At 67.4% G+C, this 57,671-nt stretch carries 44 protein-coding genes, 1 tRNA gene, 3 rRNA genes and 2 pseudogenes (2 of these 50 only partly in view); 27 read left to right on the forward strand and 23 right to left on the reverse strand.

Annotated features, from left to right (window positions below; genetic code table 11):
* Positions 1 to 1,090, forward strand: the 3' portion of a protein-coding gene (locus BW733_RS11450) for an IS110 family transposase (RefSeq protein WP_077350609.1). It extends 209 nt beyond the left edge of the window; only the last 1,090 of its 1,299 coding nucleotides appear in the window; the start codon falls outside the window, past its left edge; it ends in the stop codon at positions 1,088 to 1,090.
* Positions 1,091 to 1,219: 129 nt separating this feature from the next.
* A complete protein-coding gene (locus tag BW733_RS11455) occupies positions 1,220 to 2,329 on the forward strand; it encodes a DNA cytosine methyltransferase (RefSeq protein WP_077350611.1) in 1,110 nt (369 codons plus the stop codon).
* Positions 2,330 to 2,332: 3 nt separating this feature from the next.
* On the opposite strand, the gene BW733_RS11460 is transcribed toward BW733_RS11455, so the two are convergent.
* Entirely contained in the window at positions 2,333 to 4,210 is a 1,878-nt protein-coding gene (locus BW733_RS11460; protein ID WP_161490215.1) for an ATP-binding protein, read from the reverse strand.
* A gap of 183 nt (positions 4,211 to 4,393) precedes the next feature.
* Positions 4,394 to 5,014: pseudogene (locus BW733_RS19035) on the reverse strand (DNA-processing protein DprA); the annotation flags it as partial.
* A gap of 566 nt (positions 5,015 to 5,580) precedes the next feature.
* Here BW733_RS19035 and BW733_RS11470 point away from each other — a divergent pair.
* Positions 5,581 to 5,946, forward strand: a complete 366-nt coding sequence (locus BW733_RS11470; RefSeq protein ID WP_077350615.1) for a sulfate permease — start codon at positions 5,581 to 5,583, stop codon at positions 5,944 to 5,946.
* Positions 5,947 to 5,948: 2 nt separating this feature from the next.
* On the opposite strand, the gene BW733_RS19460 is transcribed toward BW733_RS11470, so the two are convergent.
* Together BW733_RS19460 and tal are read right to left on the reverse strand one after the other, a co-directional pair.
* A complete protein-coding gene (locus BW733_RS19460) occupies positions 5,949 to 6,599 on the reverse strand; it encodes a hypothetical protein (protein WP_237268172.1) in 651 nt (216 codons plus the stop codon).
* A gap of 366 nt (positions 6,600 to 6,965) precedes the next feature.
* Positions 6,966 to 8,069, reverse strand: coding sequence for a transaldolase (gene tal / locus BW733_RS11480; protein ID WP_077350617.1), 1,104 nt, complete (start codon positions 8,067 to 8,069; stop codon positions 6,966 to 6,968).
* Positions 8,070 to 8,797: 728 nt separating this feature from the next.
* Here tal and BW733_RS11485 point away from each other — a divergent pair.
* From BW733_RS11485 to rrf, 3 genes are all read left to right on the forward strand, one after another.
* Positions 8,798 to 10,317, forward strand: a 16S ribosomal RNA gene (locus BW733_RS11485).
* Positions 10,318 to 10,654: 337 nt separating this feature from the next.
* Positions 10,655 to 13,751, forward strand: a 23S ribosomal RNA gene (locus BW733_RS11490).
* Between the two features lie 113 nt (positions 13,752 to 13,864).
* Positions 13,865 to 13,981 (forward strand): 5S ribosomal RNA (rrf, locus tag BW733_RS11495).
* Together the 16S, 23S and 5S rRNA genes form the textbook arrangement of a ribosomal RNA operon.
* 360 nt (positions 13,982 to 14,341) lie before the next feature.
* Here rrf and BW733_RS18625 read toward each other — a convergent pair.
* Positions 14,342 to 14,485: a hypothetical protein gene (locus BW733_RS18625; protein ID WP_179947113.1), complete on the reverse strand. Its 144-nt coding sequence runs from the start codon at positions 14,483 to 14,485 to the stop codon at positions 14,342 to 14,344.
* A gap of 12 nt (positions 14,486 to 14,497) precedes the next feature.
* Here BW733_RS18625 and BW733_RS11500 point away from each other — a divergent pair, with 12 nt between their 5' ends.
* Both BW733_RS11500 and BW733_RS11505 read left to right on the forward strand, forming a co-directional pair.
* A complete protein-coding gene (locus tag BW733_RS11500; protein ID WP_179947114.1) occupies positions 14,498 to 16,510 on the forward strand; it encodes a heavy metal translocating P-type ATPase in 2,013 nt (670 codons plus the stop codon).
* A 51-nt stretch (positions 16,511 to 16,561) separates the two neighbouring features.
* Positions 16,562 to 17,812: an NAD(P)/FAD-dependent oxidoreductase gene (locus BW733_RS11505; protein WP_202970188.1), complete on the forward strand. Its 1,251-nt coding sequence runs from the start codon at positions 16,562 to 16,564 to the stop codon at positions 17,810 to 17,812.
* Here the strand turns inward: BW733_RS11505 and BW733_RS19465 are convergent.
* Both BW733_RS19465 and BW733_RS11515 read right to left on the reverse strand, forming a co-directional pair.
* Complete coding sequence (locus BW733_RS19465; protein WP_077350621.1) at positions 17,799 to 18,533, reverse strand: DUF805 domain-containing protein; 735 nt, start codon at positions 18,531 to 18,533, stop codon at positions 17,799 to 17,801. The two genes, BW733_RS11505 and BW733_RS19465, sit on opposite strands and share 14 nt — an antisense overlap.
* A 119-nt stretch (positions 18,534 to 18,652) precedes the next feature.
* Entirely contained in the window at positions 18,653 to 19,132 is a 480-nt protein-coding gene (locus BW733_RS11515) for a flavin reductase family protein (RefSeq protein WP_202970189.1), read from the reverse strand.
* 150 nt (positions 19,133 to 19,282) lie between these two features.
* On the opposite strand from BW733_RS11515, the gene BW733_RS11520 reads away from it, so the two are divergent.
* Positions 19,283 to 20,659 carry a sodium:proton antiporter gene (locus tag BW733_RS11520; protein ID WP_077350623.1) on the forward strand — a complete coding sequence of 459 codons (1,377 nt, stop codon included), beginning with the start codon at positions 19,283 to 19,285 and terminating at the stop codon, positions 20,657 to 20,659.
* Positions 20,660 to 20,737: 78 nt separating this feature from the next.
* Here the strand turns inward: BW733_RS11520 and BW733_RS11525 are convergent, their stop codons facing one another.
* Positions 20,738 to 21,199, reverse strand: coding sequence for a hypothetical protein (locus BW733_RS11525; RefSeq protein ID WP_202970190.1), 462 nt, complete (start codon positions 21,197 to 21,199; stop codon positions 20,738 to 20,740).
* A gap of 34 nt (positions 21,200 to 21,233) precedes the next feature.
* Between BW733_RS11525 and BW733_RS11530 the strand changes: the two genes are divergently transcribed.
* On the forward strand, positions 21,234 to 21,647 hold the full coding sequence (locus BW733_RS11530) for an ROK family protein (RefSeq protein ID WP_161490216.1): 414 nt from the start codon (positions 21,234 to 21,236) through the stop codon (positions 21,645 to 21,647).
* Between the two features lie 43 nt (positions 21,648 to 21,690).
* Here the strand turns inward: BW733_RS11530 and BW733_RS11535 are convergent, their stop codons facing one another.
* On the reverse strand, positions 21,691 to 23,136 hold the full coding sequence (locus BW733_RS11535) for a uracil-xanthine permease family protein (RefSeq protein ID WP_077350625.1): 1,446 nt from the start codon (positions 23,134 to 23,136) through the stop codon (positions 21,691 to 21,693).
* Between the two features lie 131 nt (positions 23,137 to 23,267).
* Here BW733_RS11535 and BW733_RS11540 point away from each other — a divergent pair, with 131 nt between their 5' ends.
* The gene (locus BW733_RS11540; protein WP_077350627.1) at positions 23,268 to 24,341 is read left to right on the forward strand and encodes an FAD-dependent oxidoreductase; all 1,074 of its coding nucleotides are present in this window, start codon (positions 23,268 to 23,270) and stop codon (positions 24,339 to 24,341) included.
* Positions 24,342 to 25,199: 858 nt separating this feature from the next.
* Here the strand turns inward: BW733_RS11540 and BW733_RS11550 are convergent.
* Positions 25,200 to 26,756, reverse strand: coding sequence for a dolichyl-phosphate-mannose--protein mannosyltransferase (locus BW733_RS11550; protein ID WP_418361320.1), 1,557 nt, complete (start codon positions 26,754 to 26,756; stop codon positions 25,200 to 25,202).
* A 22-nt stretch (positions 26,757 to 26,778) separates the two neighbouring features.
* Between BW733_RS11550 and rsmI the strand changes: the two genes are divergently transcribed.
* The 5 genes from rsmI to BW733_RS11575 all read left to right on the forward strand — a co-directional run bounded on the left by rsmI (position 26,779) and on the right by BW733_RS11575 (position 30,795).
* A complete protein-coding gene (gene rsmI, locus BW733_RS11555; RefSeq protein WP_077350633.1) occupies positions 26,779 to 27,627 on the forward strand; it encodes a 16S rRNA (cytidine(1402)-2'-O)-methyltransferase in 849 nt (282 codons plus the stop codon).
* Entirely contained in the window at positions 27,624 to 28,490 is an 867-nt protein-coding gene (locus BW733_RS11560) for a TatD family hydrolase (RefSeq protein ID WP_077350635.1), read from the forward strand. Before rsmI ends, BW733_RS11560 begins: the two co-directional genes overlap by 4 nt.
* Entirely contained in the window at positions 28,483 to 29,331 is an 849-nt protein-coding gene (rsmA, locus tag BW733_RS11565) for a 16S rRNA (adenine(1518)-N(6)/adenine(1519)-N(6))-dimethyltransferase RsmA (protein WP_077350637.1), read from the forward strand. Before BW733_RS11560 ends, rsmA begins: the two co-directional genes overlap by 8 nt.
* Positions 29,332 to 29,407: 76 nt before the next feature.
* Positions 29,408 to 30,310, forward strand: a complete 903-nt coding sequence (locus tag BW733_RS11570) for a 4-(cytidine 5'-diphospho)-2-C-methyl-D-erythritol kinase (RefSeq protein ID WP_077350639.1) — start codon at positions 29,408 to 29,410, stop codon at positions 30,308 to 30,310.
* Positions 30,307 to 30,795, forward strand: a complete 489-nt coding sequence (locus BW733_RS11575; protein WP_077350641.1) for a MarR family winged helix-turn-helix transcriptional regulator — start codon at positions 30,307 to 30,309, stop codon at positions 30,793 to 30,795. The genes BW733_RS11570 and BW733_RS11575 overlap by 4 nt, the downstream gene beginning before the upstream one ends.
* Before the next feature lie 56 nt (positions 30,796 to 30,851).
* Here the strand turns inward: BW733_RS11575 and BW733_RS11580 are convergent, their stop codons facing one another.
* The 3 genes from BW733_RS11580 to BW733_RS11590 all read right to left on the reverse strand — a co-directional run bounded on the left by BW733_RS11580 (position 30,852) and on the right by BW733_RS11590 (position 35,113).
* Entirely contained in the window at positions 30,852 to 31,559 is a 708-nt protein-coding gene (locus BW733_RS11580; protein ID WP_237268402.1) for a TetR/AcrR family transcriptional regulator, read from the reverse strand.
* A gap of 588 nt (positions 31,560 to 32,147) precedes the next feature.
* Positions 32,148 to 33,515, reverse strand: a complete 1,368-nt coding sequence (locus tag BW733_RS11585; protein ID WP_161490217.1) for an HNH endonuclease signature motif containing protein — start codon at positions 33,513 to 33,515, stop codon at positions 32,148 to 32,150.
* Positions 33,516 to 34,552: 1,037 nt separating this feature from the next.
* Positions 34,553 to 35,113: a DNA-3-methyladenine glycosylase I gene (locus tag BW733_RS11590; protein ID WP_152024683.1), complete on the reverse strand. Its 561-nt coding sequence runs from the start codon at positions 35,111 to 35,113 to the stop codon at positions 34,553 to 34,555.
* A 160-nt stretch (positions 35,114 to 35,273) separates the two neighbouring features.
* On the opposite strand from BW733_RS11590, the gene BW733_RS17915 reads away from it, so the two are divergent.
* Positions 35,274 to 35,352, forward strand: a tRNA-Gln gene (locus BW733_RS17915).
* A gap of 92 nt (positions 35,353 to 35,444) precedes the next feature.
* On the opposite strand, the gene BW733_RS11595 is transcribed toward BW733_RS17915, so the two are convergent.
* Entirely contained in the window at positions 35,445 to 35,891 is a 447-nt protein-coding gene (locus BW733_RS11595; protein ID WP_077350649.1) for an SgcJ/EcaC family oxidoreductase, read from the reverse strand.
* Positions 35,892 to 35,909: 18 nt separating this feature from the next.
* Entirely contained in the window at positions 35,910 to 36,416 is a 507-nt protein-coding gene (locus tag BW733_RS11600; RefSeq protein ID WP_202970370.1) for a dihydrofolate reductase family protein, read from the reverse strand.
* A 117-nt stretch (positions 36,417 to 36,533) separates the two neighbouring features.
* Between BW733_RS11600 and BW733_RS11605 the strand changes: the two genes are divergently transcribed.
* The 3 genes from BW733_RS11605 (at position 36,534) to BW733_RS11615 (ending at position 39,718) form a co-directional block, all read left to right on the forward strand.
* Complete coding sequence (locus BW733_RS11605) at positions 36,534 to 37,112, forward strand: TetR/AcrR family transcriptional regulator (protein ID WP_077350651.1); 579 nt, start codon at positions 36,534 to 36,536, stop codon at positions 37,110 to 37,112.
* Positions 37,113 to 37,331: 219 nt separating this feature from the next.
* The gene (gene glmU / locus BW733_RS11610) at positions 37,332 to 38,738 is read left to right on the forward strand and encodes a bifunctional UDP-N-acetylglucosamine diphosphorylase/glucosamine-1-phosphate N-acetyltransferase GlmU (protein ID WP_237268404.1); all 1,407 of its coding nucleotides are present in this window, start codon (positions 37,332 to 37,334) and stop codon (positions 38,736 to 38,738) included.
* A 5-nt stretch (positions 38,739 to 38,743) separates the two neighbouring features.
* Positions 38,744 to 39,718, forward strand: a complete 975-nt coding sequence (locus BW733_RS11615; protein WP_077350653.1) for a ribose-phosphate diphosphokinase — start codon at positions 38,744 to 38,746, stop codon at positions 39,716 to 39,718.
* Between the two features lie 30 nt (positions 39,719 to 39,748).
* Here BW733_RS11615 and BW733_RS11620 read toward each other — a convergent pair whose 3' ends face one another.
* Both BW733_RS11620 and BW733_RS11625 read right to left on the reverse strand, forming a co-directional pair.
* On the reverse strand, positions 39,749 to 40,021 hold the full coding sequence (locus BW733_RS11620) for a DUF6457 domain-containing protein (protein WP_202970191.1): 273 nt from the start codon (positions 40,019 to 40,021) through the stop codon (positions 39,749 to 39,751).
* A 23-nt stretch (positions 40,022 to 40,044) separates the two neighbouring features.
* Complete coding sequence (locus BW733_RS11625; protein ID WP_077350655.1) at positions 40,045 to 41,247, reverse strand: Nramp family divalent metal transporter; 1,203 nt, start codon at positions 41,245 to 41,247, stop codon at positions 40,045 to 40,047.
* Positions 41,248 to 41,450: 203 nt separating this feature from the next.
* Between BW733_RS11625 and BW733_RS11630 the strand changes: the two are divergent.
* Together BW733_RS11630 and BW733_RS11635 are read left to right on the forward strand one after the other, a co-directional pair.
* Positions 41,451 to 42,167, forward strand: a pseudogene (locus BW733_RS11630) (ABC transporter ATP-binding protein); the annotation flags it as partial.
* Positions 42,167 to 44,605 (forward strand): ABC transporter permease, encoded by a 2,439-nt coding sequence (locus tag BW733_RS11635; protein WP_077350659.1) that lies wholly within the window; start codon positions 42,167 to 42,169, stop codon positions 44,603 to 44,605. The pseudogene BW733_RS11630 and the gene BW733_RS11635, both read left to right, overlap by 1 nt.
* Positions 44,606 to 44,657: 52 nt before the next feature.
* On the opposite strand, the gene BW733_RS18630 is transcribed toward BW733_RS11635, so the two are convergent.
* Positions 44,658 to 47,129 carry an FGGY-family carbohydrate kinase gene (locus tag BW733_RS18630; RefSeq protein WP_077350661.1) on the reverse strand — a complete coding sequence of 824 codons (2,472 nt, stop codon included), beginning with the start codon at positions 47,127 to 47,129 and terminating at the stop codon, positions 44,658 to 44,660.
* Positions 47,130 to 47,241: 112 nt separating this feature from the next.
* Positions 47,242 to 48,261 carry a helix-turn-helix transcriptional regulator gene (locus tag BW733_RS11645; protein WP_077350663.1) on the reverse strand — a complete coding sequence of 340 codons (1,020 nt, stop codon included), beginning with the start codon at positions 48,259 to 48,261 and terminating at the stop codon, positions 47,242 to 47,244.
* A 61-nt stretch (positions 48,262 to 48,322) separates the two neighbouring features.
* Between BW733_RS11645 and BW733_RS11650 the strand changes: the two genes are divergently transcribed.
* From BW733_RS11650 to BW733_RS11660, 3 genes are all read left to right on the forward strand, one after another.
* Complete coding sequence (locus BW733_RS11650) at positions 48,323 to 49,777, forward strand: MFS transporter (RefSeq protein ID WP_077350665.1); 1,455 nt, start codon at positions 48,323 to 48,325, stop codon at positions 49,775 to 49,777.
* 4 nt (positions 49,778 to 49,781) lie between these two features.
* Positions 49,782 to 52,070: an ATP-binding cassette domain-containing protein gene (locus BW733_RS11655; protein WP_077350667.1), complete on the forward strand. Its 2,289-nt coding sequence runs from the start codon at positions 49,782 to 49,784 to the stop codon at positions 52,068 to 52,070.
* Between the two features lie 70 nt (positions 52,071 to 52,140).
* Entirely contained in the window at positions 52,141 to 53,127 is a 987-nt protein-coding gene (locus BW733_RS11660; protein ID WP_152024684.1) for an IS481 family transposase, read from the forward strand.
* On the opposite strand, the gene rhaI is transcribed toward BW733_RS11660, so the two are convergent.
* Positions 53,124 to 54,290 (reverse strand): L-rhamnose isomerase, encoded by a 1,167-nt coding sequence (rhaI, locus tag BW733_RS11665; RefSeq protein ID WP_077350669.1) that lies wholly within the window; start codon positions 54,288 to 54,290, stop codon positions 53,124 to 53,126. The two genes, BW733_RS11660 and rhaI, sit on opposite strands and share 4 nt — an antisense overlap.
* A gap of 194 nt (positions 54,291 to 54,484) precedes the next feature.
* Entirely contained in the window at positions 54,485 to 55,504 is a 1,020-nt protein-coding gene (locus tag BW733_RS11670) for a LacI family DNA-binding transcriptional regulator (protein WP_237268173.1), read from the reverse strand.
* Positions 55,505 to 55,652: 148 nt separating this feature from the next.
* Between BW733_RS11670 and BW733_RS18295 the strand changes: the two genes are divergently transcribed.
* Together BW733_RS18295 and BW733_RS11675 are read left to right on the forward strand one after the other, a co-directional pair.
* On the forward strand, positions 55,653 to 55,805 hold the full coding sequence (locus tag BW733_RS18295; protein ID WP_161490218.1) for a hypothetical protein: 153 nt from the start codon (positions 55,653 to 55,655) through the stop codon (positions 55,803 to 55,805).
* An 8-nt stretch (positions 55,806 to 55,813) separates the two neighbouring features.
* Positions 55,814 to 56,047, forward strand: a complete 234-nt coding sequence (locus BW733_RS11675) for a hypothetical protein (RefSeq protein ID WP_077350671.1) — start codon at positions 55,814 to 55,816, stop codon at positions 56,045 to 56,047.
* A gap of 547 nt (positions 56,048 to 56,594) precedes the next feature.
* Here the strand turns inward: BW733_RS11675 and BW733_RS11680 are convergent.
* Both BW733_RS11680 and BW733_RS11685 read right to left on the reverse strand, forming a co-directional pair.
* On the reverse strand, positions 56,595 to 56,990 hold the full coding sequence (locus BW733_RS11680; protein WP_077350673.1) for a hypothetical protein: 396 nt from the start codon (positions 56,988 to 56,990) through the stop codon (positions 56,595 to 56,597).
* Between the two features lie 74 nt (positions 56,991 to 57,064).
* Positions 57,065 to 57,671, reverse strand: partial view of an IS256 family transposase gene (locus BW733_RS11685; RefSeq protein WP_077348548.1) — the final stretch only. It continues 692 nt past the right edge of the window; 607 of the gene's 1,299 nt are visible here — the last part of the coding sequence; its start codon lies beyond the right edge, outside the window; its stop codon occupies positions 57,065 to 57,067.

Raw genomic sequence — 57,671 nt, forward strand, 5'->3', positions numbered from 1 at the left:
TATCGGGGTGGAGGGAACGGGGTCGTACGGGGCTGGCCTCGCACGCGCGCTGACCACGGCGGGGCTGACCGTCATCGAAGTCGCGCGACAGGACCGGCAAGCCCGCCGTCGTCGCGGCAAGTCCGACCCCCTCGACGCCCACCAGGCAGCGGTCGCTGTCCTCGCAGGAACGGACACCGCGATCCCAAAGTCTGGTGATGGCGCGGTCGAGTCGATGCGGATCCCCCTCGCAGAGCGGCGCTCGGCGGCCAAGGCCAGAGCGCAAGTGATGAACCAGATCCACGCGCTGCTGATCACCGCACCCGAGCTCGTGCGACAGGCGTTCCGCGCTCTCAGCGGGCAGCGTCTGGTGAACACGCTCGCCAAGACTCGGCCCGGAACAATCACGTCCGCCGATCCAGCGGTCGTCGCCCGGCAGACACTGCGACGGTTCGCGGTCCGACACCTCACGATGCAAGCCGAGATCGACCTGATAGAACAACAGTTGGAGATGCTCGTCCGGCAGGTCAACCCCACGCTGCTGTCCCTGAGCGGAGTCGGTCCTGTCACCGCAGCGACGCTCCTGGTCGCCGCGGGCGACAACCCCGAGCGGCTCGGAAGTGACGCGGACGACATCGCCGCCGTCCTCCACTACCGCGTCGAGCGGGCCACCGCCCGTCCCGCAGGCTCGGGCAGGACTCGCAAACCAGCGCGCCTCATCGCCGGCCTCATCCCATCGGCGCACGGCGTCATCGACGTTGAGATGCGAGCGGCTCTCGACGAGCGAGAGGAACTGATCGAGGCACGCGCCGACGCTGTACTCGAAGCCGCACTCACGGAGAGCACACCGTGGACCAACGCTCTTGGAGTAGCGCCCACCGACCGGCGACGAGCCGCGACCTGGCGCAAGGCCGCCCGCGTGGTTGCCGCCTACCGCGACCGCCACCGCGTCACCGACGAAGCAGCCCTCGGTGCCCCACCCGAGTCAGCCGCCCAGAAGATCGACGCCGCACGGGCAAGGGCCGCGCTCAGACAGGCGACGGACATCGCCACAGCGCCATCGGGCACGCGTCCTCAGGTGCGAGCCGAACTGCAGTCTCGTCGCCTGTAGACCTTGGGCCAGGAGGTCAGACCCACCCAGTAGGATCAGAAGATGAGTTGCTGCGTGCCCGCCGCAAGATCGTGGTCAGCCGGGAACCGAAGGGTGACAACTCGCCGAGGCAGTGAAGGTAGGTGTTGAGTGCGAACGACCGTGCACAAGCCAACAGACTCGCTCCCGGATGAGACGTGCATCGATGGCGCTTCGGGAGGTTCGCGGCCCACAGCAGTCGATCTGTTTGCCGGTGCTGGTGGAGCAACCCAGGGGTTGATCGATGCCGGGTTCGACGTGATCGGCGCTGTTGAGTTTGACACCACCGCTGCCCAGTCCTACCGCCTGAATCACGAACGTACGCGGCTGTGGGAGCGGGACATTCGGCAGGTTAGCGCAGCCGAGGTGAAGCGCGAGCTAGAGCTGAAGACGGGCGAGTTGACGCTGCTGAAGGCGTGCCCGCCTTGTCAAGGATTTTCCTCGCTCGCAGAAGGTCGCATTCAGGGCGACGATCCTCGCAACGATCTAGTGAATCACACGGTCAGATTCGTTCGAGCGCTCAGACCCCGCGCCGTGTTGGTCGAAAACGTGCCCGGGCTGGGGCGTGACAGGCGGTCCACAGAACTACTGACTGCACTGAGCCGGATGGGCTACAACGCGCGTGCCTACCATGTAAATGCGGTCGAGTTCGGCGTACCGCAGCGACGCAAGCGACTCATCATCCTGGCCTTGCGCGGCACGCGCACCCCACTCCCGCAGTCTCTCACTACAACCGATCCCGAGACGCCCGTGACAGTGCGAGACGCCTTCCGTCAACTGGAGGCTGAAGTCCCTGCTGATGATCCGCTCGGCGTGCATCGCACCCTGCCGGACAACGTGCTCAGAAGGGTTCAAGCGATCCCCGTGGGTGGCAATCGCCGCGACCTTCCGGAGCACCTTCAGCTCGAATGCCACAAGAAGTTGGCCAAAGAGAAGAAGAGCGGGGCGTCCGGGTCATACGGACGGCTTCACTGGGATCAGCCTGCGCCGACGATGACGACTCGGTGCACAACCCCGGCTTGTGGGCCTTTTCTGCATCCGGAGGAGCATCGGCCGATCACTTTGCGCGAGGCGGCGGCGATTCAGACGTTTCCGCCGGACTACAAGTTCGCCGGTACGAGAGGTGCCGTTGAACGTCAGATCGGCAATGCCGTCCCCGTACGCATGGCAGCCAGGATCGCAGGTGCGCTGCTCAACTCACTCGAAGGACGGGCTGCGTAGGGACTATTCGGCGTTGTCCTCATCCGGCCCGATGTCCGTGTTCGGTGCGGTCTCCGTAGCGGAGTCGCGTTGGATTGCCTGAATCCGTGGGTCGTCCTGAGGTGCGCGTTCAGCGATCACGTCGAGGTAGTCACGATGAAGACGCTCGGCGGCCTCAAGAAGGTGATCCCAGGGTGAGATTCGGTAGCCGAGGTCTTTCATGCTCTGAATCTCGCTATTGATCCCAGGCTCGTCCTTGAGCCCAGAATGGATCATCACGCCGAGAATCTGGGAACGCTGTGTAGAAAAGTTGCCCGCCTTGTCGTTCCGGTCACGAAGCGTGTTTACGTAACCGCGCAGTTGGCCGAGTTCCTTGAGGCCGATCTTGTCGCCGGGCCGTTTCACCTCGACGACGATCGCGGTGCCGCTGTCTCCGATGCAGAGGAAGTCGAGCCTGCGTTGATCTCCCTCGCTGACCTCCGAGTGGAATGTCTCACGCAAGACCGTTTCGAGGGAACGTTCGTGATGGAGCAGTTGCCACATGGGGTCGATGATCCACGGATGCTCACGCAGAAGGTCCTGCATGGTCGGCTTCTCGGGGGCGCGTTCCTTGATGAGCCGCTTGAGGGTCTGAATCACGACCACCCGGCCGCGTACAAGTTGTGCGGCCTGGACGGCCTCCAGAATGTCCCACTCGCTCATCAAGTCGAGGATGGACTTCTGGTCAGATGCGGTGAGTTCGCTGAGTTCCTTGAGCAGTGCGAAGAACTGCTCGTTCTCGTAGGCGTTCAGAAGGATCTCGACGATCTGATCGAGCCGGTCAGACTCCATCGTCGGAGAATCAGCGAGCGTCTGAATCGCCTTGAGGAGCTCCTTCTGCTGACGTTCCGGGAACTTCTCGATCCGCTTCATGTAGGTCGTGGAGACTCTGAGACGTTCCTTCTGCCTCTTGGCGCGGGCAGCGGCCCACTTGCGCAGGGACTCCCGCAGCATGCCTTGGCCCCATTCCAGGATCGGCTGTGCGATCGGATGCTCCCAGAGGACTGTGGCGCGGTCGGTGGCAATCAAGTCGTCAGAGTAGGAGTCGAGTCCGTCCACGAATACCTCGCCGGTGAGGTACTGAAGCCCCAGCTGGTTCTGCGTTCCACCGCTCATGTCGAAGAAGAACGGGGTCTGGACCAGTTTGCCTCTGGAGAGCACGGAGATGCCTCGGATGTCATCGTTCTTGATCGGCTTCTCGGTGAATCCGACCCACCACTGGACTGTTCCGACGCCTGGCAGGTCAACAGTGTCGAGACCGTTCTCCGGATAGCGGAACTGGAGTTCCGTCTCGTCCGACGCAAGTGCGTCGTTGTTGAGGCTCACCTGGAAGGCATTGCTGAGGATCGAGAATCGTCGTCCCATGCTCCGTCGGAACGATGCAGACGGGATGCGATTCTTCAACTGGAGCTCGGTCAGACGCACCTCGGTCCCGTTGGGGCGCGTCTCATTCGGTAGGAGCACCCTGTCTTCGAGCACGGTAGGACGATACGTGTTGGTGTTGCTACTCACGAGGTCGTCGTAACTCATCTGGAATGAGGTGAGATGGCCGTCGCTGACAGTTGTAATCGTGACGATCTTCGCGATGCCGAAACCGGCGAGCTTTCCGAGGCCCTTGCGCCCGAGAACAAGTCGTCCACCGGGCGAACGATCTGCACCGGAGGCCCGTCGATCCCTCCCGACGAGCAGGTACTTGTCGTTTACGTCCTCGAAGGTCATTCCGAGACCGTCGTCTCGGATCACGATCTCAGAGTTCGAGTCGAGAGCTGTGTCGAGCGGAACCTCGATCTGTACGGAGGTCGCGTCGGCATCGTAGGCATTCGCGACCAGCTCCGCGATGGCTGGCACCGCGCCCGAGTACATCTGCAGCCCGAGGTGGCGAACAAGCGACCCCGCGAAGTCCATCGTCAACTCTCGACCGCTCACAGGACTCCTTCCGCAGGAACGAAGGTTCCGCGAGGAGGCGTCAGAACCGCATGGCTAGAGTCTACTCGCCGCGCTTCACGCACCCGATGGCGTTGCCCGACTGGGCCGCGTGGTGAGTGGCTACAGCACCCGTTGATCCGACCGCGACGTCGCCGTGCGAGCGTGCTCGTACGCATGTCGCTCGCCTGCAGGCGTGGGGTCCTCCGCCTGGCGGACACCGATGATCTGTTCAGAGTGCGTCACGATGCGAGCGATCCCCAGTTCCAGCAACTCGTGCGGTCCATTGCTCGTTGCGCTGGTCACCGGGCCGGGAACAACTCCGACGGTGCGGCCGAGTTCGTACGCACGCCGGGCGACGGTCACCGATCCAGAGCGAACGCCAGCCTCGACCACGACGGTGGTCGCGGACAGCGCGGCCATCAGCCGCGCCCGGGCAATGAAGCGATGGCGCGTCGGCACTGCGCCCGGTGGAACCTCGCTGACCATGAGGCCGAGGTCAGCTACTCGCTCAAGCAGTTCACGGTGGCCCATCGGGTTGGGGCGATCAACGCCGTTCGCCATGACCGCGATCGTGTCGCCACCGGATGCCAGGGCCGCTCGATGGGCCGTTCCTTCGATGCCGTAGGCACCGCCGGCCACGACGAGCCGTTCAGCGTTGGCGAGGTCGGAGGCAAGCTGTGCGGCCACATGCTCGCCGTAGGACGTCGAGGCCCTCGCGCCGGTGATCGTCACGAAATCGCTGAGCGGTCGCGCGAGGAACGATGTCGTGCCACGAGTCCAGAGGACGTATGGCCGTCGGTCGCCAAGATCGTCGAGCGGAAGGCCATTCTTTGTCGCCGGGAATCAGCGTGCCGATACCGGCGCGCTCGGCTCCGACGAGGTTCTGCTCAAGTGTCCGAGTGTCTGAGCGCCGGAACTGGGCACGCCACACCTGAGCGTCAACGGTACTGAGCCCCGGCACAACGTCATCACGTTCGGCGAGTCGGAGCAACTCAAGCGCTCCCAGCTCGCCCAGGAGTCGGCCTGTTACCGCATCGTCTGGTTCAACGAGCATCGACGGCGCCATCCGTGCTGTGCGCTCGTCCTGGACTACGTCGCTCAGGTTCGTCATCGTCGGTTCCTCTCACTCCTACAGAGAGGTGCGCGAGGCGACGCGGGAGCCGGAGGGTTCCGTGAACGCCGACCCCGGCGTACAGTGGATGGTGAGGCAGGCTCTCCTCATATTGCGGGTCCTCCGGGACGGCCTTCGGGCACTCACACACGTTCTGCCTCCTCGACGGAGTAACACGTGTGACGAGAGGCCCGTCATGGTCCGCCTTATCTGGACGCTCAGCGTTCGCACTCGCGACTACCTGCACCGCTACATGCCGAGCAGCCGACTGCTCGCTGCCGTCCGCACACGTCGCGGACTCAAGTGGGGGATACCCGCGATGCTGGTCGCGCTTCCGTACATCCTGATCGCCAGCATCTGCTCTGGCTCGGCAGCCGACGGCGGCCCAGACTGGCTCCACCTCATCGTGCTGTGGGCATGCTGGAACGCGCTCAAGTTCATCATCATGGGACCCGTGAGCGTCGCTCTGCTCATCCGTGCGCGCCTGCGCGAGGCTCCGGTCCGTCGTCACCAGCGCCACGGCGTCGAGGCGAGCCTGCGTGAGCCGGTCCTTCGTGTCTAGGCTCAACCGCCCACGGCAGTGGATGCCGTGATGCGAGAACCACAGCGCCCGCCCGGCCGGATCACGACGCCGTGCGAAGCGAGCGCTCGTCGGACAGCCTGATGCCCCGCCCCAACCTTCACGCCGACCTCCACCAGCGTCAACCCGCTGAGGTAGAGGTCGGCTGCTTCGTGGATGCGGGAGGGATCGAACCGTCCACGGCTGATCGTCACCTCCCGCCGGGTGAGGTGGGTGGCGACCGTGCGGCGGTTCACTCCGAACACGGATGCCAGCTCCACGAGCGTCGCGCCTCTGCCGTACTGCGCCACCAGATCGTCGACCTGCTCGGGGCGCAGCAGGGTTTGAGCCATCCCAAGTGATCGCACCACTCGACCCCTGGAATCGGAAACAGTAGGCTCGGAGGAGTGCTGGTCCTGGTTGTAGAGGCCCCGTGACCTGCGCAAGGACAAGGTTTTAAGGTGTGGGCAGGGGTTCTCAAACTCTCTACGGCGGTCCACAAGATTGACTGCTCCGCCTGATGGCGGGGCAGTTTTGTGTTTCAGCGGCGTCGCGCGACCACGGCGAAGGTCGGGCTGGACGGGTCGAAGGGGGCCTGCCGCGTCGCAGACCAGCTCCTCGACGACGAAGCCCGCGCCCTCCAACTCTCCGGTCACCTGGCTGGGGGTGAGGCACTGCATCCAGTTGTAGAACCGGCGCTGTCCGGAGGCGGCGGTGATCGTGTAGCGGTCGATCAGCCGCGCTCCCGGGGCAAGGCCGAGGGCGCCCGTGAGCCAGTTCGTCGAGGCGTCGATGAAGCTCTTGCGACGCGAGGCGAGGTCATTGCCGGGGTCCAGGTGGCTGCGCAGCAGCTCTTGGAGATGTGCGGGTCATCCCAGAAGCCTGGCGTCGTGAACGAACTGAACGGTTCCGGTTTCTGGTCCATGCTGGCTCTTTCGGCGGATACGGCTGAGCCTACGGTGGGCGAAACATGGAACCGCCCGGTCCCGCTCGGCAGGGTGGTCCGGGCGGCGGCTGTTGCCTCAGGCCGCGTCGAGCGCCTCACTCACGCTCTGCTGAAGTTCGCGCCACGACTTCACGAACTTCTCGACGCCTTCCTCCTCGAGCACCCTCGTCACGTCCGCGAAGTCGACCCCGACCTCGGCGAGCTGGTCCATCACGCGGTGAGCCTCTGCATAGTTGCCGGTGATGGTGTCACCGGTGATGACCCCGTGGTCGAACGTCGCCTCGAGGGTCTTCTCGGGCATGGTGTTGACGGTGCCGGTCGCGACGAGTTCCTCGACGTAGAGGGTGTCAGGCAGGTCCGGGTCCTTCACCCCGGTCGAGGCCCACAGTGGGCGTTGGACGTTCGCGCTCTCCTCGACAAGCGCCATGGCGTCGTCGCGGGAGAAGCGTTCGGTGAACAACTCGTAGGCGAGCCGGGCGTTCGCCACCCCGGCCTTCGACTTGAGAGCCTCCGCCTCCGGAGTGCCGATCTCCGCGAGCCGCTTGTCGACCTCCGTGTCCACGCGCGAGACGAAGAACGACGCGACCGAATGGATGCCTCCGGGATCGATCCCCGCGGCCCTGGCCTTCGCGACGCCTTCCAGGTAGGCGTCCATCACCTCGGCGTACCTGTCCAGGCCGAAGATGAGTGTCACGTTGACGGAGATGCCCGCGCCGATGGTCTCGGTGATCGCAGGCAGTCCGGCCTTCGTCGCGGGGATCTTGATCAGGACGTTGTCCCTGCCGACCGTCTCGTGCAGGGCCTTGGCCTGGGCGACCGTGGCCTCGGTGTCGTGCGCCAGCTCCGGCGACACCTCGATCGAGACCCGCCCATCCACGCCGTGGGTGGCGTCGTAGATGGGACGGAACACGTCGCACGCGTCCCTGACGTCGGTGGTCGTGATCGCGAAGATGGCGTCATCGACGGACGCTCCCGTCGCCTTCTGGGCTGCGATGGCCTCGGCATAGCCCTCGCCGGCAGAGATGGCGCCCTGGAAGATGGTGGGGTTGGTGGTCACTCCCACGACGTTGCGGTCGGTGATCAACTCGATGAGGTTGCCGGAGGTGATCCGGCTGCGAGACAGGTCGTCGAGCCAGATGCTGACGCCGGCGTCGGTGAGCCTGGTGGTGGGTGAGGTCATGTCTGCTCCTTCCGGGGGGTGGGCGATGCGCCGTGGCGGCGCCCGCCGGCCGGGGAACGAACGATCGTCCCTTGTCAACGACGCTACCCGCAGAGGCCCACGGATGACGACCAAACGGCGGGACCGACGGACCTCTCCGCAGGGGCCGGGACCGGGCGCCGCGGCGCGTTCCGAGGATCCCTCCCGCGATTTGACACCCCGCGCGGGGTGCCGGTAAGTTATATCGAGTCGCCTAGCGACGGAACAACTCAACGGCTGGTCCGCCTCAAGCCTCCGGGTTTGACAAGCGAAGGAGCAAGGAGTAGAGTCAGCAGAGCTGCGCAAGCAGCCTGCCGACACGGAAACACCTTATGAATCAGGGTTTCCAATCACTTCTGCGAACTCCGAATCGGTCAAATGCGAATTTGACAGACGGAAGTAACAGCTAGTAGAGTTGGTCGAGTTGCCCCAAACGGAACTTGAGCCTGGATGGCTTGGGTGATGTGCGGGACGCACCCGAAACTTGAGAACTCAACAGCGTGCTTAAAGTCAATGCCAAATATAATGCACAGTGCAATTGACAGATCTTTGTGGTTTGTTAGTTGCGTGCGAACCCGTCTCCAGGGCTTCGGTTCTGGGATGGATTCCTTTGAAAATATTGATTGAAGTCCAGTTTTGGACTTTGTCAGTATCAAACTAGTTGACAGTTATTGGCTGCCCTTTTTTGGGGTGGTTTTGCTGATATTTTTTCAACGGAGAGTTTGATCCTGGCTCAGGACGAACGCTGGCGGCGTGCTTAACACATGCAAGTCGAACGGTAAGGCCCCTTCGGGGGTACACGAGTGGCGAACGGGTGAGTAACACGTGAGTAACCTGCCCTTGACTCTGGGATAACATCTGGAAACAGGTGCTAATACCGGATATTCAGCTTCCTCTGCATGGGGGTTGTTGGAAAGCTCCGGCGGTCAAGGATGGACTCGCGGCCTATCAGCTTGTTGGTGAGGTAATGGCTCACCAAGGCTCCGACGGGTAGCCGGCCTGAGAGGGCGACCGGCCACATTGGGACTGAGATACGGCCCAAACTCCTACGGGAGGCAGCAGTGGGGAATATTGCACAATGGGCGCAAGCCTGATGCAGCAACGCCGCGTGCGGGATGACGGCCTTCGGGTTGTAAACCGCTTTCATCCATGACGAAGCGAGAGTGACGGTAGTGGAAGAAGAAGCACCGGCTAACTACGTGCCAGCAGCCGCGGTGATACGTAGGGTGCGAGCGTTGTCCGGATTTATTGGGCGTAAAGAGCTTGTAGGCGGTTTGTCGCGTCGGGAGTGAAAACTCAGGGCTTAACCCTGAGCCTGCTTCCGATACGGGCAGACTTGAGGAAGGTAGGGGAGATTGGAATTCCTGGTGAAGCGGTGGAATGCGTAGATATCAGGAGGAACACCAGTGGCGAAGGCGGATCTCTGGACCTTTCCTGACGCTGAGAAGCGAAAGCGTGGGGAGCAAACAGGCTTAGATACCCTGGTAGTCCACGCCGTAAACGGTGGGTACTAGGTGTGGGGGACATTCCACGTTCTCCGTGCCGCAGCTAACGCATTAAGTACCCCGCCTGGGGAGTACGGCCGCAAGGCTAAAACTCAAAGGAATTGACGGGGCCCCGCACAAGCGGCGGAGCATGCGGATTAATTCGATGCAACGCGAAGAACCTTACCTGGGTTTGACATATGCCGGAAACATCTAGAGATAGGTGCCCCTTTATGGTCGGTATACAGGTGGTGCATGGCTGTCGTCAGCTCGTGTCGTGAGATGTTGGGTTAAGTCCCGCAACGAGCGCAACCCTCGTCCTATGTTGCCAGCGGGTAATGCCGGGGACTCATAGGAGACCGCCGGGGTCAACTCGGAGGAAGGTGGGGATGACGTCAAGTCATCATGCCCCTTATGTCCAGGGCTTCACGCATGCTACAATGGCCGGTACAAAGAGCTGCGAGCCTGTAAGGGTGAGCGAATCTCAGAAAGCCGGTCTCAGTTCGGATTGGGGTCTGCAACTCGACCCCATGAAGTCGGAGTCGCTAGTAATCGCAGATCAGCAACGCTGCGGTGAATACGTTCCCGGGGCTTGTACACACCGCCCGTCAAGTCATGAAAGTCGGTAACACCCGAAGCCGGTGGCCTAACCCTTGTGGGGGGAGCCGTCGAAGGTGGGACCGGTAATTAGGACTAAGTCGTAACAAGGTAGCCGTACCGGAAGGTGCGGCTGGATCACCTCCTTTCTAAGGAGCTTTTGGCAGTCCCGCTTTTTTGTGGGGTTGTCCATTGCCTGGTTCCGAAGCGAACGTTTTCGGTCAGGCGAGCTACCGGAATGTGGAACATTGACCTGCGGCCATTGTGATGCTTGTTCAGTGAGTACAGCCTGCCCTTTTTGGGTGGGAGTGGAAAGTTGGTGGGTGGATCGTGGTCTGAGCACGCTGTTGGGTCCTGAGGGGTCGGTTGTTTTTTGCAACGCTCTCTTGCGGACCAGTGACTGATGATGCCCGGTTGGGTGTTGGATGTTCTGGGCTCGCCCGTATCTTGAGAACTTCACAGTGGACGCGAGCATCTTTGTAGATTTAACAAGCTACTAAGTGCGATCGGTGGATGCCTTGGCACCAAGAGCCGATGAAGGACGTTGTAACCTGCGATAAGCCATGGGGAGCTGGTAAACGAGCTTTGATCCGTGGATTTCCGAATAGGGAAACCTTGAAATACCGGAGTCATGTCCGGCAACCTCTGCCTGAATATATAGGGCAGTTGGAGGGAACGTGGGGAAGTGAAACATCTCAGTACCCACAGGAAGAGAAAACAATAGTGATTCCGTGAGTAGTGGCGAGCGAAAGCGGAAGAGGCCAAACCTCATTTGTGTGATAGCTGACAGGCGTTGCAGATGGGGTGTTGTGGGGCCGTTCGGACTGCGCTGTCGAGCAGTCAGAGAGTAAGAAATGATCAGTGAAGTCGAAGTTTCTGTGAAAGTTACAGCATAGAAGGTAATACTCCTGTAGATGTAACCTGGTCACTCTCGAGCGTTACCCCAAGTAACACGGAACCCCTGAAATTCCGTGTGAATCTGGCGGGACCATCCGCTAAGCCTAAATACTCCTTGGTGACCGATAGCGGACAAGTACCGTGAGGGAAAGGTGAAAAGTACCCCGGGAGGGGAGTGAAATAGTACCTGAAACCGATCGCATACAATCCGTCGGAGCCTACCTTTGGTGGGTGACGGCGTGCCTTTTGAAGAATGAGCCTGCGAGTTAGTGGTACGTGGCGAGGTTAACCCGTGTGGGGAAGCCGTAGCGAAAGCAAGTCCTAATAGGGCGTTTTAGTCGCGTGCTCTAGACCCGAAGCGGAGTGATCTATCCATGGCCAGGTTGAAGCGACGGTAAGACGTCGTGGAGGACCGAACTCACTTGGGTTGAAAACCGAGGAGATGAGCTGTGGATAGGGGTGAAAGGCCAATCAAACTCCGTGATAGCTGGTTCTCCCCGAAATGCATTTAGGTGCAGCGTCGCGTGTTTCTTACCGGAGGTAGAGCACTGGATGGTCTAGGGGGCCCACAAGCTTACCGAAATCAGCCAAACTCCGAATGCCGGTAAGTGAGAGCGCGGCAGTGAGACAGTGGGGGATAAGCTTCATTGTCGAGAGGGAAACAGCCCAGATCATCAGCTAAGGCCCCTAAGCGTTAACTAAGTGGAAAAGGATGTGGAGTTGCGGAGACAACCAGGAGGTTGGCTTGGAAGCAGCCACCCTTGAAAGAGTGCGTAATAGCTCACTGGTCAAGTGATTCTGCGCCGACAATTTAGCGGGGCTCAAGTTAACCGCCGAAGCTATGGCATTCACACATGTGACGGTAACGTCGTGTGGATGGGTAGGGGAGCGTCGTGTGCGCGTTGAAGCGGCGGGGTGACCCAGTCGTGGAGAGCACACGAGTGAGAATGCAGGCATGAGTAGCGAAAGACGGGTGAGAAACCCGTCCGCCGAATATCCAAGGGTTCCAGGGTCAAGCTAATCTGCCCTGGGTAAGTCGGGACCTAAGGCGAGGCCGACAGGCGTAGTCGATGGACAACGGGTTGATATTCCCGTACCGGCGAAGTATCGCCCCTGCTGAGGCGAGTGATGCTAAGCATGCAAGGTCTGGTGATGTCTTCGGACGGATCCAGGCTGAGTCTGTGACCCGAACTCGTATTAGGCAAGCTGCGGAGGGACGCAGGAAGGTAGCTCTTCCCGGTCATGGTTGTACCGGGTCAAGTGTGTAGGGCGAAACGTAGGCAAATCCGCGTTTCATTGAGCCTGAGACATGATGTGTCATCAGATTTTCCTGATGTAAGAGTGATCCTATGCTGCCTAGAAAAGCTTCGTGAGCGAGATACTAGCCGCCCGTACCCCAAACCGACACAGGTGGATAGGTAGAGAATACCAAGGCGATCGAGAGAATCGTGGTGAAGGAACTCGGCAAAATACCCCCGTAACTTCGGAATAAGGGGGACCTGATACGTATTAGCATTTACTGTGAAAGCGTTGAGGGTCGCAGAGACCAGGCCCAAGCGACTGTTTACTAAAAACACAGGTCCGTGCCAAGTCGAAAGACGATGTATACGGACTGACTCCTGCCCGGTGCTGGAAGGTTAAGGGGAAGGGTTAGCCTTTGGGCGAAGCCTTGAACTTAAGCCCCAGTAAACGGCGGTGGTAACTATAACCATCCTAAGGTAGCGAAATTCCTTGTCGGGTAAGTTCCGACCTGCACGAATGGAGTAACGACTTGGGCGCTGTCTCCACCACGAACTCGGCGAAATTGCACTACGAGTAAAGATGCTCGTTACGCGCAGCAGGACGGAAAGACCCCGGGACCTTTACTATAGTTTGGTATTGGTGATCGGTGTGACTTGTGTAGGATAGGTGGGAGACTTTGAAGCTTGGACGCCAGTTCAGGTGGAGTCGCCGTTGAAATACCACTCTGGTCACTCTGGTTATCTAACCTAGGTCCATTATCTGGATCAGGGACAGTGCCTGATGGGTAGTTTGACTGGGGCGGTCGCCTCCTAAAAGGTAACGGAGGCGCCCAAAGGTTCCCTCAGCCTGGTTGGCAATCAGGTTTTGAGTGTAAGTGCACAAGGGAGCTTGACTGCGAGAGAGACATCTCGAGCAGGGACGAAAGTCGGGACTAGTGATCTTCTGGTGGCACATGGAAGCGCCAGGACTCAACGGATAAAAGGTACCCCGGGGATAACAGGCTGATCTTGCCCGAGCGTCCATAGCGACGGCATGGTTTGGCACCTCGATGTCGGCTCGTCGCATCCTGGGGCTGGAGTCGGTCCCAAGGGTTGGGCTGTTCGCCCATTAAAGCGGCACGCGAGCTGGGTTTAGAACGTCGTGAGACAGTTCGGTCCCTATCCGCTGCGCGCGTAGGAGTCTTGAGAAGAGCTGTCCTTAGTACGAGAGGACCGGGACGGACTAACCTCTGGTGTGCCAGTTGTTTACCAAAAGCACGGCTGGTTGGCTACGTTGGGAAGTGATAACCGCTGAAAGCATCTAAGCGGGAAGCACGCTTCAAGATGAGGGCTCCCACAGATTAATCTGGTAAGGCCCCCTGTAGACCACAGGGTTGATAGGTCGGATGTGGAAGTGCAGTAATGCATGGAGCTGACCGATACTAATAGGCCGAGGGCTTGTTTCTACAAAGATGCTACGCGTCCACTGTGAGGTTCCCGAGATACGGTCGGGAACACGCAAATTCGAAGAACTCAATACTGTTCATCGTTCGTGTTATCGACACTATTTCCATAGTGTTTCGGTGGCCATAGCGAGAGGGAAACACCCGGTCCCATCCCGAACCCGGAAGTTAAGCCTCTCAGCGCCGATGGTACTGCAGCGGGGACGCTGTGGGAGACTAGGACGCCGCCGGACTTCTTTTAAAAGGACCCCCAACCCTTGTGGTTGGGGGTCCTTTGCATTTCCCCACCGTTTCGCGGACCACGAGCGCACCTGCTGTGCCGTGGGCGAACGACGGCCGCGCTCAGCGCGATCCTCGCCTGCCCGGCGACCGCTCGCTGCTCCAACGACCGCGGCACCGAATCTCGCCGAGGGTTTGACTATACCCCCAGGGGGTATAGCGTAAGGTGCATGGGAACATACCAGGAGAGACAGCACCACGGCGGAGAGTCCTCATCCGGATCTCCCCACACCGCGCACGATCACGCAGCCCCTTCCGGGCATGAGCCTCGCAAAGCGGCTGACAGGTCCCATGCGGGCCACCACGAGCACGACTCAGAGCATTCCGTGGACCACGAGTGGCATGACCACGCGACGGATAGTGTCGGTGATGCACACCACGGTGGTCATGACCACGACCAGCAGGGACACATCGGGAGCGGGAAGGCGGATCGCAACACTCACGAATCGGACGGGCATGCCGGACATGACATGAGTGGGCATGGCGGCCACGGGGATCACGTCGGCCAGTTCAAGCGGCTCTTCTGGATCATGCTCGTCATGGCCGTCCCGGTGATCGGGTTCAGCATGATGTTCGCCGACCTCATCGGCTACACCATTCCCGACAGCCCCGCGCTGCTGATGTGGATCTCGCCGGTGCTGGGCACCGTCATGTACTTCTGGGGAGGCTGGCCCTTCCTTACCGGCGCCGTCGCCGAGATCCGGCAGCGCAAGCCGGGAATGATGCTGCTCATCGGGCTCGCCATCACCGTAGCCTTCGTGGCGTCCTGGGGAGCGAGCCTGGGGCTGCTCAGCCACCACCTCGACTTCTGGTGGGAGCTGGCGCTGCTGATCGTCATCATGTTGCTTGGGCACTGGATCGAGATGCGCTCGCTGGCACAGACCACCTCAGCGCTCGACTCGCTCGCCGCCCTGCTGCCCGATGAGGCCGAACGGGTGGAGGGCGACCAGGTGGTAAAGGTCGCCCCGGACGACCTCGAGGTCGGAGACGTGGTGGTCGTGCGGCCGGGTGCCGCGGTGCCGGCCGACGGACGCATCGTTGACGGCTCAGCGAGCATGGACGAGTCGATGGTGACGGGCGAGTCCACGCCGGTGCGGCGCGCCGAGGGTGACCAGGTCGTGGCGGGAACCGTCGCCACCGACTCCGGTCTGCGCGTCGAGGTGACGGCGACCGGTGACGACACCGCGCTGGCAGGCATCCGCAAGCTGGTCACCGAAGCGCAGAACTCGTCCTCGAACGCACAGCGGATTGCGGACAAGGCCGCTGGCCTTCTCTTCTGGTTCGCGCTCGGTGCGGGTGTGCTGACGGCCATCGTCTGGAGCCTGCTCGGCATGCCGGACGAGGCGGTGGTGCGCACCATCACCGTCCTCGTGATCGCCTGCCCCCACGCGCTGGGCCTGGCCATCCCGCTGGTGGTCTCCATCGCCACCGAGCGCGCGGCCCGCGGCGGCGTGCTGATCAAGGATCGGCTGGCGCTCGAACAGATGCGCACTGTCGACACCGTCCTGTTCGACAAGACGGGCACCCTCACCAAGGGCGAGCCGACCGTCACCGCCGTCTCGGTCATCGAGGGCCACGACGAGGATGAGGTGCTCGCCCTCGCAGCGGCAGCCGAGAGCGACAGCGAGCACCCGCTCGCGCGCGCCATCGTGCGCGCGGCACAGGAGAAGGAGCTTGTGCTCTCCTCCTCGTCGGACTTCTCGTCGTCTCCGGCGGTCGGCGTGCGGGCCCGGGTGGACGGCCGGACCGTGGCCGTCGGCGGCCCGCACCTGCTTGACGAGACCTCCACCTCCGAACTTCCCGTGGCGCAGGAGTGGCGTGAAGAGGGCGCGATCATCCTGCACGTCCTCGTCGACGACCGGGTCGTCGGCGCGCTGCGACTGGCGGACGAGGTCCGGGCCGAGTCCCGCGAGGCCGTCGACGCGCTGCACGCCGCAGGCGTCCGGGTGGTCATGATCACCGGCGACGCCCAGGCGGTGGCCGACACGGTCGCCAAGGAGCTCGGCATCGACCGGGTATTCGCAGGCGTCAAGCCGGAGGACAAGGCGGGGAAGGTCGGCGAACTCCAGTCGGAGGGCAGGAAGGTCGCGATGGTGGGCGACGGCGTCAACGACGCCCCAGCCCTCGCAAAGGCCGACGTCGGCATCGCCATCGGCGCCGGCACCGACGTGGCCATCGCGTCGGCGGGCGTGATCCTCGCCTCGTCCGACCCTCGCTCCGTGCTCTCGGTGATCGAGCTCAGCCGCGCGACGTTCGCCAAGATGAAGCAGAACCTGTGGTGGGCGGCCGGGTACAACCTGATCTCCGTTCCGCTCGCCGCTGGCGTGCTTGTGCCGTTCGGGGTGCCTCCGCTGCCGATGAGCATCGGCGCGATCCTGATGTCCGCCTCGACCGTGGTCGTCGCGCTCAACGCCCAGCTGCTGCGAAGGCTGGACCTTTCGCCGGAGAACAGCGCCCGCCGGATCCTCGCGGAGGTCCGCTGAGCCGATCGGCCGCTTCCCGCCCCGGCAGGGGTGGGGACACCTAGGATCGAGATGTCGACCCGTTCGAAGGACTCACCGATGAAGAAGACCTATGTCGTAGTCGGCGGCGGACTCGCCGGCGCCCGCTCCGTCGAGGAACTGCGAGACCTGGACGGCGAGGCTCGCATCGTGCTCGTCGGCGGCGAACGGAGCCTCCCGTACGAGCGGCCCCCGCTGTCGAAGGATTATCTCCTCGGCGACAAGCAGCTGGCGGAGTTCACCCCGCTCGACGCGGCCTGGTTCTCCGACAACCAGGTCGAGCCGATGCTCGGCATCCTCGCCACCGGCATCGACAGCGGCGACCAGATCGTCCACCTCTCGGACGGCACCAGCCTCCGCTACGACGGCCTGGTGCTAGCCACAGGGTCGAGGCCGCGCAGCCTCGACCTGCCGGGGACCGGACGCCCCGGCGTGCAGACGCTGCGCACCGTCGAGGAGTCCGACCAGCTGCGCGAGGCGCTCAAGGCTAAGACCCCCATCGTGATCTACGGGGGAGGCTGGATCGGGCTCGAGGTCGCGGCCGCCGCACGCCACTACGACGCGCCGGTCACGGTCGTCGTCAGGGGAGACAAGATCCTCACCCAGCTCGGCGACGAGATCGGTGACCGGTTCCTGGCCGTGCACCGCGACCACGGCGTCGAGTTCATCTTCAACACCGAAATCGCCAGCATCGACGGCGAAGGCGACTCAGGCAAGGTGACCGGTGTCACCCTCGACGACGGGCGCACGATCAAGGCGGGGCACGTGCTGTTGGCCGTTGGCGCGGAGCCGCGCCTCGAGCTCGCGCGTCACGCCGGTCTCGACATCGACGGCGGAGTCCTCGCCGACGACACCCTGATCACCAGCGACCCCCACATCGTCGCGGTGGGCGACATCGTCAACGCGGAGAACTCCTGGGTGGGCGGACGCGTCCGCGTCGAGCACTGGGCCACGGCGCTGAACCAGCCCCCGGTCGCCGCCCGCACGCTCGTCGGCGACGACGCGCACTTCGACTCGCCGCCCTACTTCTTCACCGACCAGTACGAGGTCGGGATGGAGTTCCGGGGGCAGATCCCGGAGGAGTACACGCTGATCCAGCGCGGAGAGGGCGAGGAGTACCTCGTCTTCTGGCTCAACCCCGAGGGCGTTGTCCGGGCGACCATGAACGTCAACATCTGGGATCAGGGGGACGCGCTCGACGCCCTCCTGGCGGAGGGCAGGCCGGTGGACGCGGCCGATCTCGCCGACCCGGGCAAACCGTTGGACTCACTCAGCGACGGTTGACCTTGTCGTAGCGCATCCCGTTGGGGCTCGAGGGCTGGGCCATCAGCACGGCCTGCACGACGACGCCCGCGTAGGGGATCAGCGACAACAGGTGCAGCAGGCCGGAGTTGTCCGTGTCGTGCAGTCGGCGCACGCCGAGCGCGATGCTCGGAACCAGCGCGGCCAGGAAGAACAGCCAGCCGATCGTGCCGAGGAACCCACCGGGGAACGTCGTGGCGTAAAGGGCTTCGGCGATCACCATGTAGCCGATCCAGCCGAGGCCGTGGATGAGGGCCGGCCACCAGTACTCGCTGCGGCTCGCCCGCCCGGTGAACGTGCCACCCCTTGTCCAGAAGCGCTTGTACGCCTCCAACGGCGAGGCCCCGCGAAGCGGCGCGTCGGCTGCCGTCGGGTCGTCGATCAAGGGCCGCTGCGTGAACGCCGGCATGACGGGAAGGTAGGACGCCTGCGGCTGGCCGTAGAACGGGACCCCGTAGGCGCCCTGCTGCTGCCCGTAGGCGCCCTGCTGCTGCCCGTAGGCGCCCTGCAACTGCCCGTAGCCGGGCTGCTGCGGCGGGGGACCGTAGGCGTAATCGGTGTTCGCGTCCTCGTAGGAGTAGCCGAGCGGCTCGCTCGGGGCGACGGGGTGCGGCTGCACGCGCGGAGCCGGAGGCGCCGCGGGGGACGCGGTGGCAGGCTGTTCGGGCTGCTCGTCCAGGGTGCCGTAGGGATCGTCGCTCATAGGTCCAGTTTCGCACGCAGCAGGAGCAGAGAGAACGGCGCGGAGCGAGGCTGGGGGAGGTCGCGACGCAGGTCCGATCGCCGTCGGCCGGGCATCGGCCCAGGGTAGGGCGGCGACGCTCAGAGCCCCGGGCGGACGTCCCTGAACTCGCGCAGGTGGTAGCACAGCGAGGAGTCACCGAACGTCTCCGCCTCGGTGACGGTGCCGAGCACGACGGTGTGGTCGCCTCCGGGAACGAACGTCAGGTCCTCGCAGCTCAGCCATGCGACGACCTCATCGATCCGGGGCAGTCCGTGGTCCTCATGCCAGGCGAGCTCAGCGAACCGGTCGGGCTGACCGCTCCGGGCGAACTGCAGCGCGATCTCGGCCTGGTGACCGGCGAGGATGTTGACCCCGGCACGGCCAGCCGCACGGAGCCGGTCGATCATACCGCCGCGGTTGTCCAGCGCGAAGATCACCATCGGTGGGCTGATCGAGAGGGAGGCGAAGGCCGAGACTGTCGTGCCGGCGGGAATCCCGTCGACCTGCGTCGTGATCACCGTGACGGGCGCAGGCACCCGGGCCATGGCCTCGCGAAATCTGACCTCGAGTTCGTCCACGCGTCCACCGTATTCCTCCGCGGCAAGCGGCAGGGCCGCCGTCCCGGCTGCTGAACCCGGCCGGACCCGTGGCGGGCGGACCCGCAGGGTGCGCGTCTGGACTAATGTCGTGCGACGGAGAGGGCCTGTGCCGGGCGGGACGGAGGACGCATGCAGGTTCAGTGGTGGAGCATCATCCCGTTCGTCACGCTGCTCGCCTGCATCGCCGTGCTCCCGCTCGTCCCGGCGACCGCACACGCCTGGGAACGCAACCGGCTGAAGCTGACCGTCGCCCTGCTCCTCGGAGTTCCCATCGCCGTCTGGTTCATCGCTGCCGGCGCCGGCATGGAGGTGGTCCACGCGCTGGTCGAGTACGGCCAGTTCATCATCTTGTTGCTCGCCCTTTTCGTGGTCAGCGGCGGGATCTTCCTTTCCGGAGACATCAGGGCGACACCGCGAAACAACACGATCTTCCTCGCCATCGGCGGCGTGATCGCCTCCTTCATCGGCACCACCGGCGCGGCCATGCTGCTGATCCGCCCGCTGCTCAACACCAACAGCGAGCGCAACCACAAGTCCCACACCGTCGTGTTCACGACCTTCGTCGTGGCCAACTGCGGCGGCTTGCTCACCCCGCTCGGCGATCCGCCGCTCTTCCTCGGCATGCTGCGCGGCGTCCCCTTCGAGTGGACGCTGACGCTGTTTCCACAGTGGCTGTTCGTGAACCTCCTGCTGCTGGCCACCTACTACGGTCTCGACCGACGCGCCTACGCGGCCGAGACCCCGGAGGCGATCGCCTCCGACGAGAGCCAGCGTTCACCGCTCGGCCTGCGTGGCGCAGTCAACGTCGTCTTCTTCGCGATGATCATCGCCGCGGTGGCCTTCGCTCCCTCGCTCGATCTGCACGCGATCGAGACGGGCCACGCCGCCTGGCACCAGTTCGTGCCGTGGCGCGAACTCGTGATGCTCGCCGCTGGCGCGATGTCCTACTTCCTCGGTGACCGCGTCGCGCGCTTCGAGCTCAACCAGTTCTCCTGGACCCCGATCCTCGAGGTCGCCGCTCTGTTCATCGGCATCTTCCTGACCATGATCCCGGCGCTGAACTTCCTCGGCCAGATCGCCGACCGGCTGCCGCTGAACCGGATCACCGTCTTCATCTTCACGGGTGGCATCTCGGGGGTGCTCGACAACGCTCCGACCTACGCGACGTTCTTCGAGATCGCCTCCCGTCTGCCCGGCGAACCGCGCGTCGCGGACGTGCCGGAGGTGCTGCTGACCTCGGTGGCGTTGGGCGCGGTCCTCGGCGGTGCGCTGACCTACATCGGCAACGGGCCGAACTTCATGGTGAAGTCCGTCGCCGACGCCGCGGGCGTCGAGACGCCGTCGTTCGGCGGCTACGTGGTGCGGAGCCTCACCTACCTGGTGCCCGTGTTCGCGGCCATGGCGCTGATCTTCCTGACCGACGCCTGGCTGTGGCGCGGCCTCGGCATCGCGATCGCCGCCGCCCTCCTCCTGCGCGCCGCTCTGCTCGCGCGCAGGCACCGGTGACCTTGAGCACTTATCGGGACTCGTTGACCTGAGCGGCCGATGTTCACGTTCCCAACGAGAACGAACCCGGGAAAGTGCTCAAGGTGAGGGCCGGTCCGCGCCGACGGTGACCGCCCCTTCCGAGGTCGTCATGGTGAGCGAGCCGGCGACGTCGGCGGGCCAGTCGGCCGTGACGACGCCGTCGAGGCCCACCTCGACGCCGAGCACCCCGCCGACGACGAATTCGCACCACGCGCCAGCAGAGGAGCAGGCCCAGTCGATCAGGTAAGGGAACTGGCCCGGAGCCTTGCGCGCGCCGCCGTCGACGGTGGGGGCGGCCTCCTCGACGAAGTGCGCCTGTCCTGGCGGGCCCTGCCTTGTGGTCCGGCGAAGACCCTCGATCCACTCCATCACGCCCGCCCTGCCACCGAGGGCGACCGCCGCGCGCCCCGCGTCGGCAGGCCACGCAGGGTAGGCCCCGTTCCACTGGTGGTCCGGACGGACGGAGAAGCCCGCGTCGGCGTCGCGCGGGCTGAGCGCCGGGCTTGGTTCGGCCTTCATCGACGGCGACCGGATCGTCGACTCCGGGGAGAGCGTGCCGCCCCGCGGATGGCTCTTCCTCGCGAAGCTCGACGGGCGACCGCTCGAGGACGCCTTCTCCCGCAGGGCACTGACAAGGCGATACCGCAAGCGGACCGGGCGGGTCGTCGATGTCGGCGACCTGGCCGCCGCGTTCCAAGACGACCCGGACGCCCGCGCCGTCCTCACCGACGGCTACCGGGCGCTCGCCCGCGGCCTCGCACCGTGGTTGGCCAGCTTCGAGCCGGACGCCCTCGTCATCGGCGGATCGATCGCCCGTTCCTGGGCGCTGATCGACGAGTTGCTCGTGCCGCAACTTGTCGCCGAGCGCCCTGACCTCGACGTGAGGCCGCCCCGGTTGGGTCACGACGCACCGATGCTGGGGGCCGCGCACTGGCGCGGCGTAGCCGCAGACCCGGGGGACGGTTGAGGCCCGACCTGCGTGATGCGGGTCGGGCCTCGAAGACGTATGACTACCTGCCCGGGGCGTCGTCGTCGGGGTCTGAGTAGATGCCGGGCGCGTCGTAGATCAGCGTCGCGCCGTCTGCCTCCTCGCGCATCTGCCTCGGTGCGATCAGTCGGGCGAGGTGGTACACGCCGATCGTGACGATGGTGCCTAGAGCGATGCCTCCGAGCTGGAAGTCCCCACCAAGCGGGACCGACACGTTGCCGATGCCGATGATGATGCCCGCCGCGGCGGGGATCAGGTTCAGCGGGTTGCCGAAGTCGACCTTGTTCTCCTTCCAGATCTTCGCGCCGAGCAGGCCGATCATGCCGTAGAGCACCACCGTGATGCCGCCGAGCACGGCCGACGGGGTGGCCGAGATGACGGCGCCGAACTTGGGCGAGAAGCCGAACAGGATCGCCACGATCGCGGCGACGACGTACGCGGCGGTCGAGTAGACGCGTGAGGCTGCCATGACGCCGATGTTCTCGGCGTAGGTGGTGGTCGGGCCCGCGCCGACGGCGGTGGCGAGCATCGACGTCGCGCCGTCGGCGGCGATCGCCCGGCCCATCAGGGGGTCGAGGTCGTCCTTGGTCATCTCGGCAACGGCCTTGACGTGGCCGGCGTTCTCCGCGATCAGCGCGATCACGACGGGGAGGGCGACGATGATCGCCGCCAGGCTGAAGTGGGGGAGGTGGAAGCCGACGACGTTGCCTGCCATGTTCGCTGGGTTGTCCGGGTCGTAGACCCAGGAGCCCAGGTCGGTCAGCGGTGGAAGGCCGAACCAGTCCGCCTTCCCGACGTCAGCCCATTCGACGCGGAACTGAGGGGATCCGTCCGGCTTGGTGCCGAGCGGGCCGGCGACGAGGTCGACAACCCAGCTGAGGAGGTAGCCGATCACCAGCGAAAGGAAGATGGCGATGCGGCCCATGAAGCCGCGCAGCCCGATCGACAGCGCGATCACGATCAGCATCACGACGAAGGCGAGCCATGGGTCGACCGGCCAGTACACCGTCGCCACCACGGGGGCGAGGTTGAATCCGATCAGCAGCACCACGGCGCCGGTGACCACGGGCGGGAGCGCCCTGTGGATCACGCGCGCACCCGCGAAGTGGATGATGAGGCCGACCATGAACAGCGTCAGGCCGACGACGAACAGCGCGCCCGTCAGGTCGGCCGGGTTGCCGCCTGCGGTGTAGATCGCGGTCGCGACTCCGACGAACGACGCCGACGAGCCGAGGTAGCTGGGGATCCGGTGCTTCACGACGAACAGGAAGATCAGCGTCGCGACGCCCGACATCATCACCGCAAGCTGGGCGTTGAGGCCCATCAGGAGCGGGAACACGAAGGTCGCGCCGAACATCGCCACCACGTGCTGGGCGCCGAGACCGATGGTCCTTCCCCAGGTCAGTCGTTCGGTGGGTTTGACCACGGCTCCGGGTTCGAGGACGCCGTTGTTGTGCAACTGCCACATGGGGTGGATTCCTTTCGTCGGCGGCATGCTACTCGCAGAGCCGGGGAGGTGACGAGACCGCGTCGGTTTTCGAGCACCGGCGTTCGGCGGGGGCACCTCCGGCGGGTAGGGCGCGCGGCTAGGGTTGGCTCATGCCGCATGACACCCTGGTGCTCGGAGCGAGCGTTGCAGGCCTCACTGTCGCTCGGCGGCTCGCGTCCAAGGGCTACGACGTGGTCGTGCTCGACCCGAACCCGGAGGGGCGCAGCGCCGCCATCGGACACGGCGTCGCCGCCGTCGGCCACGCGTCCACCATCGCAGCGATGGCGCACGCCTACGGGCTTGCCGCGGCCCGCGAACACATCGAGCGCAACCTGGCGGGCATCCGGGAGATCCGACGCAACGCCCCCGATGCCGAGACCCTTCCACTGCGCGACCGGTCGCTGCCGGGCGGCGACGAGGAGGAGACGCGTCTGGTGGTCGGGCTGCTGCGCGAGGCGGGGGCGAAGGCCGACCTGCTCGTCGCGCCGGACGGCGCCTCGATCCTGACCGAGGCGCTCACCGTCGATCCGACGGCGTACGCCCTGTCCCTGCGCGCCGCGGCGGTGGCGGCAGGGGCGAAGGTGGTCCAGTCGGTCACCGTCACCCACATCGCCCGCCGCGAGGGGGTCACGAAGGTGATCTTCCGGGACAACCGGGCCTGGGTCCGCGAGCCGGGCGCCACCTCCGGGGTCTCCGTGGTCGACACGCTCGGCATCAGCCCGTGGGGAAGGGCGGCGCGGGTCGGCCCGGCCCAGTGGGTCCCCGTCGTCCGGGGGCTGCCCAAGCGCCCGCGCCGTGAGGTCAGCCTCGAGGCCACCTCGACGGCGTGGCTGATCCGCCCCATCGGGGACGAGGCGCTCATCCTCGGCCAGAAGTCCTCGCTCAGCCGGATCGACCGTGCCGTCGAGGAGCTGCGCGACTGGGCGGTCGACACGCTCGGCCTCACGGGGGTCGAGATGGGGAAGCTCGCGATCGACCCGAGCGACCACGGCCGCCCCATCGTCGGCGCCTCCGCCATCCCCGGCGGGTTCTACGCGCGAGGCAACGGTCGGGGCGAGCTGATGAACGGCACCGCGAGCGGTTGGTACCTCTACCGCCTGCTCGCGGACGCGAGACGCTCCGGCAACGCGCTGCCGCCGCTCAGCCAGCTGCGAGCCGCAGGAATGCGCCTGCTGAAGCGCTGACGCAGCCCTCACCGTCCGGGGATGGACCGACCCCCGGTGAGCGTGATGGCGCTGTGTCACCGGGGGTCGGAGTCTGTGGGTCAGGTCGTCACTGTTTGAACAGGACGGGGTTGTTGAACACCCACTGCCGACTTTGGCGGAAGGTGTAGCCGCCGCCGGTCCTTGGGGTGACCTGGTATCCGGTGGTGGTCTTGACGACGGTGGTTGCCCAGATGTCGGTGCGGCAGCGGGTGGTCGGGAGTACTTCTCGCAGGTGGTGTTCCAGTGGCGTGCGTTGAAGACGTGGTGGCCGGGGAGGGTGTAGGGGACCGACGGTGCCCAGTCGGGCTTGGGCGCGGTCGGCTTGGTCGTTGGCGTCTTCGACGGCTTCGTGGTCGGAGTTGTCGTGGGTGAGGTGGTCGGCGTCGGCGTGGGACGGGCGGAGACGGACAGGTCGGCCGTCGCGCTCTTGGTCCCTGCGGCCGTGACCGTGAGCTTCCCGGAGGTCTCGCGCTCGTCGATCGTCAACTCCTTACTGATGAAGCCGTTGGCGTCAGCGGTCGTGGTGACGACGGCACGCCCAGCGGTGATCCGGACCTCCTCGCCGCCGGCGAAGCCGCCTCCGGTCACCGCGACGGTGTCTCCGGCGATGACGTCGGTGTCGGACAGCGCGATCCTCGGCTCGGCCTCGACATCTGGCAGCGGCTCAGGCTCGGCGGTCGGCGCCATGGCCACGGCCAGGTCGCCGATCGAAGCCCAGGCCTGGCCCGCGGTGACGGGGGACACGGCGGTCAGCTTGAGGACCTGCCTTGCGACCGGCGCTCGGAGAGCAGGTGCCCCAAGCCCGAATGAGGGCCCTCGACGGAAGTCGGGAGGTGATCAGACCCAGGCGTTGCCGAGCCACATCCGCAGCCACCAACCGCTGCGCGTGATGAGCTCACCGGTGAGGATCGGGTAGATGAAGGCGAAGTTCCAGATCACGGCGAGCACGAGCGCGCCGACGAGGATGCCCTTGACCATGCGTTTCGGCCCATGGGCGGGGCCGAGGAACTTGCCGAGGGCCATCGCGAGGATCGTCACGCTGAACGGGATGACCATGATCGCGTAGAAGAAGAACTGCGGGCGGCCCGTGTGCATGAACCAGGGGAGCCAGGCCGCGGCGATGGCCACGAGCGGGGCCCCGAAGCGCCAGTCACGCTTGACGATCCACCAGCCGATGGCGAGCACGATCGCGACCAGAGCGGCCCACCAGAGGATCGGGGTGCCCATGCCGGAGATGATCCGCATGCAGTTCTGCCCGACCGCCTCGCAGCCGTCGGTTCCGGTCGGGATGTCGTTGACGGCCTCGATGCCGATGGGGCGCAGCATCAGCAGCCAGCCCGCCGGGTGCGCCTCGTACGGGTGCGTCGCCTCGACGTTCATGTAGTCGCCGGTGTGGAAGTCGTACATCTCGCGGTGGTAGTCGGCGAGCGAACCGAGCGCCTGCCCGAGATACTTCACGAGCGGGCTGTCGGGATTGTTGGCTCCCCAGTCGCGGCCCCAGCCGCCCTCGGTGGTGAGCCAGGGAATCCAGGTGGCGAGGTAGACGGGAACCGCGACCACGACGAGCTGCACGAACGCGGCTGGGGCGTCGATCAGCAGCGAGAACCAGCGGGCCCTCCCTGCACCGGCCAGACGGCGGGCGCCCAGGTCCCAGCACACAACGAGGATGCCGAAGGCCGCGATGAGGTAGATGGAGTTCCATTTCACCGCGCAGGAGGCGCCGAACATGACGCCCGCCACGACGCGCCAGGGGCGCCAGAGCAGCAGCGGGCCGAACCTGCCGCCGAGATCTGGCAGGTCGTGTCTGCGGAGGTGGTCGGCCAGTTTGTGCCTGAACCAGTCGCGGTCGGCGACCAGCGCCGAGACGGCCGCCACGGCGAAGGTCGCCTGGAAGATGTCGAGCAGGGCGATCCGGCTCATCACGAAGGCCAGGCCGTCGAAGGTGAGCAGGAGGCCAGCGATGGCGCCGACGAGGGTGGAGCGCGAGAGCCGCCTGGCCATCCGGATCGTGAAGAACACCAGCAGCGTGCCGAAGACGAGGGCGGCGAAGCGCCACCCGAAGGAGTTCATCCCGAACAGTTGTTCGCCCCAGCCGATGAGCAGCTTGCCGAGCGGAGGATGCACGACGAACGCCGCGCCGTCCTGCATGCCGCTGGTGTCGCCGTTGACCAGCAGGTCGTTGGCGTTCTCGGCCCAGTTGCGTTCGTAGCCGAACTGGTTGACGGCCCAGCCGTCCTTGGCGTAGTAGGTCTCGTCGAAGAGGATCTTGTTCGGTTGCCCGAGGTGGAACAGGCGCAGCGCGAAGGCGAGCAGCGTGATCGCGATGGTCACGACCCAGCCGAAGGTCCGGTCACGGAGGCGGCCGTCGTCGAGCGCCTGCAAGGTCGTCTGCACGTAAGCATCATAGGCTGAAGGCATGCAACCCCCTCCCAGCGGAGCCCTCGTCCTCGCGGCGACCCCGATCGGCTCCTCGACCGATGCCAGCGAGGCGCTGCGCGTGGCCCTCACCGAGGCCGATCTGATCGCAGCCGAGGACACCCGCCGGTTCGTCACGCTGACGAAGCGGCTCGGCATCGAGCCGACCGGACGGATCCTCAGCTACTTCGAGGGGAACGAGTCGAGCCGCACGCCCGAACTGGTCGAGGCCGTCGCGGCCGGGCAGCGGGTGGTGCTGGCCACCGACGCCGGAATGCCGTCGGTGAGCGATCCCGGCTACCGGGCGGTCGTCGCCTGCATCGAGCGGGGCCTGCGGGTGACCGCGGTGCCGGGGCCCTCCGCCGTGCTGACGGCGCTCGCCGTCTCCGGGCTGCCCGTCGACCGGTTCTGTTTCGAGGGTTTTCTGCCGCGCAAGTCTGGTGAGCGGACCAGGCGGCTGCAGGACCTCGCGGGGGAGCAGCGCACCATGGTGTTCTTCGAGGCCCCGCACCGGCTCGAGGCGTTCCTTCGCGACGCGGCCTCGGCACTCGGGGGCGCCAGGTACGCGGCGGTGTGCCGGGAGCTGACGAAGCCCTACGAGGAGGTCCGCCGTGGCGGGCTCGCCGAACTGGCCGACTGGGCAGCGCAAGGTGTACGCGGGGAGGTCACCGTCGTGATCGCCGGGGCGGAGCCCGTCGAGACCTCGGTCGATGACGCGCTGGCGCTGGTTCGGCAGCGGGTCGCCGGAGGTGCGAAACTGTCTGCCGCGGTGGGTGAGGTCGCCAAGCTGACCGGCGCCAACCGTAAAGAGCTGTACTCGGCCGCCCTGGCCGACAAGGAGGGTCGATGAGCGTCATCGAGGAACTCGGGCTGCCGCCCCTGCCGGAGCCGCTGCCGCGCCCGGTCATCGACAACCACACGCACCTCGACTCGACCCGTGAGTACTCGGGTCTCGGTGTCGACGACAACCTGCGCCTCGCCCGGGAGGTGGGCGTCACGCGCGTGATCGAGGTCGGCTGCGACGTGCCGGGAGCGCGGTTCGCCGTCGACCTGGCCGGGCGCGACCCGCAGGTCCGCGCCGCCGTCGCGCTGCACCCGAACGACGCCGCCCGCGCCTTCCTGCGCGGAGGCGAGGAGGAGTTGCAGCGTCAGCTCGCGCAGATCGAGGCCCTCGTGGGTGATCCGGTGGTGGTGGCCGTCGGCGAGACCGGGCTCGACCATTACCGCACCCGTGAACCGGAGGGCCGAGAGGCGCAGGAGCGCGCCTTCCGGGCGCACATCCGCTGGGCGAACGCCGCGGACAAGACGCTGATGATCCACGACCGCGACGCGCACGGCGAGATCCTGCGCGTCGTCGACGACGAGGGCGTGCCCCGCCGGATGGTGATGCACTGCTTCTCCGGCGACGCCGACTTCGCGCGGCGCTGCCTCGAGCGGGGCTCCTATCTGTCCTTCCCAGGCGTGGTGACCTTCGGGTCGGCGGAGAACCTGCGCGAGGCCGCGGCCGTGACGCCGATCGAGCGGATCCTCGTCGAGACCGACGCCCCGTACCTGACGCCGAAGCCGTGCCGCGGGAAGGCCAACGCCGCGTACCTGCTGCCGCACACCGTCCGGTTCCTCGCCGACCTGCTCGACGTCGACCTGGCTCAGTTCTGCGACCAGATCGTCGCCAACACATTCGCCGCATATGGAAGGTGGGGTCAGGATGCCTGACGTCGGCCTGCTCGACCCCGCCTCCGTGCGCAAGATCGCCGCGGAGCTTGATCTGCGCCCGACAAAGCAGCGCGGCCAGAACTTCGTCGTCGATCCGAACACCGTGCGCCGGATCGTCACGCTCTCCGGCGTCACAGCAGACGATGTCGTCCTCGAGATCGGCCCTGGTCTCGGCTCGCTGACCCTCGGCCTCCTGGAGATCGGGGCGCGCGTGGTCGCCGTCGAGATCGAGGACCGGCTGGCGCAGCGGCTGCGGCAGACCGTCGCCGAGCGGCTAGGCGACGAGGCTGCGTCACGACTCGAGGTCGTCAACGCGGATGCGCTCCAGGTCGACTCGCTGCCGCTCGCGCCGACGGCGCTGGTGGCGAACCTTCCCTACAACGTGTCGGTCCCGGTGCTGCTTCGCATGTTCGAGCTGTTCCCCGACTGGACGCGCGGCCTCGTCATGGTCCAGTTGGAGGTGGCCGACCGGCTGGTCGCGCCTCCTGGCTCCAAGGTGTACGGGGTGCCATCGGCCAAGACCGCCTGGTACGCCGAGACGACCCGGGTCGGCACCGTGCCGCCGAAGGTGTTCTGGCCCGTGCCGAACGTTGACTCCGGTCTGGTGAAGATCACCCGCAGGCCCGCGCCCGAGACCGAGGCGCCGCGGGAGGAGACCTTCCGGGTGATCGACGCCGCCTTCGCACAGCGCCGTAAGATGCTGAGGGCCGCCCTCTCCGGGATGGTCGGCTCCGCGGCAGCGGCCTCCGAGGCGATCGAGCGGGCGGGGGTCCAACCGAGCCTGCGCGGCGAGATGCTGGGGGTCAGCGACTTCGCGGCGATCGCCGCCGAGTTGAGGTGAGGCACGGCCCGACGGCTGCAGGGCCAGCGGACTTCTGCGTCGCGTCAGCGGGGTCGCCGTGCGGTAGGTTCGTACCGTGACCAGAGCGGTGCGGGTGCGGGTGCCTGCCAAGGTGAACCTCGCCCTGCGCGTCGGGGGGACCGATGAGCAGGGTTTCCACGAGTTGGGCACCGTCTTCCAGGCCGTCAGCCTCGGCGACGAGGTGCAGGCCGAGACGACGCGACCCGGAGACTTCCGCCTAGCCTTCCAAGGGGAGGGTGCGGGCTTCCTTCCCGTCGACGACACCAACCTAGCCATCCGTGCCGCGAAACTGCTCGCGCAGAGGTTCGACGTCGCCGATGCCGGGGTCAGCCTGCTGATCCGCAAGCGCATCCCCGTCGCCGGAGGCATGGCGGGCGGTTCGGCCGACGCGGCTGCGGTCCTCGTCGCGTGCAACGCGCTGTGGGGCCTCGGTGCCAGCCGCGACGACCTGCAGCCGATCGCCGCCGAGCTCGGGTCGGACGTGCCCTTCCTGCTGCTCGGGGGAACGGCGATCGGCACCGGCCGCGGGATCGACCTGACCCCCGTGATGACCTCAGGCACCTACCACTGGACGTTCGCTCTGTCGCACGGCGGTCTGTCGACGCCGTCGGTGTTCAAGGAGTTCGACCGGCTCTCGGATCCACGCTCCACCGAGATTCCCGAGCCGCTGCTCGAGGCGTTGCGCGCGGGCGACGCGGCAGCCGTCGGGGCGAACCTGACCAATGACCTTGAGGAGGCGGCGCTTTCGCTGCAGCCGTCTTTGGCCCACACCCTGAAGCTGGGGCTCGAGGCGGGCGCGCTCGGTGCGATCGTCAGCGGCTCCGGCCCCACCTGCGCCTTCCTCGCCGGGTCGGACGCCCACGGCCACGAGCTGGCCGAGGCCCTGTCCGTGTTCAGCGGGGTGCGGGCGGTCCGCCGCGCCTACGGCCCGGTCGCCGGAGCGCAGGTGTTGCCGTGAGCGACGAGGTGGACGGCGTCGTCGACGCGTGGCAGCGGGAGCGGCCCGACCTCGACGTCGACTCGATGCACATCTGGTCGCGCATCGACCGGCTCGCCGCGATCTTGGACGGGCACCGCAAGCGCGCCTTCTCGAGTCACTCGATCGAGAGCTGGGAGTTCGACGTCCTCGCCGCGCTGCGCCGCGCCGGCGCGCCCCATCGGCTCTCGCCCGGGCAGTTGCTGCGCGAGACGCACGTCACCTCAGGCACGATGACCAACCGGGTCGACCGCCTCGTCAAGCGTGGCGCCGTCACGCGCGAGTCGGACCCGAACGACGGTCGCGGCGTGCTCGTCGCGCTGACCCCCGAGGGCCTGGCGCTCGTCGACGCCGCGCTTACTTCACTGCTGGACGTGGAGCAGGAGCTGCTTGGCGGATGGCAAGAGGGTGAGCGTGCGCAGTTCGCCGACGCCCTGCGCAGGCTCCTGCTCGGCTCGGACGCATAGGCCCTGGCTCACCGGCCGGAGCGTTCCGGACGAGCCTGTTCCGGCCGGGCCGCTGGTCAGCCGGCGGTCTTCCTGCGTCGCGCCGGTGCCTCCTCGGTCGCCTCGTCCGTGACGACGGCGATGCCCGTGCGGCGGTCGATATGGTCCATCACAAGTCGCGGGTCGGGCTTGAGGTGGGCCATCCCGTTCCAGGCGAGGTTGATCAGGTGCCTGGCCACCACGTCGCGCGAGGGCTCGCGGTTCTCGAGCCACTGCTGGCCCGTCTGGGCGACGAGGCCGACGAGGGCCTGCGCGTAGAGCCCGACGAACTGCGGGTCGTGGCCGGTCTTGGCGAACTCGGCGGCGAGCAGGTCCTCGACCTGGACCGCGATGTCACTGAGGATCGACGCGAACGAGCCGGTCGGCTGACCCGGCGCAGGAACGGCGGAGGGGTCGCGCAGCGGGTCGCGTGACAGGATCCGGAACCCGTCTGGCCTCTCGTCGATGTAGCGGAGCAGCGCCATCGCGCCCCGCTCGAGCAGTTCGCGGGAGCCGGCCCCCGGCGTGCTGAGCGCGTCGCGGATGGCGGTGTGGAGGGTCTTGGTCTCGCGGTCGACGACCACCGCGTAGGCCCCCTCCTTGCCGCCGAAGTGTTCGTAGACCACCGGCTTCGAGACGCCCGCCCGAGCAGCGATCTCCTCGACCGAGGTCCCCTCGTAGCCGCGCTCGGCGAAGAGCTCGCGGGCGATCTCCAGCAGCTGCTCGCGGCGCTCGGCGGCGCTCATGCGGGTGCGCGGGCGGCGGGCTCGGGCTGGGGTGGGGCGGGTCGACACGCTGCCCATTGTCGCACGGCGTTTCGCGACGCGTTCGGGGGCGGAGTCAGGCCGAGGGCAGCGCAGCTAGGGCGCAGGTCCGTCACCCTCAGGGACTCGGCCTTCGGGTCCTGCCTCGGTGGGTCTGCCGGGCACTGTTCTACGGTGAGCGCGGTTGATGCCTGTATTGGCGCGAGTCGGCTCCTTGTAGATCTGTGCGCGGCATGGGGCACTCGGGTTGCCTGTTGGGTCGGGTCGCATGGGGCGCCCGGTCTCTGCTCGTCGTGGTCGGTAGGCCGGGGCCGGTGGTTCCGGTCGCGCGCCCCCTAGCGTCGACTTCGTCGCCGCCTGGGCCCCTCAGCGCTCAGGGGGAAGGGGACCTGCCCGTCACCTCCGGGCCCCGGCCCCTCGGGTCCTGCCTCGGTGGGTCTGTCGGGCACTGTTCTACGGTGAGCGCGGTTGATGCCTCTATTGGCGCGAGTCGCGCTCCTTGTAGATCTGTGCACGCTCCAACCCGGGCTGGCATGCCGGGGCCCAGAGGTACCAGCGCAGGGTCGAGGGCTACCCGGCCATCCAGGCCGGGTCCATCCGCGGGAGAGGTGGCGGCTCCGGTGGCGGATCGGGCGTGGGTAGAGTCATCCGCTTGAGTTGGTGCCGGTGGTGGAGCCTCGGCCTCTGCCGCGGATCGACGTGTCTGGGTGGGGTGAACCAGGGCAGGCCGGTGCCTTCGTCGAGGTGGATCTGCCACTGGAGATCGGGCGACTTCTCCGGATCTGGTTCGACGAGGCGATGGTGGAATGCGCACACGAGGACCCCGTTGTCGAGGCTGGTCGCGCCGCCCTGCCACCAGGGGAGGATGTGATGGCGGTGACATGCCGCGGGCATCGCGTCGCAGCCGGGGAACACGCAGCCCTGGTCACGCAGGACCAGAGCCCTGCCGACGGCTCCGGTGAAGAAGCGGGTCTGTCTTCCCACATCCAGCGGTTGTGAGTCGGTGCCCAGGACGACGGGGATGATGTTCGCCTCGCAGGCGATCCGTCTGGCCACAGAGGGGTCCAGGTGCTCCCCGGTACCGAGGGAGCTGACCCGGCCGAGCCCTGTGGTCAGCGTCTCGTGGTCGAGCGTGATCATCGCGTGCGGACGATCGCCCCCGTTGGCGGGGAGTTCGCCATGATTGGCGGTGATGGTGGTGAGCCGAACGAGCGCATCTGCCTGGCGCATGGGGCGGGTCGGGGTTTCGGCCGAGTCGGTGTACGACTGGCGCGAAGGCAACAGAGCCGTGAGTTGGGCGAGCAGGACTTCGCCGTCAGCCAACGGGATCTGACCGCGGATGAGCATGGAGCCGTGGTGATCGGGAACGACTCTCAGCGAGCGGGCGGCGTGCGCGAGACGCTGCTCGCGCTCCAGCCGCGCCGCCGCAAGGGCCTCCGCGTGTTCCGGATCGGTGACCTCGGCCATCCGAACTGCCAGCTTCTCCAGCTCGGCCGGATCGAACGACGCCGCGTACCTGACCATCTCGGCCTGCCGCAGGTCGTGCCCGTCCATCGTCACAGAGCCGGGAGCGCGGAGCAGGCCCCTCACGATCGCGCGGGCCTGGTCGGGGGAGACCTGCCCGTCGGCCAGTGCCCGGTGGATGATCGGGAATGTGTCGATCATCTGGCTCGCGGAGCGGACCTGCCCCCGGGCAACCGCGAGGGTGACCCGGTTCGTGTTGTGGAGCTGCGCGCTGACGTCATTGCCCGGGAGAGCGGTGGCTGCGGCCCTGTGCAGGATGTCCATCCGGATGGCCTCGATCCGTGCGGTCCTGCTGTCGAGGCGATGGATCAGATCCATGGCTTCCGCACTGTCGGCGGCGGAGCCGAGCGCCTGCAGAGTGGCGAGATCGGCGTCGATCCGCCGCTCAAGCTCCTCCACCGCCATGTGATCCATAACCCCTAGTAAACCCGGCACCACCGACAATTTCTGCCCCAGAAAGTGCCTGCCAGGAAAGAAATCTCGAGAATATTTCCGGACTTGTGATGGCGTCCCGACATACCCATTGGGCTCGTCCTCGGAGCCCCTCGCCATGGTGCCGATACTCGTCATCTTCATCGCCTGGGACAGCTTCGCCATCCTGCGCGGACCGAGTGCGACACGCCGACACGGGGCGCGGCGCCTGCTCTCCCTGGTCGGCCACGGGGCGAGAACGAGGCTGACGGCCGGGATCCGGGAGCCCCTGGTAGGCCTTGCTGGCGGGCACCACCGACAGCCGCAGTCCGCAGCCTCCAAGCACCGGGGCCGCCTAGGCGATAGACCCATGGATCTAGGCGACCAAGTGGCGACGAGCAGAAGTCCTCTGGCCGGATCAGCCACGCGGTCGAGGTGGCCTCAGGAGTTCAAGGCACGCGCGCTTCGCAAGCCCGCGGATGACAGGACCCACGGGGCAGGGCCGACCGTGGCCGCCCTGAGAGAGTGCGAACACAGGTGCCAGAGGCGCCGACCGGCCGCAACTTCAGCCCTGCCCGCAGCCGATCGGGACTGCGCCCGAATCGTCGGACGCATGCGACTGGTCGGGCGAGCCGACAGAAGGCGGGTGCGATCCGGGTACCCCGCAAGGCCATCAGGTGGTGGCGCGTGAACCGCGCCAGCCCTCTCTGCATCGGCGCAGCGCGATGCCGACACAGCCTGCTCGTCGTTGCTCCAAAGGCCGGTGCGAGCAGCAAGCGCCCGGCAGGAACCGGGTCATGGCGTCGACCACATCCATCGCCGGTATCGCCACGCACACCGTGCCGTCCTCCGAACCGAGCCTTGCATCTCCAGCGCCATTCTCGGCGTCTGCGCCACGGCATCAGCAAGGGTCATCCGCTCGCGACCGCGCCCACACTGCAGAGCCTCCCCCGCTTCGGTGGAGGCCTGACGATCGCGAACCGGGACCGGTCGATCCCCCGGGGCTTCCAAGCGGCGTGAGAGCGCCGCATGGGTCTTGACTACCTGGCCAGGAAGCAGCCCTGGATGTGGTCGTCGACCGTGCCGATCGCCTGCATCGCCGCGTACATCGTGGTGGGTCCGACGAACCGGAACCCGCGCTTCTTCAGCGCCTTGCTCAGGGCGAGCGATTCGGGCGTCTGGGCCGGGACATCGGCGAAGGTCAGTGGCGCGTGACCGCGCGGCTCGGGCGCATGCGCGACGATCAGGTCTGCCAGCCGCTCGCCCGCCTCGTGCATGGCTAGCAGCGCCCGGGCGTTGCCGATGGTGGCCTCGATCTTCGCCCTGTTCCGCACGATGCCGGGGTTGGTCAGCAGCCGATCCACGTCGTCGGGCGTCAGCTCTGCCACCTTCGCCGGAGCGAACCGGTGGAACGCCTCGCGGTACCCCTCACGCTTGCGGAGGATGGTGATCCAGCTCAGCCCGGCCTGGGCGCCCTCGAGCGCGATGCGCTCGAACAGGGCGTGCTCATCGGGGGTGTCCGCGACGGGACGGCCCCACTCCTCGTCGTGGTACGCCTCGTACAGAGCGTCGCCGGTGCCGAAGCAGCGAATCGTCTCCATGGGAACTCCTCTCATCGGTGTTGTTCCCACTGTCGGTCACCATCATGGCCGCTGTGCCAGACACTTCGCAGCCTGTGGACAACCGGATCACCCGTTGCGGGACCGGCTGGTCGGCCCCGGTGGGGACGTATAGACTCTGGCTCTGGCCCTCACGGGCCGTTCCCCGGTTGGTCTTTCGGTAGGGCCCGCCTGACTTTGAATCAGGATTAGCGCAGCAGGTTCGACTCCTGCCCGGGGAGCTCACAGGTCTGCGGGCGAAGCCGCCGGTTCGGGGCCGTGGCCCCCGCCAGGCAGACCCCGCACCCAACGCCGCTCGCCCACCAAACAGGTGCTACACGTACGACGTCGGGGTCAGCGTCCCGCCCGCGGCGACCAGCGTCTCAGCCCCGTCGATCCGGTCGGTGTTCTGCGCGGAAACGGCCAGCCAGCCGCCGTCGCGGCGTTCGACCACGAAGGTGAACACCCCAGCCCGGTCGCCCACCTCCTTCCCGTCGGGTGAGACCTGGCCCGCCATCCGCCACAACGCGAGCACCACGGCCGAGTCTGAACCGAGCGGGCGGACCTTCGTCCGCTCCAGCGCCATCTCGGAGGAGCCGAACATGACCCGGAACCCGCGGGCGTGAGCCCTGCGGATGTTCCGCCTGTCCTCCCACCACAGGCCGACCACGTTGACGAAGTCAGCGTCCTCGACGAACAGGTCGGCGAGCGCGTCCGGGTCGCGGTCGTTCCACGCCTCGGCGAACGCGAGGGCCACGTCGACCGGTTCCTTCAGTCTCATGGACCCAATCCTGCCCCGTCACCGTCGGTAGGTGTTGAGCACGACGCCTCCTGGAAGCGGTTCGGTCGAGACGAGGGCCAGGTCGACCTGGCGGGGCCCGCCGATCACGGGGATGCCGTCGCCGAGCAGCACCGGGTTGACCTTGAACTGGAACTCGTCGATCTCGTCGAGCAACTGTCCGGCGAGCTCAGCGCCTCCGCACAGCCAGATGTCGGCCCCCGCCTGCCGCTTCAGATCGGCGACCTGTGCACACACGTCACCTGACATCGTCTCGAGCGGCAGGTCGCGGTGCGTCGCGACGACCTGACGCAGGTGAGGGTAGGCGCCGCCGGGCAGGCCGACCTCCACTGCGGGGGCGTAGGTCCGATGCCCCATCACGACGGTGTCGAAGCGACGGTTGGCGGAGGTGACGCCGAACGCCTCACGAGCATGGGCGGGACAGGTCTCGGGGTACCGCTCGAACACGGCCGCGAGGGTCGACGGGTCGGTCGGGATCGTCGAGGAATCCCCGTTCCGGTCCGCGATGAATCCGTCGGCCGAGACGGCGACGTACTAGACGAGGTCACGCATGGCTCTCCAATCACTGCAGGTGTGTTGGTTAAGAATCTACAACACCTGTGGCGGTTGGTCTAGGGTTGGGGCATGGTCGCTAATCCACGACGGCGGGAGCAGGTCGCCGAGGCCGCCGTCGAACTGCTCGGCTCAGGGGGAGGGCGGGAGCTCACCCACCGTGCCGTCGACCGCGTGGCCGGCCTGCCGCTCGGCACCTGCGCCAACTACTTCCCGAGCAGGGTCGCGCTCATGGAGGGGATCGCCGAGCGCTGCTTCGAACTGCTCGCCCCCGACGAGGACCGACTCCGCGATCTCGCCGCCGTCACCGACCCGGAGCAGGCGCTGGAGGCCTACCTCGGCTACGTCGTCGAGCGGCTGCTCGCCAGACCGGCGCTGCCGCTCGCCCTGATCGAGCTGAGGCTCGAGGCCGCGCGGACGCCGTCGCTCGCGGCGCGGCTCGGCCCCTTCCTGCGGGCGGGCCTGGAGGCGGACGTCGACTTCCATGCGCAGAGGGGTCTGCCGGGAGGGCGCGAGACCGTGCTCGCCCTGCACCACCTCGTCAATGGTCTGGTGCTCGACCGGCTGACCGTCCCGCTCGAGCCAGACGCTGACCCGCTCGTCACCGCCGCCTCCATCGCGCGCAGCCTGGTCCGGGGCGCCGACGCCTGATCCCGGGCCTGCGCCCCAAGTCGGCGTGGACGTCCGGAACGCCGTATGATGCGAAGCGACTCCGGTTGCTCTCTCAGGCATCCGAGCGCCCTGCGCCCGGCGGCCCTGCGGTCGGGGACATCGCCCGTCGGCCACAGAAGGAGAAACCCCGTGTCCACCGACAGCGAGCTCGCGCCAGTCGCAGCCGTTGTGGTTCTCGCCGCCGGAGGCGGAACCCGCATGAAGTCCGCCAAGTCAAAGCTCCTCCACGAGGTCGCTGGCAAGCCGATGCTCAGCTTCGCCGTCAGCGCCGCTGCCGCGCTCGACCCGGAGCACCTCGTCGTGGTCGTCGGCCACCTGCGCGAACAGGTCGAGGCCCAGCTCGAACAGCTCTCTGCGGCGGTCACCACCGCCGTCCAGGACCAGCAGCTCGGTACCGGGCACGCCGTCGCCTGTGGCCTCGCCGGGCTCGGCCAGCTCGAGGGCGAGGTCGTGGTCACCTACGCAGACGTCCCGATGCTCACCGGCGACACCCTCCGCGACCTTGTCTCGACTCACCGCGGAAACCTCAACGCCGTGACCATCCTGACCGCGGAGGTCGAGGACCCGACCGGCTACGGCCGCATCGTCCGCGAGGGCGAGGCCGTGACCTCGATCGTCGAGCACAAGGACGCCAGCGATGCCCAGCTCGCGATCACCGAGATCAACTCCGGCATCTACGTCTTCGACGCGGCCACGCTGCGCGACGGGCTCGCCTCGCTGACCACCGACAACGCGCAGGGCGAGCAGTACCTCACCGACGTCGTCCACTTTGCGGCCCAGCGCTCCCAGCGCGTCGGCGCGCACGTGATCGACGACGTCTGGCAGACCGAGGGCGTCAACGACCGGGTCCAGCTCGCGCGGATGAACGCCGAGATGAACCGCCGCATCCGCGACGCCTGGATGCGCGAGGGCGTCACCATGATCGACCCGACCAGCACCTGGATCGACGTCGACGTGGATCTGGCGCAGGACGTCACCCTCCTGCCAGGCGTGATCCTGCAGGGCGCGACCACCATCGGTGAGGGCGCCACCATCGGCCCCGACACGACCCTGATGGACGTCGAGGTCGGCCCCCGCGCCGAGGTCACCCGCACGCACGGCTCGTTCGCCGTGGTCGGCGAGGAGGCGAGCGTCGGTCCGTTCTCCTACCTGCGTCCTGGAACCATCCTCGGCAAGGGCGGCAAGATCGGTGCCTTCGTCGAGACCAAGAACGCCACCATCGGTGACGGCGCGAAGGTGCCGCACCTGGCCTACTGCGGCGACGCGGTCGTCGATGACGGCGCCAACATCGGCGCAGGCACGATCTTCGCCAACTACGACGGCATCAAGAAGTCCACGACGCATGTGGGCAAGAACGCTTTCGTGGGCTCCAACTCTGTCCTCGTCGCTCCTGTCGACATCGGCCCCGGCGCGCTCGTCGCCGCAGGCTCGGCCATCACCGAGGACGTCCCCGCGGGCGCCCTCGGGGTGGCACGCGGTCGCCAGCGAAACGTCGAGGGATGGGTCAATGACCGTCGTCCCACCTCGAAACAGGCCGCAGCCGCGGCTGACAGCGATGGGGCGATCCACCCAGCAGTGCTCGAGTCCCGAAAGAAGAAGGCCTGACCTTGATGTCCCAGATCGCCAAGAATGACAAGCACCTGATGCTGTTCAGCGGGCGTGCCTATCCGGAGCTGGCGGAGGAGGTGGCGACGCTGATGGACCAGGACCTGGTCCCGACCCGCGCCCTCACCTACGCGAACTCCGAGATCTACGTCCGCTTCGAGGAGTCGGTGCGCGGCTGCGACGCCTTCGTCATTCAGTCGCACACGGCGCCGGTCAACGAATGGATCATGGAGCAGCTCATCATGGTGGACGCGCTCAAGCGCGCCTCTGCCAAGCGCATCACCGTGGTCGCCCCGTTCTACCCCTACGCGCGCCAGGACAAGAAGCACCTCGGTCGTGAGCCCATCTCGGCCCGGCTCGTCGCCGACCTGTACAAGGCAGCCGGGGCCGACCGGATCATGTCGGTCGACCTGCACGCCGCGCAGATCCAAGGCTTCTTCGACGGCCCCGTCGACCACCTCTGGGGCCTTCCCGTGCTCGCCGACTACGTCACGGACAAGTACGACGCCTCCGAGATGTGCATCGTCTCGCCCGACGCCGGCCGCGTGCGTCTCGCCGACATGTGGACCGACCGTCTCGGCTGCCCGCTCGCGATCATCCACAAGCGCCGCGACCCGAACAAGGCCAACACCGTGGCCGTGCACGAGGTCGTCGGCGACGTCGAGGGTAAGACCTGCCTGCTCGTCGACGACATGATCGACACCGCCGGCACGATCGCCCAGGCCGCAACGGCCCTGCGCGAGCGCGGCGCCAAGCGGGTCATCGCGGCGGCGACGCACGCGGTGTTCTCCGGCCCGGCGGCCGAGCGGCTCAACGGCACCGGCATGGACGAGATCATCGTCACCAACACGCTGCCGATCAGCAACCGTGACGAGATCAACAACCTCACGATCCTGTCGATCGCCCCGCTGATCGCGAAGGCGATCAACGCCGTCTTCCTCGACGGCTCCGTCACCTCCCTCTTCGGAGGCCAGGCCTGACGCCCACCTTCCCGCGATGACCGGGCTGGTTCAGGTGAAATCCTGGGCCAGCCCGGTCAGCTTTTTCATGGCCTCCTGCGGATCGGCGCCCCGACCGACGGCGAGGCCGACCAGGAAGGCCGACACCGGGGCCATCGGACAGTCCACTCTGCGGGCGATCACAGCGGTCAGCGTCAGCAGGTCGTCGACGGGGACCTCCTCTTGCGAGAGCCCGAGCGCCTCCGTGGCGGGTGCGATCCACGTGCCCAGAGCTCGCGGTCGTCGCGTGGCTGGTCCATGCTGCCTCCTGAGGTCGGCTCCCACTCAGGCACAGGGACGGGCCGCGTTCAGGCGGTGACGAGGACCGCGACGTTCAGCGCCACGACGGCGGCGACGACGAGCCAGGCGACCGCGGTCAGCAACGGCCCGCTGCGATACTCGCCCATCACCTTCCTGCTTGAGGTGAGCAACACCAGCGGCACGAGGGCGAACGCGATGCCGAAGCTCAACACGAGCTGCGACTGCACCAGCGCCTGGGTGGCGTGCAGGCCTGCGATCAGCACGACGACGGCGGGGACGAGCGTGATCAGGCGCCGCATCGTCGGGGTGATCCTCGGGGAGACGAGGTCGTGGATCATGCCTGCCCCCGCGTCGGTTCCGACGATGGCCGAGCCGAGGCCCGAGACGAGCAACCCGACGGCGAACACCGTCGCGGGCGCCGCACCGACCAGGGATCCGATCTGGGCGTAGGCACCCTCGATGGAGTCGATGGACGACCCGCGCAGCCCTGCGGCCGCGAACAGCAGCATCGACACGTTCACCGCGGCGGCGATGGTCAGCGCCACCGCGACGTCGATCCGCTGCACGCGCAGCAGCCGGGCGGTCGTCTCCGTCGATGCGGCGTGCCGATCCTTCGCGAGGGCCGAATGCAGGTAGATGGCGTGCGGCATCACGGTGGCGCCGAGCATCGCGGCGGCCAGTTGGACGGAGCCGGCGTCGGAGAAGCGTGGCACCAGCCCCGTCGCGACCCCCGCGGGATCGGGCGGTAGCCAGAAGAGGGTGGCGAGAAAGCCGACGGCGATCACGCCGAGCACCGCGGCCATGAGGATCTCGAAGAAGTGTTCGCCCTTGCGGCGCATGAAGTGCAGCGAGAGGATCGCGGCCATGCCGATCATGATGGCGCCGAGCCAGAGCGGCAGGCCGAACAACAGGTTCAGCGCGATCGCCCCGCCGACGACCTCCGCGAGGTCGGTCGCCATCGCGACGGCGACCGCCTGGGCGGCGTACCCGAACCGCCACAGCTTCGGGTGCCGCCGTTGATCGAGGCGTTGACGGATCAGGGCGGAGAGCGAACTGCCGCTCACCACCCCGAGCTTCGCCGAGAGATACTGCACCAGCATCGCCATCAGGCAGGCGAGGACGAGAGCCCAGACCAGGAGGTAGCCGTATTGCGCGCCTGCGCTCAGGTTCGCGGCGACGTTTCCCGGATCGACGTAGGCGAGCGCGGCCACGAAGGCCGGGCCGAGGAGCACCACCGTTCGCCGCTGCATGGGCACAGATCGTAGTGGGGCTGGTCGGCACTCAGGGTCAACCTCGTCCCAGGTGGGGGTGTCCGATCCGACCAGGGTGGCAGAAGTGGCCGCACAGCCTCGACGGTGAGCCGATCCGCTGTGCCTACCGCTGCGCCTAGGTTCGAGGCTGCAGGATCTTCGAAGAAAGGGACCTTCCCATGAGCCAGTCGACCAGCCAGCCCGCGTGTGGCACCCAGCACCTGACCAAGGTGTTCGAGACGGGTGAGACCCCGGTGGTGGCGGTCGACGACGTGTCCGTGACGATCGAGCGCGGCAGCTTCAGCGCCATCATGGGCCCCTCGGGCTCCGGCAAGTCGACGCTGATGCACTGCATGGCTGGGCTCGACCGGCCGAGCAGCGGTTCCGTCTTCATCGGAACCGACAACATCGCCCAGCTTCCGGAGAAGGTCGTCACCCGCGTCAGGCGCGACAAGGTGGGCTTCGTCTTCCAGTCGTTCAACCTGATGCCGACCCTCACCGCGGAGCAGAACATCCTGCTGCCGCTCGAACTGGCGGGCACGAAGGTCGACCGGCAGCTGTTCGACCAGGTGGTCGGCTCGCTCGGCATCGGCGACCGGCTCGGCCACCGTCCGAGCCAGCTTTCGGGCGGTCAGCAGCAGCGTGTGGCCGTGGCTCGCGCCCTCGTCACCCGTCCCGAGGTGATCTTCGCGGACGAGCCGACCGGCGCCCTCGACCAGCGCACTGGCACCGCACTGCTGGAGTATCTGCAGTTCTGCTCGCGCGAGCAGGGCCAGACCATCATCATGGTCACCCACGACGCGAAGGCCGCCGCCTACGCCGATCGGGCCCTGATGCTGCTCGACGGCCGCATCGTCGACGACATCGCCCACCCGACCGCCGAGTCGGTGCTCGCCTTCCTCGGATCGGTGGCCGCCTGATGTGGCGCCAGGCCATCAGTGAGCTGAGACTCCACCCGAGCCGCTTCATCGCGACGCTGATCGCGATCGCCATCAGCGTCGGCTTCATCTCCGCGATCTCGGTGTTCGTGAACTCGCAGCAGACCGCGCTCGGCAATCAGGGATCGCTCGACATCGTCAAGGCCGACATCGTGGTGGACGGGACGCCGGAGTCCGCGAAGGTCATCGCGGCGACCGAGGGCGTCGAGGACGTCGTGGCACGGTCCTACCCGGGCGTCGCGTTCCTTTCCAAGGGCGAGCGCTCGATCAACGCGTCGCTGTACGAGGTTCCGCCGCAGTGGCTGCGCTGGTCCGAGATCGTCGAGGGGCGGATGCCCGAGAAGTCGAACGAGGTGGCTATCTCCAGGGACGGCCTCGAGAGTCTCGGCGCGAAGGTGGGCGACACCCTCTCCGTCGAGATGGCCGACTCCGACCTCACGGTGGTGGGCGCGACGGACGACCCCGGCTCGCTGTTCTCCCAGATCGGGTACCGGGCGCCAGACCCGGCCTCGGAGACCCCGCCCGACGACGAGTTCGGCCCCGTCTACGTGTCGTACGCGGTCAAGGTCTCCGACCCGGGCTCGATCGACGCGACGGTCGACGCGCTCGCGAAGGCTCTTCCGAAGGACGACGCGGTCGCCAGCGCCGAGCAGGTCCGCGTCGACCAGCTCAACCAGATGACGGCCGAGTTCGACGTCTTCAAGAACCTGCTGCAGGCCTTCGCCGCCATCGCGTTGCTCGTCGGGGCGATCACGATCGCGAACACCTTCACCATCCTCGTCGCCCAGCGGAGGCGCCAGATCGCGCTGCTGCGCGCCGTCGGCGCCTCTCCCGGTCAGGTGATGGGGCGCCTCGTGGTGGAGTCCTTCCTGCTCGGCGCGATCGGCTCGCTGATCGGCATCGGGGTCGGCTTCCTCGTCGCGTGGCTCGGGGGGATGGTGACCGGGTCGAACTTCTGGGGCCTCACCGTGCGTCCGCTCGAGTTGGTCGTCGCCTGGGGTGCGGGCGTCCTCGCCACGATGGTGGCCGCCATCGCACCGTCGGTCGCGGCGACCCGGGTCAAGCCGCTCGAGGCGCTGCAGAGCGTCCCGACCGAGGCACAGGCCAAGCGGGCCGGGATCGTCCGCGTCATCGTGTGTGCCTTCTTCGCCGTGATCGGCATCGGTCTCGCGGTGCTCAGCCAGACGGTCGACACGGTGCCCATCGTCTGGGCGATCGGCGCAGGCATCGCCTTCACCATCGCCGTCCTCGGCGCGGCGCCGCTCTACGTCGCCCCGCTGCTGCGCCTGCTGGCCCGCGTCTTCGGCCCCATCGGCCCGACGACGAGGCTCGCGCTCACCAACGCGGCCCGCAACCCTCGTCGGGCGGCGTCCACCGCCACTGCCCTGATGCTCGCCGTCGGGTTGATCGTCACGCTTCAGGTTGCGCTCGCCACCTCGCGCAGTTCCGGCATGGAGGCCATCGACCGGCAGTACCCGATCGACCTGACCATCTCCTCGAGGGAGGGCGAGGTCTCCACCTCACTGATCGACGATCTGCGCGGTCAGGACTCGGTGGCCGACGTCATCGAGATCCAGTCGAAGCGGATCGAGGGGGAGTTCGGGCCGACCGACTTCTCCACGCCCTCCGCGGCCTACTCCGAGCTCGGCATCGAGCCGCCGTCCAAGGCCAAGCCCGCCGACGACGAGATCGTGCTCTACGCCTTCGGCTCGACGCTCACCACCGCTGAGGAGGGCGACACCGTCACCGTGCAGGGATCGGACGGCCCGCTGCAGTTGAAGGTCAAGACCGATCAGGACCTCCCAGGCGGCAGCGCGGTGGTTTCACCGGCGACCTTCGCGAAGATCGCGGGAGCCGAGGGCGTGCGTGAACTGTGGGTCAAGCTGGTGGACCGCGACTCGGCCAGCCAGCTCAGCTCCGTGATGCGCACGGTCCAGGGGCACAACGGCGCCGAGATCAGCGGGGGTGGGGCCATCATGGCCTCGACGCTCAGCCAGGTCCTCGACGTGCTGCTCATCGTGATGACGGCGCTGCTCGGCGTCGCGGTGCTGATCGCACTGGTCGGCGTCGGCAACACGCTCGGACTGTCCGTGCTGGAGCGACAGCGCGAGTCAGCCCTGCTCCGGGCGCTCGGCATGCAGCGCTCCGGGCTGCGGGCCATGCTCCTGATCGAGGCGATCGCGCTTGTGGCGATCGGCGCGGTGATCGGCCTGCTCGCGGGCATGTTCTTCGGATGGCTCGGCGTCTCGTCGACCCTGCGGATGATCCCGGACGGCGCCGTGAACCTGCGGTTCTCGCTCGACTGGCTCTACACGGTCGGCCTGGTGCTGGTCTGCCTGCTCGCCGCGGTGCTCGCGTCGATCCTGCCCGGTCGCAGGGCGGCCAACGCGACTCCGACCGAGGCGCTCGCCGTCGACTGACGCAGGAGGCGACAACGGGGGCCGGTCACCTGACCGGCCCCCGTCTCGCGCTTCAGTTCTTGGCGACCTGCTTGCGGTAGGCCTCCGCCTCCCACGTCTCGATGAACGAGCGTTCCCGCTCGTCGAGGGCCCGGACGGAGCCGAGCCGGGTCGCCGCCACGCCGACCGTCAGCGCGTCCACGTACACCTCCAGCGCCGTCTTGGCGGAGCACGCCGAGTCGCCGGACCCGACCACTCCGAGGCCGGGGACGACGGCGATCACCGGGTCGTTGCCGTGGTCGCGGCGAAACGCCTCCACGGCATCGGCCACCGGCTCGCCAGGGTGGAGCACCACGGGGAAGGAGCCGGCGTAGACGATCTGGTCCGGGATCAGCGGGCCGTCCGTCAGGAACCGCGACCCCGCCTCCGTGGTGGGGAATCCGCTGGCGATCTGGCCGGCGTCGAGGGCGACGTGCTCCGCGCCGACCGCCGCCTTGAAAGCCGCGGCGAGGGTCGCGAGCGTGTCGACGGCGCGGCTGTCGTCGGCGACCGCCGCCTCGATTCTGGCCATGATGTCGTGGCTGATCGCGCGGATCCGGTTCGGATCCTCACCGGAGACGATCAGTCCGTGGTTCATCAGGAACGTCGCGGCAGGCGGTTCCTGGCCTGTGCGCTGGGTGAACTCCTCGCGTCGCTGCTTGACGAGCCGGGCGAGCGGGAGGCCGGGGTCGACGTACTCGACCCACAGCACCTCGTCGCCGAACAGGTCGCGGGTGAGCTCGCGGCCGACGGTGTTGCAGGTGACCGCGTTGATCAGCAGTGGGTGCGTGTGCACGACGTAGGTGTCGGGGATCAGGGCATGGAAGAGGATCTCCACCGACGGTCTGCGCGGCCCGTCGTCGCGGCGCGCGAGGCCGGCGATGTGGTTGACGGGGTCGCCGAGCGCCGGGTCGGGGTCGGGTGCGTCGAGCGAACCGTTGAGCAGGTCGAGGTCGAGCGGGACGAGGTCATCGGCCGCCAGGGTCGCCATCGAGACGCCGCTCGGCTTGATCCACAGCACCCCGTCGAGCTTCACCGACGAGTTGCCGCCGCCGGCGCGGACGAAGGCGGGGTCGGCGCCGAACTCGTTGCTGAGCGCGGCGAGCACGGCCCGGGGGTCGGGGGAGTAGGAGGTGGTCTCGCTTGAGGTCATGACGATCCTTCTGAGGTCGGTCAGGGTGCCGGACACGAGCCCCGTCGCCCGCGCCTGGCTGAGGGAGTTGCCGATGGCGGTCGCCTCCACCGGGCCAGCGGTCACCGGAAGACCGGTCCGGTCGGCCGTCAACTGGCTGAGCAGCGCGTTGTTCGCGCCCCCGCCGACGATGACGATCCGCTCGGGCCGTCTGCCGGTGATCCGCGCCAGTTCGGCGACGGTCGCGGCGTAGGCGTCCGCCAGTGACTCGAGGACGGTGCGGGCGAGGAAGGCCGGATCGTCCATCCGGGCGTCGCCCCCGACGAGTGCCGTGAGCCGCGCAGGCATGTCGCCCGGGTGCAGCAGCGTCGGATCGGTGGCGTCGAAGCGCAACGCGTCCTCGACGCCCTCCGCCTCGACCACGAGGGACGGGATCGACACCTCGCGGCCGGCCTCGGCCCAGGCGCGTCCCGCCTCCGACAGCAGCCACATGCCCATCACGTTCTTGAGGTAGCGGACGGTGCCGTCCACGCCGGCCTCGTTGGTCAGGTTCGCCCGCCGGGAGGCCTCGGTCAGGATGGGCGCGTCGAGCTCCATGCCGATCAACGACCACGTGCCGGACGAGATGAAGACGTCGTCGGGACCGGTCAGCGGGGCGCCGACGACGGCGGAGGCCGTGTCGTGGGAGCCGACCGCGACCAGCTCAATCCCGGCGGCGGGGCCGTCGATGATGGTGCCGACCACCGTTCCCGGCTCGATGAGCTCAGGGAAGATGTGGCGAGGCAGTCCTAGTCGGTCGATCAGCTCCCAGTCCCAGTCGCCGTCGACGGGGTCGAGCAGTGAGGTGGTCGACGCGTTGGTGCGCTCGGCGACGGCGCGCCCGGTCAGCCGGTGGCCGATCAGGTCGGGCAGCAGCAGGAAGAGCCGCGCGTCGTCGAGCCTCCCCGCGAGGCGGTCCTCGACGAGCTGGTTGACGGTGTTGATCGCGTTGTCCTGGATGCCGACGCGCGAGTAGAGCTCGGCCGCGTCGATGAGCCGCTCGACCTCCGCCTTGCCGACGGCGGTGCGCTCGTCGCGGTAGTTGAAGGGACGGCCGAGCGGGCCGTGGTCTCCCAGGAGGCCATAGTCGACGGCCCAGCAGTCGATCCCCACCGCCGCGACCTCGCCGCCTGCGAGCTTCATGGCCCCGGCGATGCCGTCCTGGATGTGTGCGTAGAGGGCGTCGACGTCGAGCTGGAGGCCAGCGTCGGTGCGGGTCGCGGCGGTGGGGAAGCGGTGCACCTCGGTCAGCGCCAGCCGACCGTCCTCGAAGGAGGTGAGCACAACCCTTCCGCTGGTGGCTCCGAGGTCGACGGCGATGACCGAGGGCGACATCTAGGTGTACTGACCGGACACGTTGATCGACCGGCTGTGCGCCAGCCAGCAAGGTCATCGTGCGGGAGGAGGTGAAGAATCCTGCCCCTGCGGGCCGAGCATGTGCCGGTCATTACTGTTGGAGTGTTGGGCGTAGACCCCCCAGCGGGGCGGGTTCTAGGCGTCGCCGGATGGTGGCGAGGGCGTCGCGTAGGCCGGACGGTTCGACATTCGTGAGGTCCGTGTCGAAGGTGATAAAGAGGCCGGCGACTCCAGCCCAGGACCACCCCCCGATCGTCAGGCGGCAGGACTGTCGGTCGATGGGGGCGACGGCGGATCCGCCGGGGGCCCAGCGGGCGACGACGTCTGCGGGCAGCGGGAGGGTTGCGGTGCCGACGCACTGCCACTGGCCGGGGGTGTCGCCTCGGTCGGGGTTCTGCACGACGAGCCGGTTCAGGTCGTCGGGGTCGAGGGGGGTGGGGGTGAAGGGGCGGCCGGCGGGGGTCTTGGGGCGGATGCGATCGACCCGGTAGGTGCCCCAGGTGCCGTGGTTGCGGTCGCGGGCGACGAGGTACCAGCGGCCGGCCCACACGACGAGGTGGTGGGGCTCGACGTCGTGTGGCGGGCGGAAGTCGGCGTCGCCCGGCCCGGGGACGCGCCCGTCGGGGTCTGCGTAGTCGAACCTCAGGCACGAGCTCGTGCGGATCGCGGACCCAACGGCCTGCAGCGTCGCGACGTCGATGGGTGGCGCCGAGAATTCCCAGTAGTTGCGCAGTGCGGTGACCTCGAAGGCTTCGCTGGCGGCGCGAAGGCGTGCGGGCATGACCTGGCGCAGGGTCGTCAGCGCTCGGGCGACGGCGTCGTCGATTCCGGTCACGGTCGCTGGTGCGGTCTGCAGGGCCAGCGAGATGGCGATGGCCTGGTCGTCGTCCAGCACCAGGGGCGGGAGCTTCCCGGCGGCGCCGAGCCGGTAGCCACCACCGGGACCGGGCACGGCCTCGACGGGGTAGCCGAGCTCGCGCAGTGTGTCGATGTCCCGGCGCACCGTCCTCGCCGACACCCCGAGCCGCTTGGCGAGGTCGCCACCGAGCCACTCGACGCGCGCCTCGAGCAGGGACAGCAGCCGCAGGATGCGGGCGGAGGTATCGGCCATTACACCAGCATGGCGCGAGTTGCGGACATTCGGTGTCCTGAACTGACGGCACGGTGAGGCCATGACTTCTCCTCAAGACACCTCAGCGGATGCTCGGGTCGGCGGCCGGGCGGCATCGCTCGCGCTGCTGGTCGTGCTGTTCGCCTCGTTCATGGACCTGCTCGACGTCACCATCGTCACGGTCGCGGCCCCGCACATCGCGGCAGACCTGAACGCCTCGCCAGCGCAGCTGCAGTGGATGCTCGCCGCGTACACCCTGGCGCTGGGCTCGGGCCTGATCACCGGTGGCCGCATCGGCGACGACTACGGACGACGCCGGGTGTTCCTGGCCGCCTTGGCGGCCTTCGCCATCGCGTCCGCAGCGTGCGCCCTGGCCCCGACTGCGGGCGCGCTCATCGCCGTTCGGGCGGTCCAGGGACTCGCGGGCGGGTTCATGGTCCCGCAGGTCTTCGGGATCATCCGCTCCTCCTTCGAGCCGGCGGCGATGGCCAAGGCCTTCGGCGCCTACGGCGCCGTCCAGGGCCTGGCCTCGGTCGCCGGACCTCTGATCGGCGGAGCTCTGGTCGACGCCGACCTGGCGGGCCTGGGCTGGCGCACGATCTTCTGGATCAACATCCCCGTCGCCGTTGTCGCTCTCGTGCTGGGTTGGCGGGTCCTGCCCGAGTCCCGCGCTGCGGCCCACTCTCGCCTAGACGTCATTGGGGCCCTGCTCGCTTCCGTCGGGGTGCTGCTGGTGCTGCTGCCCCTCGTCCAGGGTCGCGACTGGGGCTGGCCCACCTGGGGCTGGGTTCTGCTGACCGCCGGCGTGCTCATCCTGGCCGGGTTCCTGCGCTTCGAGAGCGCCCTTGCACGCCGCGGCGGGGAGCCTGTGCTCGCCCCCGACCTGCTCAGGGTCCGCCCGTTCGTCGCGGGCCTGACCGCGTCGGTGTTGTTCTTCGGGGGCCTGGCCTCGTTCTTCCTCGTCCTGTCGATCTACCTGCAGGCCGGAACCGGCCGCTCGGCCTGGGACACGGGCCTGGTGATCCTGCCGTACGCCCTCGGGTCGATGCTCACCTCCGGTGCGGGTGTCGCCCTCGCCGCGAGGGCCGGGCGAGCCCTGCTCGTGGCCGGCTCGCTGACTCTGGCCGCGTCTCAGGCGCTGCTGTGGTGGCTCGTCCGCGATGGCGCCACCCCCGGCTACTGGCCCCTGGCCGCCGCCATGTTCCTCGGCGGCCTCGGCCTGGGACTGGCCGCGCCGATCCTGGTCAACGTCGTCCTGGCCGGCGTTCCCGGCCGCCGCGCCGGCGCCGCCGGCGGGGTGCTGTCCACCGTCAACCAGATCGGCGGAGCGGTCGGCGTCGCCGTCCTCGGCACCGTCTTCTTCAACGCCGCCTCGAGCGCCGGCACAGCGACCGCGCCGGCCGAGCTGTTCGGCGACGCCCTGGCCCAGGCGATGCCCTGGCAGGTCGCCACCTACCTGCTTGCGGCTGTCGCGATGCTCGCCCTGCCCAAGACCGCAGCGACCCACCAGGACTGAACCGATGACCCCCAAGACCCACCAGGAGCAGCCCGTGTCGAATCGCGACGTCATAAGGGTGCGCGGCGCCCGCACGAACAACTTGCGCGATGTCGACGTCGACATCCCGAAGAAGCAACTCACCGTGGTGACCGGGGTCTCGGGATCGGGCAAGTCCTCCCTGGCCTTCGACACCATCGCGGCTGAGTCCCAGCGGCTGCTCGGCGCGACGTACCCGGCCTTCGTCCAGAACCTCATGCCCCACCTGCCGCGCCCCGATGTCGACACCCTCGAAGGGCTCAGCGCGTCGATCGTCGTTGACCAGGCCCCCCTGGGCGCCAACCCCCGCTCCACTGTCGGGACCGCGACCGATGCCTGGTCCCTGCTGCGCCAGCTCTACGCCGGGCACGGCACCCCGCCGGTGCCCGGTCCCCACGCGCTGTCCTTCAACGCTTCCACCGGGATGTGCCTGGCCTGCGAGGGCACCGGGCGCACCGCCACGCTCGACGTCGATCTCGTCCTGGACCGATCCCTGTCGTTGAACGACGGCGCGATCACCTTCCCCAACTTCACCGTCGGGTCCCTGTTCTGGAAGGTGTACGCCCGCAGCGGGGTGTTCGACAACGACAAGCCGGTGCAGTCGTACACCCCGGCCGAGCTCGAATACCTCCTGACCGGCACCGGCCCGAACGTCGACACCGGCACCTACCCCATGGCCTACGAAGGAGTCCTGACCAAGATCACCCGCCTGTACCTCTCCAAGGACCCCGCCGCGCTCAAACCACGCCTGCGCGAGGCCCTCGAGCACGCCGCCACCACCGGGCCCTGCTCCGATTGCGCCGGCACCCGTCTGAACTCAGCCGCCCGCGCCTGCACCATCGACAACACCCCCATCACCACATGCCACGCCATGCCCGCCACGGACCTGCACCGTTGGCTCGTGGACCTCGACCTGCCAGCCGCAGTACCGCTCATCGCCCAGCTGCAGTCCCTGCTGGCCAACCTCGCCCGCGTCGGCCTGGGCTACCTGGCCCTGGACCGCCCCACCTCCACCCTGTCCGGCGGCGAGGGACAACGCATCCGCACCGTCCTTCATCTCGACTCCGCCCTCACCGACCTGACCTACGTGTTCGACGAACCCGCGGCCGGGCTCCACGCCCACGACACCGCCCAGGTCGTCACGCTTCTGCACGCACTGCGCGACAAGGGCAACACCGTCCTGGTCGTCGAGCACCACCCCGACGTCATCACCGCCGCCGACCACGTCATCGACCTGGGCCCGGGCGCAGGCACCGACGGTGGCACCATCACCTTCCAGGGCACCCCCGCACAACTCACCCACACGCACACGCCCACCGCCGCAGCCCTCGCAGCCCGACCCACCCTCAACCTCACGCCCCGCACCCCCACCGGCACCCTGCGCATCCGCGATGCCACAACCCACAACCTGCACCACCTCGACATCGACATCCCGCTGGGCGTCCTGACCTGCATCACCGGCGTCGCCGGTGCGGGGAAGACCTCTCTCCTGACGAACCTGCCCCGACGCGACGACCTCGCAGTCATCGACCAACGCCCCATCCGCGGATCACGACGCTCGACCCCCGCCACATACACCGGCGTCATGGACTGGCTGCGAGACGCCTTCGCCAAAGCAGGAAGCACCCCCGGACACAAGCTCAAGCCCTCCATGTTCAGCGCCAACAGCGCCGGCGCCTGCCCCGACTGCACCGGCCTGGGCGTCACCTACCTCGACGCCCCCGGAAGCGGCCCCGTCCCCGTCACCTGCACCACCTGCAACGGCGCCCGCTACACCGCAGGCGTGCTCACCCACACCCTGGACGGCGTGACGATCGCCGACGCCCTCGGCCTGCCGGTCGCCGACGCCGCCACCCGCTACACCAACACTCCCGCAGGCCCGCCGCTGGCCGGACTGGTCGATGTCGGCCTGGGCTACCTCACCCTCGGACAACCCCTATCCACCCTCTCCGGTGGAGAACGCCAACGCCTACGTCTTGCCACCCGCATCGCGCAGTCCGCCACCATCTACGCCCTGGACGAGCCCACCACAGGGCTGCACATGAGCGACGTCGACACCCTGACCCGGCTGCTTCACCGCCTTGTCGATACCGGCGCGACCGTCGTCGTCGCCGACCACCACCTGAACCTGATCGCCACCGCCGACCACGTCATCGACCTCGGCCCCGACGCAGGACCCGGTGGCGGCCACATCACCTACCAAGGACCAGCCGCCGACTTGTCCACCACCGACACCAACACCGGCCGAGCCCTCGCCGCGCGACTCGCCCTGTGACCCGCCGAGGGGACTGCTCCTCACGCTTGACGCCCTCACCCGAACGATGCCTACCCCAGCAAGGAATCCAATGTCACACGCGAATGCGGCACTGACACCCCGCCATCGCCTCAAGGTCGCCCGCCTCGTCGTCGACGACGGGTGGCCGATCAGCGACGTCGCCGCCCGCTTCCAGGTCTCCTGGCCCACGGTGAAGCGCTGGGTCGACCGTTACCTATCCGGCGAGCCCATGTCCGACCGCTCTTCGCGCCCGAAGTCGTCCCCCAACAGAACCCCGCGAGTGGTGGCGAAGCGGTGCGTGAGCCTGCGAATGCGGCTGCGGGAAGGGCCAGTGCAGCTCGCCGCCCGGCTCGGCATCGCCCCGTCGACGGTTCACCGCATCCTCACGACGGCGCGCATGAACCGGCTGTCGTACGTCGACCGGGCCACGGGCGAACCGATCCGCCGGTACGAACATCCACACCCTGGATCGCTGGTGCACGTGGACGTGAAGAAGCTCGGCAACATCCCCGACGGCGGCGGGTGGCGCTACGTCGGACGACTCCAAGGCGGACGCAACCGCGCCGCCACCCCCGACAAGCCACGCAACCAGTACGGCGGGCCGAAGCTCGGGTACGCGTTCGTCCACACAGTCATCGACGACCACTCCCGCGTGGCATACACGGAGGTCCACGACGACGAGACCGCCATCACGGCTGTCGCCGTCCTGCACCGCGCTGTGGAGTGGTTCGCCGACCTCGGTGTCACGATCGAGCGTGTGTTGTCGGACAACGGCGGCGCCTACCGCTCACACCTGTGGCGGGACACCTGCGAGGCACTGTCGATCACCCCGAAGCGGACTCGCCCGTACCGCCCGCAGACCAACGGGAAGGTGGAGCGCTTCCACCGGACCATGGCCGACGGGTGGGCCTACGCCCGCTGCTACACCAGCGAGCAAGAACGCCGAGACGCCCTCCCCGGCTGGCTCCACCAGTACAACCAGCATCGCCCCCACACGGCCTGCGACAACCAGCCGCCGTTCTCACGATTGATCAACGTCCCCGAGCAGTACATCTAGGCCCCCCAGCCCGCCTGGGCGCCGCCGACGCGTTCCTCGGCGATCCGGGCGAGATAGCCCGATCCGGCGAAGGCCGCCATCGGGTCGGCTGGGAAGCCTCGGGACTCGCGCCAGCGGGCGAGATCGGGCCGCACGTCGGTGTAGAAGGCATCCATCAGGATGGAGTTCGCGCCGAGCACGTCGCCCGCTGTCTGCGCGTCCTCGAGCGCCGCGGCATCGACGAGCAGAGCGCGCGCCGTCATCTCCTGGACGTTGAGCACCGACCGGATCTGGCCCGGGATCTTGTCTTCGATGTTGTGGCACTGGTCGAGCATGAAGGCGACCCCGGTCTCCTTCGCAAAGCCACCGCCGCGCCGCACCTCCCACAGGATGCGGAAGAGCTGGAACGGGTCCGCCGCGCCGACGATCAGGTCGTCGTCGGCGTAGAAGCGCGAGTTGAAGTCGAAGGAGCCGAGCTTTCCGAGGCGCAGCAGCTGCGCGACGATGAACTCGATGTTGGTCCCCGGGGCGTGGTGTCCGGTGTCGAGGCAGACGACGGCGCGCTCGCCCAGCGCGGCGACCTGCGTGTAGGCCGTTCCCCAGTCGGGCACGTCGGTGTGGTAGAACGACGGCTCGAAGAACTTGTACTCGAGGACGAGTCGCTGGTTCTCGTTCAGGTGCGGGTAGATCGCGGCGAGGGACTCGGCGAGCCAGTCCTGGCGGCGGCGGAGGTCGCCCTGGCCCGGGTAGTTGGTCCCGTCGGCCAGCCAGATCTTCAGGTCGCTCGAGCCGATCTGGTTCATCACGTCGATGCACTCGAGGTGGTGCTCGACCGCCTTCTGGCGCACGGCCGGATCGTGGTGGGCGAGGCTACCGAACTTGTAGGCCTCGTCCTGGAAGGTGTTGGAGTTGACGGTGCCGAGTTCGACCCCGACCTCCCGGGCGTAGTCGACGACCTCGCTCCAGTCGTCGACCTTGTCCCAGGGGTAGTGCAGCGCCACCTTCGGGGCGAGGCCCGTGGCGGCATTGACCTGCGCCGCGTCGGCGAGCTTCTCGAAGACGTTGCGGGGCGTCCCGGGCGTTGTGAAGACCCGGAAGCGGGTGCCGGAGTTGCCGTAGGCCCACGAGGGAACCTCGATGGCCTGCTCGGCCAGTTGGTCTGTGATGGAATCGAAGGCGGTCATCTGCACTCCAACGCTGGAGGTTGAATCGTTTCAATACTTGAATGGTACAACGCTTGGTGGGTCCGCGTCAAGCGCCCCAATGGGGCAGTCGTGGTTGCGTGAGCGGGGCGCCGGGAAGCCGCTGACGGCCCGGCGCTGGAGGGTAGGCGGGGCGATCCCGCCTCCGTGGGTGTCGAGCGGGCTGCGGCGGAGGGTCAGCGGCGGGGAGCGCTCGACTCTCGGACGACGAGGTTGGGCGTGAAGCGCACCGACTGGTGCGCGTGCGCGACGCCCGCTTCGGCATCGGCCAACTCGGCCATCAGCAGGTTCGCGGCCGTGCGGCCCAGGTCGGTGCGTGGCTGCGCGATCGAGGAGAGAGGGACGGCGGCGGCCGCGGCGAAGTCGATGTTGTCGTAGCCGACGATCGCGACGTCGTCCGGCACGCTCAGTCCCTGCGCCATCAGCCCCTGCAGGAGGCCGATGGCGACCAGATCGTTCGCGCAGAAGACGCCGGTCGGGCGGGTCTCGGGAGCCATCAGCACCAATTCGTCCGCAGCCTGCCTGCCCGCTGCGATGTCGAGTTCAGGGACGGCGATCACCAGGAGCTCCGCGTCCCCCTCGAGCGCCGCCTGCTTCGAGCCGTCGAGGCGGTCCTGAACCTGCTTCAGCGAGATCGGGCCACCGGCGAACGCGATCCGGCGGTGCCCCGTCTCCACCAGGTGGTCGACGGCGAGCCTTCCGCCCGCGTGATCGTCGACGCCCACAGTGCAGCACTGGACTGACTCGGCCACCCGGTCCACGAGGACGGTGGCGATCCGCGCCTTCGTCAGCTCGCCGACCTCGTCGGGCTGGGCTCCGATCGGGCCGAGGATCACGCCGCGCACCCGCTGCTCGAGGAAGGTGCGCAGGATCGTCTCCTGCCGCTGGGGGTTGTTGTCCGCGTCGCCGATGGTTGCGTGGAAGCCGTTGTCGAACAGCACGTCCTGCGCGCTGCGGAGCAGGTCGGCGAAGAACGGGTTGGTGACGTCCATGACCGCAAGCCCGATGGTGCGGCCGCGACCGGCGCGCAACTGCTGGGCCTGCTGGTTCGGCACCCAGCCGAGCTGGGCGATCGCCTTCTCGACCCTCTCCCGTGTCGAGGGCAGGACCCGGTCGGGGTTGTTCAGCACGTTGGAGACGGTGCCGATGGAGACCTGGGCGAGGGCAGCCACGTCGCGCATGCTCAGCCGTGCCACCGCGTCCACCTCCTTCGGAACTTCGCACGGGCGACGTTGCCCGCACGGCGCCACTCTAGGGGTGTCGCGACACAATGCGCATCCGAGGGCCGCTTGTCGGGCCGGATCCGGACAGGGGGTGGGGACCGGCGGCGGCTAGGCTCGGAACATGCGGACGAGCAGTCAGTTCCGGTTCGGCGTCCGGCCGACGGTCGAGGCCCCGGGGTCGCTGCCGTGGCGGCAGGCCGGGGCGGGCGCCGCCTATCTGAGCGCCGTGCTGCTCCTCGCGCTGGCCTTCTTTCCGTCGCGGTCATCGCCGTAATCCCGGCGGTGTATCTCTTGGCGTTCGCTCCGGTCGGAGGGGTCATCGGATACCTGCTCGCGAGGGTGTTCGGCTCTCGCGGTCCCCTCGCGCTTCGGTTGGGCGTCTTCGCCGTGGCGGGGGCGCTCCTCGGCTGGCTCGGCGCGGCTCTCACCTTCGTCGAGTTCTTCCTGGTGACGGTCCCCATCGGGGCGACCGCGGCGGTGGTCGGCTATCTGTGCGCGATCAGGTCCGCCCGGTGACCGCGCAATCGGCGGGGCGTCCTTCTCCTCGCACCGAGGAGTTCCCGATGGGCTTCGCGTCGGAGAGTGGGTCTTCGGGGCCCTGCTCGCCTACGCCGTCGCCCTGATCCTACTCCCGTTCGTGCTGATCGCGGCGGAGGTCGTCGGCTCCGGGCCCGGTTGGGTGACCGGCCAGGGGTGGCCTGCTGACCATGTGGGCGGCGTACGTGGTGTCCATGTGGTGGGCGCCGCTTCCGTCGCTCGGGCTCGGGGCCCTCTTCGGCCTCGCCCTTGCGCCTTTGCCCTGCGGGGCACCCGGCCCTGGCTGCCGCACCTGGGTACGTTCGCTGGGCTCGGCGCGGTCTGCGGCGTCATCAACATGGCGCTCGGTCGCCAGGGGGCACCCATGATGTGGTTCGCGGCGCTGGCCGGTGTGGTCGCCGCCCTCGTCGGTTACGTCACGCCGATGGCGTGGGGGCGCAACGAGGATCGGCCGTGGTACCTCACTGTCAAGTCCCCGCGAAATGGTAGGCCTTACCTCAGATATTTTTCCCCGCGAAAACAAGGGTTAGCTGGCCCGGGTTTTGAGGCCGGCGGGGTCGGGTGCCTTCCATGCGATGTGTTGTTCGAGACGGGCTGTCTTTCGGCCTGCGAGTCGGGTGAGCTCCTGTTGGATCTCGGTGATGCGTCGTTGCATTGCGACGGGTTTGAGGGTGGCCTTGTAGGCGGCTAGTTCTGTTTCCTGGGCGGGGTTGAGGACCCCGGCGGCCAGGAGCCTCTGGTAGGGGGAGCGTGGCTTGTCGTAGAGGCGTTTGCGGCGCCCTACGGTGTCGGTGGCCCAGCCTTCGGGTTTCTTCGTGGGGGTGAAGAAGTTGAGCCGGTCGTTGACCAGCGGCCATAGCTGGTTGAGTAACGCGAGTTCGGTGGCGGTGTCGTAGCGGTGGTAGAAGCCGTAGCGGCGCACGAGGTGGTTGTTCTTCGATTCGATGGTGGCTTGATCGTTTTTGAGGTATTGTCAAATCCTGTGGATGAGCCTTCTCAGGCAGCCTGCTGGATGGCTTGGTCGGAGGGGTCTGGTTCGACGAGTTTGCCGTCTTTGAAGGTGGCGCCTGCTCGGACTTTGGCTACGAGGTGGGGTGCCCGGATCGCTCGCCACCTGTTCTGCGCGGATTGCATCAGCTTGAACGCCATCGCGATCCCAGCGGCCCGGCTGCCTGGGCCTTTCGTGACCCGCTGACGGAGCCTGACGGTCGCGAATGTCGACTCGATCGGGTTCGTGGTACGTAGATGGACCCAGTGCTCGGCGGGGTAGTCGAAGAACGCCAGCAGCACGTCGGTGTCGTCGACGATCTTGGCAGCCGCCTTGGGCCACTTGGTGCCGTAAGCGGCGGCGAACGCCTTCACAGCGGCCTTGGCGTGGGACTTGTCTTCGGCCTGCCATATCTCCCGGATCGCGGCCAACGCACCCGGCTGGGCAGACTTCGGCAGCGCGGCCAGCACGTTGCCGGTCTTGTGCCACCAGCACCGTTGCTCCTTCGTGGCCGGGAACACGTCCCTGACGGCCTTCCAGAACCCGAGCGCCCCGTCACCGATGGCCAGGGTGGGGGCGGTCATGCCGCGGCGTTTGCAGTCCCGCAGCAGGTCC

Origin of the sequence: Tessaracoccus flavescens (assembly GCF_001998865.1) — a bacterium.
GTDB lineage: Bacteria > Actinomycetota > Actinomycetes > Propionibacteriales > Propionibacteriaceae > Arachnia > Arachnia flavescens.

What these genes read in the sequence shown, in the direction of transcription:
- BW733_RS11460 (WP_161490215.1), bottom strand. Translation starts at nt 4,210, where the DNA reads ATGTACTCGGGCGCGGTGCCAGCCATCGCGGAGCTGGTCGCGAATGCC.
- BW733_RS11470 (WP_077350615.1), top strand. Translation starts at nt 5,581, where the DNA reads ATGGTCCGCCTTATCTGGACGCTCAGCGTTCGCACTCGCGACTACCTG.
- tal (WP_077350617.1), bottom strand. Translation starts at nt 8,069, where the DNA reads ATGACCTCACCCACCACCAGGCTCACCGACGCCGGCGTCAGCATCTGG.
- BW733_RS18625 (WP_179947113.1), bottom strand. Translation starts at nt 14,485, where the DNA reads ATGCCCGTCCGATTCGTGAGTGTTGCGATCCGCCTTCCCGCTCCCGAT.
- BW733_RS11500 (WP_179947114.1), top strand. Translation starts at nt 14,498, where the DNA reads ATGAGTGGGCATGGCGGCCACGGGGATCACGTCGGCCAGTTCAAGCGG.
- BW733_RS11505 (WP_202970188.1), top strand. Translation starts at nt 16,562, where the DNA reads ATGTCGACCCGTTCGAAGGACTCACCGATGAAGAAGACCTATGTCGTA.
- BW733_RS19465 (WP_077350621.1), bottom strand. Translation starts at nt 18,533, where the DNA reads ATGAGCGACGATCCCTACGGCACCCTGGACGAGCAGCCCGAACAGCCT.
- BW733_RS11520 (WP_077350623.1), top strand. Translation starts at nt 19,283, where the DNA reads ATGCAGGTTCAGTGGTGGAGCATCATCCCGTTCGTCACGCTGCTCGCC.
- BW733_RS11525 (WP_202970190.1), bottom strand. Translation starts at nt 21,199, where the DNA reads ATGAAGGCCGAACCAAGCCCGGCGCTCAGCCCGCGCGACGCCGACGCG.
- BW733_RS11535 (WP_077350625.1), bottom strand. Translation starts at nt 23,136, where the DNA reads ATGTGGCAGTTGCACAACAACGGCGTCCTCGAACCCGGAGCCGTGGTC.
- BW733_RS11540 (WP_077350627.1), top strand. Translation starts at nt 23,268, where the DNA reads ATGCCGCATGACACCCTGGTGCTCGGAGCGAGCGTTGCAGGCCTCACT.
- rsmI (WP_077350633.1), top strand. Translation starts at nt 26,779, where the DNA reads ATGCAACCCCCTCCCAGCGGAGCCCTCGTCCTCGCGGCGACCCCGATC.
- BW733_RS11560 (WP_077350635.1), top strand. Translation starts at nt 27,624, where the DNA reads ATGAGCGTCATCGAGGAACTCGGGCTGCCGCCCCTGCCGGAGCCGCTG.
- rsmA (WP_077350637.1), top strand. Translation starts at nt 28,483, where the DNA reads ATGCCTGACGTCGGCCTGCTCGACCCCGCCTCCGTGCGCAAGATCGCC.
- BW733_RS11580 (WP_237268402.1), bottom strand. Translation starts at nt 31,559, where the DNA reads ATGAGCGCCGCCGAGCGCCGCGAGCAGCTGCTGGAGATCGCCCGCGAG.
- BW733_RS11585 (WP_161490217.1), bottom strand. Translation starts at nt 33,515, where the DNA reads ATGGATCACATGGCGGTGGAGGAGCTTGAGCGGCGGATCGACGCCGAT.
- BW733_RS11590 (WP_152024683.1), bottom strand. Translation starts at nt 35,113, where the DNA reads ATGGAGACGATTCGCTGCTTCGGCACCGGCGACGCTCTGTACGAGGCG.
- BW733_RS11595 (WP_077350649.1), bottom strand. Translation starts at nt 35,891, where the DNA reads ATGAGACTGAAGGAACCGGTCGACGTGGCCCTCGCGTTCGCCGAGGCG.
- BW733_RS11605 (WP_077350651.1), top strand. Translation starts at nt 36,534, where the DNA reads ATGGTCGCTAATCCACGACGGCGGGAGCAGGTCGCCGAGGCCGCCGTC.
- glmU (WP_237268404.1), top strand. Translation starts at nt 37,332, where the DNA reads ATGAAGTCCGCCAAGTCAAAGCTCCTCCACGAGGTCGCTGGCAAGCCG.
- BW733_RS11615 (WP_077350653.1), top strand. Translation starts at nt 38,744, where the DNA reads ATGTCCCAGATCGCCAAGAATGACAAGCACCTGATGCTGTTCAGCGGG.
- BW733_RS11625 (WP_077350655.1), bottom strand. Translation starts at nt 41,247, where the DNA reads ATGCAGCGGCGAACGGTGGTGCTCCTCGGCCCGGCCTTCGTGGCCGCG.
- BW733_RS11635 (WP_077350659.1), top strand. Translation starts at nt 42,167, where the DNA reads ATGTGGCGCCAGGCCATCAGTGAGCTGAGACTCCACCCGAGCCGCTTC.
- BW733_RS18630 (WP_077350661.1), bottom strand. Translation starts at nt 47,129, where the DNA reads ATGTCGCCCTCGGTCATCGCCGTCGACCTCGGAGCCACCAGCGGAAGG.
- BW733_RS11645 (WP_077350663.1), bottom strand. Translation starts at nt 48,261, where the DNA reads ATGGCCGATACCTCCGCCCGCATCCTGCGGCTGCTGTCCCTGCTCGAG.
- BW733_RS11650 (WP_077350665.1), top strand. Translation starts at nt 48,323, where the DNA reads ATGACTTCTCCTCAAGACACCTCAGCGGATGCTCGGGTCGGCGGCCGG.
- BW733_RS11655 (WP_077350667.1), top strand. Translation starts at nt 49,782, where the DNA reads ATGACCCCCAAGACCCACCAGGAGCAGCCCGTGTCGAATCGCGACGTC.
- BW733_RS11660 (WP_152024684.1), top strand. Translation starts at nt 52,141, where the DNA reads ATGTCACACGCGAATGCGGCACTGACACCCCGCCATCGCCTCAAGGTC.
- rhaI (WP_077350669.1), bottom strand. Translation starts at nt 54,290, where the DNA reads ATGACCGCCTTCGATTCCATCACAGACCAACTGGCCGAGCAGGCCATC.
- BW733_RS18295 (WP_161490218.1), top strand. Translation starts at nt 55,653, where the DNA reads ATGCGGACGAGCAGTCAGTTCCGGTTCGGCGTCCGGCCGACGGTCGAG.